This is a genomic window from Calidithermus timidus DSM 17022, from assembly GCF_000373205.1.
GTDB classification, from domain to species: Bacteria; Deinococcota; Deinococci; order Deinococcales; family Thermaceae; genus Calidithermus; species Calidithermus timidus.
Map to the genome: position 1 here is coordinate 222,032 of NZ_KB890696.1, position 56,012 is coordinate 278,043.

General features: G+C 65.6%; 51 protein-coding genes (1 of these 51 cut by a window edge). 26 read left to right on the forward strand and 25 right to left on the reverse strand.

Annotated features, from left to right (window positions below; translation table 11 throughout):
• Both nadA and nadB read left to right on the forward strand, forming a co-directional pair.
• Positions 1 to 23: the 3' portion of a quinolinate synthase NadA gene (gene nadA / locus B047_RS0107645; RefSeq protein WP_018466371.1), read on the forward strand. 1,021 nt of this gene lie to the left of the window's left edge; the window shows 23 of its 1,044 coding nt (coding positions 1,022-1,044); its start codon lies off the left edge, out of view; it ends in the stop codon at positions 21 to 23.
• A 67-nt stretch (positions 24 to 90) separates the two neighbouring features.
• The gene (gene nadB / locus B047_RS0107650) at positions 91 to 1,656 is read left to right on the forward strand and encodes an L-aspartate oxidase (protein WP_018466372.1); all 1,566 of its coding nucleotides are present in this window, start codon (positions 91 to 93) and stop codon (positions 1,654 to 1,656) included.
• Between the two features lie 17 nt (positions 1,657 to 1,673).
• Here the strand turns inward: nadB and B047_RS0107655 are convergent, their stop codons facing one another.
• Both B047_RS0107655 and B047_RS0107660 read right to left on the reverse strand, forming a co-directional pair.
• Positions 1,674 to 2,189, reverse strand: coding sequence for an NUDIX hydrolase (locus B047_RS0107655; RefSeq protein ID WP_245533718.1), 516 nt, complete (start codon positions 2,187 to 2,189; stop codon positions 1,674 to 1,676).
• Positions 2,190 to 2,195: 6 nt separating this feature from the next.
• Positions 2,196 to 3,863 carry a CTP synthase gene (locus tag B047_RS0107660; RefSeq protein ID WP_026234701.1) on the reverse strand — a complete coding sequence of 556 codons (1,668 nt, stop codon included), beginning with the start codon at positions 3,861 to 3,863 and terminating at the stop codon, positions 2,196 to 2,198.
• Between the two features lie 172 nt (positions 3,864 to 4,035).
• On the opposite strand from B047_RS0107660, the gene B047_RS0107665 reads away from it, so the two are divergent.
• Positions 4,036 to 4,989, forward strand: coding sequence for an MBL fold metallo-hydrolase (locus tag B047_RS0107665; RefSeq protein ID WP_018466375.1), 954 nt, complete (start codon positions 4,036 to 4,038; stop codon positions 4,987 to 4,989).
• A gap of 72 nt (positions 4,990 to 5,061) precedes the next feature.
• Positions 5,062 to 5,268 (forward strand): dodecin, encoded by a 207-nt coding sequence (locus B047_RS0107670; RefSeq protein WP_018466376.1) that lies wholly within the window; start codon positions 5,062 to 5,064, stop codon positions 5,266 to 5,268.
• Between the two features lie 11 nt (positions 5,269 to 5,279).
• On the opposite strand, the gene B047_RS0107675 is transcribed toward B047_RS0107670, so the two are convergent.
• From B047_RS0107675 to B047_RS0107700, 6 genes are all read right to left on the reverse strand, one after another.
• Positions 5,280 to 6,866: a gamma-glutamyltransferase family protein gene (locus B047_RS0107675; protein ID WP_018466377.1), complete on the reverse strand. Its 1,587-nt coding sequence runs from the start codon at positions 6,864 to 6,866 to the stop codon at positions 5,280 to 5,282.
• Positions 6,867 to 6,940: 74 nt separating this feature from the next.
• Entirely contained in the window at positions 6,941 to 7,702 is a 762-nt protein-coding gene (locus tag B047_RS0107680; RefSeq protein ID WP_018466378.1) for a TIGR00282 family metallophosphoesterase, read from the reverse strand.
• Between the two features lie 4 nt (positions 7,703 to 7,706).
• Positions 7,707 to 9,707 (reverse strand): thioredoxin domain-containing protein, encoded by a 2,001-nt coding sequence (locus B047_RS0107685; protein WP_018466379.1) that lies wholly within the window; start codon positions 9,705 to 9,707, stop codon positions 7,707 to 7,709.
• A gap of 127 nt (positions 9,708 to 9,834) precedes the next feature.
• Positions 9,835 to 10,071: a hypothetical protein gene (locus tag B047_RS0107690; protein WP_018466380.1), complete on the reverse strand. Its 237-nt coding sequence runs from the start codon at positions 10,069 to 10,071 to the stop codon at positions 9,835 to 9,837.
• A gap of 61 nt (positions 10,072 to 10,132) precedes the next feature.
• Entirely contained in the window at positions 10,133 to 10,567 is a 435-nt protein-coding gene (locus B047_RS18140) for a type I restriction-modification enzyme R subunit C-terminal domain-containing protein (protein WP_245533719.1), read from the reverse strand.
• Complete coding sequence (locus B047_RS0107700) at positions 10,462 to 10,890, reverse strand: PleD family two-component system response regulator (RefSeq protein WP_169336594.1); 429 nt, start codon at positions 10,888 to 10,890, stop codon at positions 10,462 to 10,464. Before B047_RS0107700 ends, B047_RS18140 begins: the two co-directional genes overlap by 106 nt.
• A gap of 181 nt (positions 10,891 to 11,071) precedes the next feature.
• Here B047_RS0107700 and pheA point away from each other — a divergent pair, with 181 nt between their 5' ends.
• Positions 11,072 to 11,902, forward strand: a complete 831-nt coding sequence (pheA, locus tag B047_RS0107705) for a prephenate dehydratase (RefSeq protein WP_018466382.1) — start codon at positions 11,072 to 11,074, stop codon at positions 11,900 to 11,902.
• A gap of 54 nt (positions 11,903 to 11,956) precedes the next feature.
• On the opposite strand, the gene B047_RS0107710 is transcribed toward pheA, so the two are convergent.
• On the reverse strand, positions 11,957 to 12,400 hold the full coding sequence (locus B047_RS0107710; protein ID WP_018466383.1) for a hypothetical protein: 444 nt from the start codon (positions 12,398 to 12,400) through the stop codon (positions 11,957 to 11,959).
• A 102-nt stretch (positions 12,401 to 12,502) separates the two neighbouring features.
• Here B047_RS0107710 and B047_RS0107715 point away from each other — a divergent pair, with 102 nt between their 5' ends.
• The 3 genes from B047_RS0107715 (at position 12,503) to B047_RS0107725 (ending at position 16,544) form a co-directional block, all read left to right on the forward strand.
• Complete coding sequence (locus tag B047_RS0107715; protein ID WP_018466384.1) at positions 12,503 to 12,997, forward strand: OmpH/Skp family outer membrane protein; 495 nt, start codon at positions 12,503 to 12,505, stop codon at positions 12,995 to 12,997.
• A gap of 148 nt (positions 12,998 to 13,145) precedes the next feature.
• Positions 13,146 to 13,631, forward strand: coding sequence for an OmpH family outer membrane protein (locus tag B047_RS0107720; RefSeq protein WP_018466385.1), 486 nt, complete (start codon positions 13,146 to 13,148; stop codon positions 13,629 to 13,631).
• A gap of 108 nt (positions 13,632 to 13,739) precedes the next feature.
• Positions 13,740 to 16,544 carry a DNA translocase FtsK gene (locus B047_RS0107725; RefSeq protein WP_018466386.1) on the forward strand — a complete coding sequence of 935 codons (2,805 nt, stop codon included), beginning with the start codon at positions 13,740 to 13,742 and terminating at the stop codon, positions 16,542 to 16,544.
• 36 nt (positions 16,545 to 16,580) lie between these two features.
• Here B047_RS0107725 and B047_RS0107730 read toward each other — a convergent pair whose 3' ends face one another.
• Positions 16,581 to 17,504: a peptidylprolyl isomerase gene (locus tag B047_RS0107730; protein ID WP_018466387.1), complete on the reverse strand. Its 924-nt coding sequence runs from the start codon at positions 17,502 to 17,504 to the stop codon at positions 16,581 to 16,583.
• 62 nt (positions 17,505 to 17,566) lie between these two features.
• On the opposite strand from B047_RS0107730, the gene hemG reads away from it, so the two are divergent.
• Entirely contained in the window at positions 17,567 to 18,901 is a 1,335-nt protein-coding gene (gene hemG, locus B047_RS0107735) for a protoporphyrinogen oxidase (protein WP_018466388.1), read from the forward strand.
• 134 nt (positions 18,902 to 19,035) lie between these two features.
• Here hemG and B047_RS0107740 read toward each other — a convergent pair whose 3' ends face one another.
• The 5 genes from B047_RS0107740 to aroH all read right to left on the reverse strand — a co-directional run bounded on the left by B047_RS0107740 (position 19,036) and on the right by aroH (position 26,512).
• Positions 19,036 to 22,500, reverse strand: a complete 3,465-nt coding sequence (locus B047_RS0107740; protein WP_018466389.1) for a GAF domain-containing protein — start codon at positions 22,498 to 22,500, stop codon at positions 19,036 to 19,038.
• Between the two features lie 176 nt (positions 22,501 to 22,676).
• Positions 22,677 to 23,780 (reverse strand): hypothetical protein, encoded by a 1,104-nt coding sequence (locus B047_RS0107745; RefSeq protein ID WP_026234703.1) that lies wholly within the window; start codon positions 23,778 to 23,780, stop codon positions 22,677 to 22,679.
• Positions 23,777 to 24,559, reverse strand: a complete 783-nt coding sequence (locus tag B047_RS0107750; protein ID WP_018466391.1) for a 3'-5' exonuclease — start codon at positions 24,557 to 24,559, stop codon at positions 23,777 to 23,779. Before B047_RS0107750 ends, B047_RS0107745 begins: the two co-directional genes overlap by 4 nt.
• Positions 24,560 to 24,625: 66 nt before the next feature.
• Positions 24,626 to 26,071: an Asp-tRNA(Asn)/Glu-tRNA(Gln) amidotransferase subunit GatA gene (gene gatA, locus B047_RS0107755; RefSeq protein ID WP_018466392.1), complete on the reverse strand. Its 1,446-nt coding sequence runs from the start codon at positions 26,069 to 26,071 to the stop codon at positions 24,626 to 24,628.
• A gap of 72 nt (positions 26,072 to 26,143) precedes the next feature.
• Entirely contained in the window at positions 26,144 to 26,512 is a 369-nt protein-coding gene (gene aroH, locus B047_RS0107760) for a chorismate mutase (protein WP_018466393.1), read from the reverse strand.
• Between the two features lie 150 nt (positions 26,513 to 26,662).
• On the opposite strand from aroH, the gene rpmE reads away from it, so the two are divergent.
• Positions 26,663 to 26,878, forward strand: a complete 216-nt coding sequence (gene rpmE / locus B047_RS0107765) for a 50S ribosomal protein L31 (RefSeq protein ID WP_018466394.1) — start codon at positions 26,663 to 26,665, stop codon at positions 26,876 to 26,878.
• Between the two features lie 97 nt (positions 26,879 to 26,975).
• Positions 26,976 to 27,590 (forward strand): thymidine kinase, encoded by a 615-nt coding sequence (locus tag B047_RS16505; RefSeq protein ID WP_018466395.1) that lies wholly within the window; start codon positions 26,976 to 26,978, stop codon positions 27,588 to 27,590.
• A gap of 31 nt (positions 27,591 to 27,621) precedes the next feature.
• On the opposite strand, the gene B047_RS0107775 is transcribed toward B047_RS16505, so the two are convergent.
• Positions 27,622 to 27,999: an Hsp20/alpha crystallin family protein gene (locus B047_RS0107775; protein WP_018466396.1), complete on the reverse strand. Its 378-nt coding sequence runs from the start codon at positions 27,997 to 27,999 to the stop codon at positions 27,622 to 27,624.
• A 32-nt stretch (positions 28,000 to 28,031) separates the two neighbouring features.
• Here B047_RS0107775 and miaA point away from each other — a divergent pair, with 32 nt between their 5' ends.
• Positions 28,032 to 28,934, forward strand: a complete 903-nt coding sequence (gene miaA, locus B047_RS0107780) for a tRNA (adenosine(37)-N6)-dimethylallyltransferase MiaA (protein ID WP_018466397.1) — start codon at positions 28,032 to 28,034, stop codon at positions 28,932 to 28,934.
• Positions 28,935 to 28,975: 41 nt separating this feature from the next.
• Here miaA and B047_RS0107785 read toward each other — a convergent pair whose 3' ends face one another.
• The 4 genes from B047_RS0107785 to B047_RS0107800 all read right to left on the reverse strand — a co-directional run bounded on the left by B047_RS0107785 (position 28,976) and on the right by B047_RS0107800 (position 32,430).
• Positions 28,976 to 29,866 carry a phosphohydrolase gene (locus B047_RS0107785; RefSeq protein WP_018466398.1) on the reverse strand — a complete coding sequence of 297 codons (891 nt, stop codon included), beginning with the start codon at positions 29,864 to 29,866 and terminating at the stop codon, positions 28,976 to 28,978.
• 232 nt (positions 29,867 to 30,098) lie between these two features.
• Positions 30,099 to 30,902 (reverse strand): enoyl-CoA hydratase/isomerase family protein, encoded by an 804-nt coding sequence (locus B047_RS0107790; protein WP_018466399.1) that lies wholly within the window; start codon positions 30,900 to 30,902, stop codon positions 30,099 to 30,101.
• 9 nt (positions 30,903 to 30,911) lie between these two features.
• The gene (locus tag B047_RS0107795) at positions 30,912 to 31,628 is read right to left on the reverse strand and encodes a phosphorylase family protein (RefSeq protein ID WP_018466400.1); all 717 of its coding nucleotides are present in this window, start codon (positions 31,626 to 31,628) and stop codon (positions 30,912 to 30,914) included.
• Between the two features lie 127 nt (positions 31,629 to 31,755).
• Complete coding sequence (locus tag B047_RS0107800; RefSeq protein ID WP_018466401.1) at positions 31,756 to 32,430, reverse strand: ABC transporter ATP-binding protein; 675 nt, start codon at positions 32,428 to 32,430, stop codon at positions 31,756 to 31,758.
• Between the two features lie 39 nt (positions 32,431 to 32,469).
• Here B047_RS0107800 and B047_RS0107805 point away from each other — a divergent pair, with 39 nt between their 5' ends.
• The 4 genes from B047_RS0107805 to B047_RS0107820 all read left to right on the forward strand — a co-directional run bounded on the left by B047_RS0107805 (position 32,470) and on the right by B047_RS0107820 (position 36,317).
• Positions 32,470 to 33,147 carry a Crp/Fnr family transcriptional regulator gene (locus B047_RS0107805; RefSeq protein WP_018466402.1) on the forward strand — a complete coding sequence of 226 codons (678 nt, stop codon included), beginning with the start codon at positions 32,470 to 32,472 and terminating at the stop codon, positions 33,145 to 33,147.
• Positions 33,148 to 33,229: 82 nt separating this feature from the next.
• Positions 33,230 to 33,913, forward strand: a complete 684-nt coding sequence (gene rpe, locus B047_RS0107810) for a ribulose-phosphate 3-epimerase (RefSeq protein ID WP_018466403.1) — start codon at positions 33,230 to 33,232, stop codon at positions 33,911 to 33,913.
• Positions 33,910 to 34,674 (forward strand): 2-phosphosulfolactate phosphatase, encoded by a 765-nt coding sequence (locus B047_RS0107815; protein WP_018466404.1) that lies wholly within the window; start codon positions 33,910 to 33,912, stop codon positions 34,672 to 34,674. The genes rpe and B047_RS0107815 overlap by 4 nt, the downstream gene beginning before the upstream one ends.
• A 533-nt stretch (positions 34,675 to 35,207) precedes the next feature.
• Positions 35,208 to 36,317 carry an acyltransferase family protein gene (locus B047_RS0107820; RefSeq protein WP_018466405.1) on the forward strand — a complete coding sequence of 370 codons (1,110 nt, stop codon included), beginning with the start codon at positions 35,208 to 35,210 and terminating at the stop codon, positions 36,315 to 36,317.
• A 69-nt stretch (positions 36,318 to 36,386) separates the two neighbouring features.
• On the opposite strand, the gene B047_RS0107825 is transcribed toward B047_RS0107820, so the two are convergent.
• From B047_RS0107825 to B047_RS0107840, 4 genes are all read right to left on the reverse strand, one after another.
• Complete coding sequence (locus B047_RS0107825; RefSeq protein WP_018466406.1) at positions 36,387 to 37,706, reverse strand: dipeptidase; 1,320 nt, start codon at positions 37,704 to 37,706, stop codon at positions 36,387 to 36,389.
• Between the two features lie 117 nt (positions 37,707 to 37,823).
• Complete coding sequence (gene hspR, locus B047_RS0107830) at positions 37,824 to 38,540, reverse strand: heat shock protein transcriptional repressor HspR, fused homodimer type (protein WP_018466407.1); 717 nt, start codon at positions 38,538 to 38,540, stop codon at positions 37,824 to 37,826.
• 92 nt (positions 38,541 to 38,632) lie between these two features.
• Positions 38,633 to 40,357, reverse strand: coding sequence for an NAD-dependent malic enzyme (locus tag B047_RS0107835; protein WP_018466408.1), 1,725 nt, complete (start codon positions 40,355 to 40,357; stop codon positions 38,633 to 38,635).
• Positions 40,358 to 40,491: 134 nt separating this feature from the next.
• Positions 40,492 to 41,481 (reverse strand): malate dehydrogenase, encoded by a 990-nt coding sequence (locus tag B047_RS0107840; protein WP_026234706.1) that lies wholly within the window; start codon positions 41,479 to 41,481, stop codon positions 40,492 to 40,494.
• A gap of 200 nt (positions 41,482 to 41,681) precedes the next feature.
• Between B047_RS0107840 and B047_RS0107845 the strand changes: the two genes are divergently transcribed.
• The 3 genes from B047_RS0107845 to B047_RS0107855 are packed head-to-tail and all read left to right on the forward strand — an operon-like array spanning position 41,682 to position 45,078.
• On the forward strand, positions 41,682 to 43,961 hold the full coding sequence (locus B047_RS0107845) for an FdhF/YdeP family oxidoreductase (protein WP_018466410.1): 2,280 nt from the start codon (positions 41,682 to 41,684) through the stop codon (positions 43,959 to 43,961).
• Entirely contained in the window at positions 43,891 to 44,745 is an 855-nt protein-coding gene (gene fdhD / locus B047_RS0107850; protein WP_018466411.1) for a formate dehydrogenase accessory sulfurtransferase FdhD, read from the forward strand. The genes B047_RS0107845 and fdhD overlap by 71 nt, the downstream gene beginning before the upstream one ends.
• Positions 44,746 to 44,751: 6 nt before the next feature.
• On the forward strand, positions 44,752 to 45,078 hold the full coding sequence (locus tag B047_RS0107855; protein ID WP_018466412.1) for a DUF503 domain-containing protein: 327 nt from the start codon (positions 44,752 to 44,754) through the stop codon (positions 45,076 to 45,078).
• Between the two features lie 60 nt (positions 45,079 to 45,138).
• Here B047_RS0107855 and B047_RS0107860 read toward each other — a convergent pair whose 3' ends face one another.
• The gene (locus B047_RS0107860; protein WP_026234707.1) at positions 45,139 to 47,496 is read right to left on the reverse strand and encodes a glycoside hydrolase family 31 protein; all 2,358 of its coding nucleotides are present in this window, start codon (positions 47,494 to 47,496) and stop codon (positions 45,139 to 45,141) included.
• A 171-nt stretch (positions 47,497 to 47,667) separates the two neighbouring features.
• Here B047_RS0107860 and B047_RS0107865 point away from each other — a divergent pair, with 171 nt between their 5' ends.
• From B047_RS0107865 to B047_RS0107895, 7 genes are all read left to right on the forward strand, one after another.
• Entirely contained in the window at positions 47,668 to 48,711 is a 1,044-nt protein-coding gene (locus B047_RS0107865; RefSeq protein WP_026234708.1) for a LacI family DNA-binding transcriptional regulator, read from the forward strand.
• Positions 48,712 to 48,730: 19 nt separating this feature from the next.
• On the forward strand, positions 48,731 to 50,017 hold the full coding sequence (locus B047_RS0107870) for an ABC transporter substrate-binding protein (RefSeq protein WP_018466414.1): 1,287 nt from the start codon (positions 48,731 to 48,733) through the stop codon (positions 50,015 to 50,017).
• Positions 50,018 to 50,118: 101 nt separating this feature from the next.
• The gene (locus tag B047_RS0107875; RefSeq protein WP_018466415.1) at positions 50,119 to 50,967 is read left to right on the forward strand and encodes a carbohydrate ABC transporter permease; all 849 of its coding nucleotides are present in this window, start codon (positions 50,119 to 50,121) and stop codon (positions 50,965 to 50,967) included.
• A complete protein-coding gene (locus B047_RS0107880; protein WP_018466416.1) occupies positions 50,964 to 51,764 on the forward strand; it encodes a carbohydrate ABC transporter permease in 801 nt (266 codons plus the stop codon). The genes B047_RS0107875 and B047_RS0107880 overlap by 4 nt, the downstream gene beginning before the upstream one ends.
• A gap of 69 nt (positions 51,765 to 51,833) precedes the next feature.
• Complete coding sequence (locus tag B047_RS0107885; RefSeq protein WP_026234709.1) at positions 51,834 to 52,904, forward strand: ABC transporter ATP-binding protein; 1,071 nt, start codon at positions 51,834 to 51,836, stop codon at positions 52,902 to 52,904.
• The gene (locus B047_RS0107890; protein WP_018466418.1) at positions 52,901 to 54,184 is read left to right on the forward strand and encodes an MGH1-like glycoside hydrolase domain-containing protein; all 1,284 of its coding nucleotides are present in this window, start codon (positions 52,901 to 52,903) and stop codon (positions 54,182 to 54,184) included. Before B047_RS0107885 ends, B047_RS0107890 begins: the two co-directional genes overlap by 4 nt.
• A 107-nt stretch (positions 54,185 to 54,291) precedes the next feature.
• Positions 54,292 to 55,974: a sugar phosphorylase gene (locus tag B047_RS0107895; RefSeq protein ID WP_026234710.1), complete on the forward strand. Its 1,683-nt coding sequence runs from the start codon at positions 54,292 to 54,294 to the stop codon at positions 55,972 to 55,974.
• The last annotated feature ends 38 nt before the right edge of the window (positions 55,975 to 56,012 follow it).

The following is a 56,012-nucleotide window of genomic DNA, read 5'->3' on the forward strand; positions in this document are numbered from 1 at the left end:
GCCCCAACGGGAAGAGGGATTGAGGCGAACAGGCGAGCCGGTGGCTCGCCCCTACAACCGGCGTTTGGCCTTCAACCTCCTGCATCGTTTATGGAACTCATCGAAACCGAGGTGCTGGTCATCGGCAGTGGCATCGGGGGCGGCATCACCGCTTTGAGCCTGGCCGACGCGGGGATACCCGTCACGGTGGTGACCCGCTCCGTCGACGCGCAGGAGAGCAACACCGCCTGGGCACAGGGAGGGATCATCTACAAGGGCCCCGGCGATTCACCCGAGCTGCTCATCGAGGACATCCTGCGCGCGGGGGCGGGTCACTCCCACCTCGAGGCCGCGCGCATTCTGGCGGAGGAAGGGCCAGCGAAGGTGGAGGAGTGGCTGCTCGAGCGGCTACAAGTGCCCTTCGACCGAGACCCCTCGGGGGAGCTTTCCCTGGCGCTGGAAGGCGGACACCAAGTGCCGCGCATCCTGCACGCCGCCGACGCCACGGGCCTGGCGATCCACCGCGCGCTCATGGCCGCACTCGAGGCCCATCCCCACATCACCCTGCTCAAGGGCCACACCGCCATCGACCTGCTCACCCCAGCCCACCACTCGCTCAACCGCCTGGACGTCTACGGACCGCTCTCCTGCGTGGGGGCCTACCTCTTCGACCGCACGGAGCGCGTCATCAAGCGCTGCATCGCCCGCCATACCGTGCTGGCCACGGGCGGGCTGGGCCAGGTCTTCCTCCGCAGCACCAACCCGCCGGGGGCCCGGGGCGACGGGGTGGCCATGGCCTACCGCGCAGGGGCACGGGTGATCAACATGGAGTTCGTGCAGTTTCACCCCACCACCTTCCACCTCACCGGAGCCCCGCCCTTCCTCATCTCCGAAGCGGTGCGCGGCGAGGGAGCGCGTCTGGTCGACGCCGACGGGCAACCTTTCATGCAGCACTACGACCCCCACTGGAAAGACCTCGCCCCGCGCGACGTGGTGGCCCGCAGCATCTACCACCACATGCTCCTTCACGACCTCCCCCACGTGTACCTAGACTTGCGCAGCTACATCCCCAAGGGAAAAATCCTCCGCCACTTCCCAAATATTCACGCCGAGTGCTTGCGCTACGGCATCGACATCACCCAGGACCTGGTGCCCGTGGTTCCAGGAGCGCATTATTCGTGCGGCGGGGTCTGGGTAGATGAATGGGGCCAGACCACCCTCCAGGGGCTTTACGCGGTGGGAGAAGTGGCCTGCACGGGCCTGCACGGGGCCAATCGGCTCGCTAGCACCTCGCTGCTGGAGGGCTTGGTCTGGGGGGATCGCATCGCCCACCACATCCGCGGTCACCTCGAGGAGCGCCCCTCCTTCGACCCCGAGCGAATTCCCCCCTGGCAGGACTCGGGCCACTCCGACCCCGACCCTGCCCTGGTGCAGCAGGATATGAGCGTGATCAAGCACATCATGTGGAACTACGTGGGCCTGGTGCGCACCACTCCCCGCCTCGAGCGCGCCCTGCGGGAGTTGCGCCACCTCGAGACCGAGATCGAGGACTTCTACCGCAACAATCGCCTGAGCGACGGGGTTATCGGCCTGCGCAACGCCGTGCGCACGGCCATCCTCATCGCGATGGCAGCCTGGGAGAACAAGCGCAGCATGGGCTGCCACTACCGCGAGTAAAGGGCTCGCGCGGGTACTTAGCGCGTAAAACTCCACGACACCGGCTGCCCATCCCTGTAAGGCATCACCCCATGAAAGGGGCGTGGGTCGGAGTCGAAGACCAAGGGCAGAAAGTGGCGGTCACCGGGCCACATGGGCAGTTCCATCCGGACGACGCGCTCGAGCGCGACCCACTCGAGCGCCCCCTCGTGGTTACGCTGCAAAGGCGTACCGGTCCACTCGGGAACGAGGAACACGAAGCCGAACCAGTCCTCGCCGCGCTGGCCGAAGCCAGGCCAGGAGATGGTTCCCCGCAGGATGAGCCTGGTGGCTTCGATGCCCGCCTCCTCCCGCAGTTCGCGCCGCATCCCGGCGGCCACGTCCTCGTGGGGCTCGAGCTTGCCCCCCAACCCGTTGTACTTGCCTAAGGCGGGGTCGTCGGGGCGGGCGTTGCGGTGGATCAGCAGCACCGAGCGGCCATCGGGCGAGAGCACATAGCCGAGGGTGGCCAGGATGGGGGTGTAGGGCATCTTGCGTACAACTACGGCCAGCACTCAGCCTCAAGCCAGCCGGGGCGCGGCGGGGTCAGGACGCTCGGCCAGGGTCTTGAACTGGCGATGGCGCTCGAGCGCTGCCGCGATGAAACCACCAAAGGGAGGCGAAACCCGCATGGGGCGGCTGGCGAGCTCGGGATGGGATTGCAGGCCGATGAAGAAGGGGTGATCGGGCAGTTCGATAGCCTCCACCAGACCTTCTCCGCGCCCGTGCATACCCGGCGTGACCGCCGAGACGGTGAGGCCGCCTTCGATGAGCTTGTGCACGTAGGCGGGGTTGACCTCGTAACGGTGGCGGTGGCGCTCGTAGGCCAGGTCCTTGCCGTAGAGGCGGTGCAGGATGGTCTCGGGGTGGATGCGCATGGGCCAGTTGCCCAGCCGCATGGTGCCGCCCAGCCCCTCGACCTCGAGCTGCTCGGGCATCAGGTCGATGACGGGATGGGGGGTATAGGGGTCGAACTCGGTGGAGTTGGCCCCTTCCAACCCCAGCACGTTGCGGGCGAACTCGATCACCGCGACCTGCAGGCCCAAGCAGATCCCGAAGTAGGGGATGCGGTTCTCGCGGGCGTAGCGGGCGCACAGGATCTTGCCCTCGATGCCGCGGATACCGAAGCCCGGCCCCACCAGCACCCCGTCCACCCCGTGCAGGGCCTCGGCGGCCTGCTCGAGGCTGGTGATCTCCTCAGCGTTGACCCACTTCACGTTCACGCGGGCGTCGTTGGCGATCCCCGCGTGGCGGAAACCCTCGAGGATGGAGAGGTAGGCGTCGGGCATCTTGACGTACTTGCCCACGAAGGCCACCGTCACCTCGTCCGAGGGTTGCTTGAGCTTGCGCACCGCGCTCTGCCAGAAGCTGAGGTTGGGTTGGATGGGCTCTAGGCCCAGCTTTTTCTCCACGATCCGGCCCAAGCCCTGCTCCTCGAGCACCAGCGGCACCTCGTAGAGGAACTGCACGGTGGGGCTGGTGAACACCTCGCTAGGGCGCACGTTGGTGAAGAGGGCCACTTTCTTGCGCACGTCCTCGGGCACCATCTTGTCCGAACGCAGCACCACCGCGTCAGCCTGGATGCCCAAACCCCGCAGCGCCGAGACCGAGTGCTGGGTGGGCTTGGTCTTGAACTCCTCGGAAGTGGGCAGGTAGGGCACCAAGGTGAGGTGAATGTACATCACGTCGCCGTCCTCCTCGTCGAACTGGAACTGGCGGATGGCCTCGAGGAAGGGCAGGCTCTCGATGTCGCCCACCGTGCCGCCCACCTCCACCACCGCGATGTCGGCTTCCTGCTCCTTGGCGACCCGGCGAATGCGCTCCTTGATCTCATCGGTGATGTGGGGGATTACCTGCACCGTCTGGGAGAGGTACTCGCCCCGGCGTTCCTTCTGGATCACCGAGAGGTAGACCTGGCCGGTGGTGAGGTTGTTGCCCCGGCTGAGGTCGATGTTGAGGAAGCGCTCGTAGTGGCCGATGTCGAGGTCGGTCTCAGCCCCGTCGCCCGTCACGAAGACCTCCCCGTGCTCATAAGGCCGCATGGTCCCCGCGTCCACGTTGACGTAAGGATCGATCTTGATGGCCGTGACCCGATAGCCCCTGGCCCGCAAAATCGCACCCAGCGAGGAGGTCAGGATGCCCTTGCCCAAACTGCTCACCACACCGCCCGTGACAAATATGTATTTCATCCTGCTCTCCTCCAAACAAAAGCCAAACCGCCTCACGCCTCTCGGTGGCGCTGAGGCCGGACAGTTTTCACGGGATTTCATCATACCATCTTTGGCCTACGGCTCGGATGAGTCAGGCAGCAAAAAGGCCCCAGATTTCTGTACCTGGTCAAAGCAAGGGTATAGTTGAGACATGAATATCGCCCCTGGCATCGCAGTTATCCCCGTGCCCATCCCCTACCCCTTCAAATACGTCAACTGCTACTTGCTGCTGGGCGACGGGGCGGTGCTGGTGGACTGTGCGCTCGATACCCCCGAGGCCAGGCCCGCCCTCGAGGCAGCCTTAGCACAGCATGGCCTGAAGTTCGCCGACCTGGACCGTCTGGTTCTGACCCACCACCATCCCGACCACTACGGTCTGGCCGGGCTCATCGAGGCCGAGGGGGTGCCGGTGTATTTGCTGGACGTGGAGCTCGAGCGCGGCCACCCCTTCTGGACCGAACCCGAAGCCATGAACCGGACGGGACTGGAGCTCTTCCGCCGGCACGGCGTCCCCGAGGAGGCCCTGAGCAACCTGGGGCGCGAGATGGCCAAGACCCGCAGCCGGGTGCACGCCCCGCGGAATCCCCGCGCCTTCCGCGAGGGGGAGGTGCTCGAGCTCGCCGGTCAGCGCTGGCGGGTGATCTGGACCCCCGGACACGCCGACGGACACGCCATGCTGCTGCGCGAGAGCGACGGCGTCTTGCTGGCCGGAGACCACGTGCTCGAGCGCATCTCCCCCAACATCGGCGTGTGGGCCTACTCCTACCCCAATCCGCTGGGGCTCTACCTCGAGTCGCTGGAAAAAGCCAAGGGGCTCGAGGTCTCGCTGGCCCTGCCCGGCCACTACCGCCCCCTGAAGGACTTCAAAGGGCGCATTGAGGAACTGGCCGCTCATCACCACGAGCGCCTGGATTACCTGCTGGGGTTGATGAACGGCCAGCCCAAAACCTGCTGGGAACTCTCCTTAAAGCTTTTCCCCGGAGAGCTCAACACGGCCCAGCGCCGCTTCGCCTGGTCGGAGACGCTGGCCCACCTGGAGTACTTGCTCCAAGCTGGCAGAATTCGCAAAGAAACCATGGGCGAAACCATCGTCTATGGTGTCTAGGCAAAGTCGCGGGGGTCTTGTCGGGGTCGGCACAAGCGAGGGCGCGATAAGCTGAAGGCGAAGGAGGCGGCCATGGACAAGGTTTACAAGAAGGTCGAGTTGGTGGGCTCGAGTGGCGAGAGCATCGAGAAGGCTATCGAAACCGCGCTGGGCCGCGCGAACAAGACCCTGCGCAACCTGGACTGGTTTGAAGTCAAGGAATTGCGTGGGCTGATCGAGGGTGGAAAGGTCAAGATGTATCAGGTGACGCTCGAGGTGGGGTTCAGGCTCGAGGAGTAGCGCGAATCTGCCTACCACGCCAGTGCCTGACCATCGGCCCTGGGCTCCGAGGCGGCGATCAAGGCCTGGCCGTGGCGCAGGATGATCTGCCCGCGCCCGAACAGCCCGGCCTCGGGCTGGATCACCACGTGGTGGCCCCGGTCGATGAGGCCCTGCACCACGTGCTGTGGCACGCTGGGCTCGAGCAGAACCTGCTTTCCTCTGACCCACTGCCAGCGAGGAGCGTCCAGCACAGCCTGCGGGTTGAGGCCCGCGTCCTCCAACGCCAGGGCTACCTGGAGGTGGCCCTGCGGCTGCATGTGACCGCCCATCACCCCGAAGGGCCCCAGTGGCTTGCCGTCGCGGGTCAGGAAGCCGGGAATGATGGTGTGGAAAGGGCGCTTGGCGGGGGCGTAGCGGTTGGGGTGATCGGGCTCGAGCACGAAGCCCGCTCCCCGGTTTTGCAGCGAGATTCCGGTGCCCGGCACCAGCACCCCGGCCCCAAAGCCCATGTAGTTGGACTGAATGAAGCTCACCATCAGCTCGCCGTCGGCGGCGCAGAGGTAGACCGTACCCCCCTTGGGAACCCCGGCTTCTACGGGCCGGGCGGTATCCGTGATGAGTCGCCGACGGCTCGAGAGATAGACATCGTCGAGCAACTGGGCGCTGCTGAGGCGCATGTGCCGGGGATCGGCCACCTCGGCCTTTACGTCGGCAAAGGCCAGCTTCATGGCCTCGATCTGGAGGTGCAGGTACTCGACGGGGTCATGGGAAGCACGGAGCATGTCGAGGCCGGCCAGTATCTTCAGCGCCATCAGGGCAGCGATACCCTGAGTATTGGGGGGAATTTCGTGGACCTCGAGGCTGCCGTAGCTGGCCGAGATGGGCTCGACCCACTCCGGCTCATAGGCCGCGAGGTCGGCTTGGGTCAGCCAGCCTCCCGTGTCGGCGGCGAATTCAGCCATCTTCCGGGCCAGGGTTCCTTTGTAGAAGCTCTCGGCCTGGCTCGAGGCGATCTCTCGAAGGGTCGCGGCATGCTCCGGACTACGCCAGACCTCCCCGGCTCGTGGACCACGTCCCCCTGGGAAGAACACCCGGTTGAAGGCCCGGTGCTCCGGCCCCAATAGCTTCAAGAAGGCTTCCGCCGAACGGCTCCAGCTCCTAGCCGTCACTGGCGACACGGCAAAGCCTTCTTCGGCGTAGCGGATCGCGGGCTCGAACAGCCGCTCGAAGGGCAGCTTGCCAAAGCGCTCCGAAACCGCCCGCCAGCCCGCGGGCGCCCCCGGCACGGTGACGCTCAGCCAACCCCTGGCCGGAACCTCCTCCATCCCTTCGAAGGCTGCGAGCGGGAGCTGGCTGGGGCTGGGCCCCGAAGCATTGAGGCCGTGCAGCCCGCCATCCCAGATCAGGGCAAAAGCGTCAGAACCGATGCCGTTGGAGGTGGGCTCGAGCACCGTCAGCGCGATGGCCATCGCCAAAGCCGCATCCGCCGCGTTGCCCCCGGCCAAGAGCATTTCCATGCCCGCCAGGGCTGCTTGAGGCTGGGAGGTAGCGACCGCGCCACGCTTGCCCACCACCACCGTACGGCGGGAGGGATAGGGATAGGAGTTGAGGTCCACGAGTAGCAGGGTACAGGAGGAGAGCGGTCGCGGGTCAAGGGGCTAGCCACCTTTGACCCTCAACCCCAGCCCTTCTAAACCGGCTCGTCGAAGCGGTAGGGTTCGATGCTCTTACAGCGGCCTCGCTCAAAGGTCAGGGCAGTGGCGTGGAAGCGGGCGGGGCCTTCTTGGGCGCGGAAGCGGGTGGGGCGCTGGGTGAGGAAGCGACCCAGGAAGCTCTGTACCTCGCCGCCAATGATGCCGTCGTAGGTTCCGGTCATGCCCACGTCGCTCTGGTAACCCGTACCCCCAGGCAGCACCTCGGCATCGGCGGTGGGAACGTGGGTGTGGGTGCCCAGCACCGCGCCGACGCGCCCGTCGAGGTAGCGGGCCAGGGCCAGTTTCTCGGAGGTGGCCTCGGCGTGAACCTCGAGCAACACGCAGTCGGCCTGCTGCTCGGCGAGCAAGGCATCCATCCCCCTGAAGGGGTCGTCGAGGGGGTCCATGAACAAGCGGCCCATCACCTGGCAGATCAGCAAGCTCTCCCCCGCTGCCTCCACCCGCCACCAACCCCTGCCAGGGGTTCCGGGAGGGAAGTTCAGCGCCCGCACGATGGGCTCGGTTTCGATGAGCTCGTAGACCTCGCGATGATCCCAGGCGTGGTTTCCAAGGGTGAGCACGTCCACGCCCGCCTCGCGCAACCGCCTGTAGGCGGCCTTGGTGATACCCAGGCCCCCTGCGGTGTTCTCGGCGTTGGCGACGACGACGTCGAAGCCATCCCGAATATCGGGTAGGTGCCTCGAGACGATCCGCAGACCCGGTTCGGCGAAGATATCCCCGATGAATAAAACGCGCATGGGCCTAGTCTAATCGGGCATTCGGGTACAGCGCGTGTAATTCGGCCTTCAGGCCCTGGAAATCCTCCGAAGGCAGGCGGCAAACCCCCCGCCGGCACACATAAGCCAGCCCCGCCTTGCGCCCCGCGAGCACGGGCAGGGTGTGGGAAGGGCCAATCGCCAGGGTGGTGAGGGGTAGATAGAGCTTCTGTGCCTCGGTAGCCCAGCGCGAGGGCGTGACCAGGGCCAGCTCGCTGCCCTGGGCCCCAACCAGGTGGGCCTGGAGCAGCGCCGAAAAGCCAAAAGGGCTGTGCTGGAGGCTACGGGCGTAGACCTCTACCGCCGAAAGCGCGGCTTCGTACCACTCCGGGCGCTCGTACAGGGCCGCCAGCCGGAAAAGCAGCTCGGCAGCCGAAGCCGAAGGGCTTGGGTAGGGTCCGTCGTACGCGTCCTTGGCCTTGATGGGCAGCTTCTCGCTTGGGGAGTCGCGGAAGCCCCCCTCCGGGTCGCGGAAGTGGGCCATGATGCCCTCGGCCCGCTGGTGGGCGGCCTCGAGCCATTCCATCTCCCCGGTAGCCTGATAGAGCTCCAGCAGCCCCAGCCCGTAGCTGGCCTGGTCGCTCAGGTAGGCTTCGGGGCGCAGTTTTCCCGCCCGCCAAGAATGCCGCAACAACCCCTCTGCGACCATGGTCCCCAGCACGAAGCGAGCGTTGGCGCGGGCGGCCTCGAGGTAGCGCTCCTCTCCCAGCAGCCGCCCGGCCTCGGCCAAAGCCCGCAGCATCAGGCCGTTCCAATCGGCCAGCACCTTGTCGTCGGTGAGGGGCCAAACTCGCCGCTTGCGGCGCTCGTAGAGCCTGGCCCGCACGCTCTCTACCCACTCGGAATAAGCCTGGGGGCTCAGGCCCAGCGACTCGCGCAGGGCCTCGTCGGGGAAGCGGCGCTCGAGCACGTTGACCCCTTCCCAGTTCCCCGCCTCCGATACCCCGAACAGCCGGATAGCCGCCTCGGCATCGCTGCCCAGCACCTCCCGCACCTCGGCTTCGCTCCAGACGTAGAACTTACCCTCCACGCCCTCCGAGTCGGCGTCCTGGGCCGACCAGAACTCGCCCTGCGGTCCGGTCATCTCGCGCAGCACGTAGCGCAAAATCTCCTCGGCCACCTGTCGGTAGCGCGGCTTTCCCGAGAGCTTGTAGCCCCCCAGGTACACCCGCGCCAGTTGTGCATTGTCGTAGAGCATCTTCTCGAAGTGGGGCACCCGCCAGATGCCGTCGACGGCGTAGCGGTGAAAGCCGCCGCCCACCTGGTCGTAGATACCGCCCTCCATCATGCGCTCGAGGGTCAGCTCGAGGTGCTTCCAGGCCACCCGATCCCCCAACCAGGCATGGCAGAGCAGGTAGAGCAGTGCGGGGGCGTGGGGAAACTTGGGAGCGCCACCAAAGCCACCGTAGCTCTGGTCGAAGGCCCTGGAGAGCCCGGCCAGGGCCGAGGGGTGCAGGTCGTCGGGAAGGGGGGCGCTCTGGGGCCGCAGCGCGTTGCTGAGCGCCTTGGTCAGGTCCTCGGCGTTCTCGAGCACGTCCTGCCTGCGGTGCAGCCAGGCGTTGTGGACGCCCTCGAGCAACCGGCGAAAGCTGGGCAACTGGGGATGATCGCGGGGCGGGAAATAAGTCCCGCCGTAAAAAGGCCGTAGGTCGGGCATGAGGAACATGTTCATGGGCCAGCCGCCCGAGCCGGTCATGGCCTGGAGCGCGTTCATGTAGACCTGGTCGACGTCGGGCAGTTCCTCGCGGTCTACCTTGATGGGCACGAAGTGGGCGTTGAGAAAGGCGGCCACCTCGGGATCCTCGAAGCTCTCGCGCTCCATCACGTGACACCAATGACAAGTGGCATAGCCCACCGAAAGAAATATCGGCTTATCCTCTGCCCGCGCCTTGGCAAAGGCTTCCTCTCCCCAGGGATACCAATCCACCGGGTTATGGGCGTGCTGCAACAGGTAGGGGCTGGTCTCGTGGATCAGGCGGTTAGGCATGAGCCGAGCCTAGCCCTCGAGGTCGCCCGCAACTGTAAGAGCGGTTTCCAGGAACATCGGGCGGGTAGCGGATCCGGGGTGAACAGGGGCGGGCTGGTGGCCCGCCCCTGCAAAAGGCATCTTGCGTTTAGGCCGATTTAGGCTTCTGCACGAAGCGCAGGATGAAGTAGAACGCCCCAGCTACGATCAGGGCAGGTACCAGGATGGTCAGCAGGCGGAAGATCAGGCTGGCCAGGCCCTTGAGGATCGCTCCCAAGAAGGTGAAGAGCCAGCCCCCCACCCACATCACCACCAGGGCGACCACCGCGATGAGCAGGCCCAGCACCACCCATTCAAGGATGTCCTGGAAAGAACGCTCGTTCATGTGCTCAGGATAGCACACTGCCCTCAGCCTCTTGTGTGCCATCCCGAAGTGGAAAGCGCTCTCAATCGGCATAAAGCTGGGCCTCGAGTCGGATCAGCCAGCCCTCGTCACCCTGAGCCGCAGCCAGGGGAGCCACCGCTACCTTCTCCTGCTGCAGCACTTTCTCCACGCCTGTGATACCGTATTCGACGTAAGCCGCGAGCAGCGAGTGAATGATTTTGGCGTCGGGGCGCGACTCAGCCCACTTCCAAGCCTGATAGGCCCGCTGCTGGCGGGTCTTGACCACCCAGCCAAAAGCCAGCCAGCCCAGCATGTCGTAGAGGTCGAGGTCGCTGCGGCGGACCAGACGTCGCAGGCCCTGCTCAGTCCAGCCTTCGCGCTCGAGGGCGATCACCAGGCTCTCGCGCTCCTGGGGGTTGAGCCAGGCTTGCCTGAGCCGCTCTGGACTGCCAATAAGCTCGGCCAGGTAAGGCCGCGCTTCGGCGGGGCTGAGCACCAGGAAACCACTGGCCAGCACCAGCCCCCCTGGTAGAGCGCCCGGTTGATCAGCAGGCGCAGGTTGCGGTGGGTAAGGGGCTTACGGGCAAGCGTTTCCGAGCGCAGCCAGGGCGGACGCTCGGCGGGCAACGCCTCGAGTACCAATATCGCCGGAACGCCCTCGAGCTTGGGGTTCTCCCGCATCGCCCGGCGCAGCGCGATGCTGTCGTATTCTCCCAGCCTGTCGAGGATCACCAAGTCGGGCAGGTCCTCCAGGAGCTGGGCCTCCCAGGAGTCGGGCCGGTCGTAAGCGCTCAATTTATACCCATCGGCAGTAGTCACCACTTCCAGGAATCGCTCGAGCCCGGAATCATCCGTCACAACGCCAATATGAGCCATAGGGTTGTCATGAGTATACCGATAGTCAGCGGGAGAATCGATGGCTGATAGCCATGAGCGTCTAGAGGCCAGAGCGTCTTGCGTCTGGCATGCGGCGCAAGTCTTGACATTGTAAAGTATCGCCGTGGTTCGCATCGCTTACCAGGGAACCGAGGGAGCTTACAGCGAGGAAGCCGTGCTCAAAGCCTTCCCCGAGGCACAGCCCATTGGGCTTCCCACTTTTCACGAAGTATTCGATGCCGTATCCGAGCACGAAGTCGAGCTGGGGGTGGTGCCGGTGGAAAATACCACCGCCGGAATCATCAACCAGACCTACGACCTGCTGCTCGAGACCGACCTGCACGTAATCGGGGAGATCGTGCTCAAAGTCGAGCACTGCCTGATGGCTCCCAAGGGGAGCCGGCTCGAGGACATCCGCTTCGTCAAGAGCCATCCCCAAGGGCTAGCCCAGTGCGACGGCTTCATCGCTCGCTACCACTTGAAGGCCACCCCGGTCTACGACACCGCGGGGGCGGCAAGGGAGCTGGCGGAAAACCCCGAACCCGGCCACGCCGCCATTGCCAGCCGCCGGGCTGCCGAACTCTACGGGCTAGAGGTGCTGGCGGAAAACATCCAGGACTTCAAGGGCAACTACACCCGCTTCTTCGTACTCTCGCGCGACATCCCACCCCGACGCGAGGGGCCGCACAAAAGCTCGGTGGTCTTCGCTACCCGCCACGTACCCGGTGCCCTGCTGCACGCGCTACAAGCCCTAGCCGACGCCGGGGTCAACATGACCAAGCTCGAGTCCCGCCCCCGTCGGGATCCCGAGCGTCCCTTCAGTCCCGTATTCTACGTAGACTTCGAGGGCCACATCGAAGACCCTGGACCGGCCAAAGCCCTCGTCGGGCTGCTGCAGCGCGCGCAGTTCGTCAAGGTGCTAGGTTCATATCCGGTAGCGCAAAACGGCGTGTAGCAAAGAAAAAGTGGGGGCTTCGTGCCCCCACTTTATGAAGTTCTACTCAGCATCTCATCGGAAGGAGGCCCCCAGGATAGCCCGGCTGCCTACAAAGCCATCGAAGTAGTAGATCCCCTGCCAGCCCACGAAGAGCCCGGTTGAGCGATCCACGGCGAACTCAATGCCGAAGTCCAAGGTCAAGCCCGCGTCCGCGGCACCCCCGCCAAACCCCACTCCGACGCCGCCCCCGATGTAAGGCGAAACCCCGCGCAAGTCGCGGTCGAACTGGCCCAGGTCGGGCTTGAACAGCAGCTCACCGCCTACGAGGACTGCCGGCCCCCGGAAAACGAGGTCGCCGTAAAGCAAGGCCACCAGGTTACGCTGGAGTTCGGCCTCGAGGCCGAAGCCGAGCGCGGGGTTGGGAACCGAGATGCGGAACTGGAAGGCGCGCTGAGCCTGAGCGCTCGCGCCGATCGAAAGGACCAAGAGGAGAATCAAAAGGCTGAGTCGTTTCATGGGTCGTTACCTCCTCCGCGTCACCATAGCCCATACATGGCCATATGTCCAAGCCTGGCTTCTCTCACAGAGCGCTAACGCTGCATGCTTAGATTGGGGCGCATGAAGAGGATGCTGTGGATCGCCCCTGTGCTGGCAGCCATCGGCCTGATGGGGGCTCCCCTGGTCGCCCAGACCAAGCCCCAGGCCGTTAAGATCGGCTTTATCAACTCCGATATGGCCATCGAAGCCCACCCCGATTACGCCAAGGTCAAAGCGGTGCGCGACCAGGCCGATAAGGAGCTCAAACCCCTACAAAACCAGCTCACCCAACTCCAGCAGAAGATCCAGTCCGGCCAGGCCACGGCCAAGGATCAGCAGGACTTCCAGACGCTGCGCCAGGCCTACCAGGATGCCCTCAAGAAGTGGTCCACCCGCACCGAAGAGGCTGGCAAACCCCTCACCGAGCAAATCAACAAGATCATCAAGAAGGTCGCCGAAGAAAACGGCTTCCAGGTGATCATGGATTACAAAGTCGCCAGCGCCAGCAATCTGGTGGTCTACGCCGCCGACGGCCTGGACGTGACCCAGAAGGTCATCGAGGAACTCAAGAAGTAGGCGCAGTCGCTATTCCAAGGGGCTCTCCGGAGCCCCTGCTTTTCTCATGGGACGTCCTCTCATCGCGTTACCCACCATTGCGCCGCACTGGGTATGCGTGGGAACCGCTCTCACAAGTTGCTAAAGCAAGGTCCGTACAGTGAAGGCCATGTGGACACGCGTTCTCGCCGCCCTTTGCCTGGTGCTGCTGACAGCGCCATTGTCGGCCCAGACCAAGCCCCAACCCTGGCGGGTAGGGTTCATCAGCCCGGACATCGCCATCCAGGCTCATCCCAACTACGCTAAGCTCAAGGCCGTGCAGGACCAGGCCGAGAAGGAGCTCAAGCCTCTGCGCGACCAGATCAGCCAGCTCAGCCAAAAAGCCCGCGGCGGGCCGCTGTCGGCCAAAGACCAGCAGAGCCTGCAAACCCTACAGAAGGCGTTACAGGACGGCGGCAAGAAGTGGAGTGAGCGCATCAGCGCGGTGGCCAAACCCTTGCTCGACGATATCGACAAGGAGGTCAGGAAGGTTGCCCAGGCCAACGGCTTCCAAGTGGTCATGGATTACAAGGTGGCCCAGGCCAGCGGCATCGTGGTCTATGCCGCTCCCGGCACCGACGTAACTACGCTGGTAGTCAAGGAGCTCAAGAAGTAAGCCAGCACCATCCAAGCGTAATACCCCTCGAGCGAGGACACGAAAGCCAGCTTTTGCTCGGTCTTAATTCGAGATTGGGGGGGTTTTGGTTGTGCTAGACTGGCTTCAATGGCAAAGGCAAAGTCCAAGCGCTCTAGCCCGGCCCCAAATCCCTCTCCCAAGAACCCCAAGGAGCCTCATCTCGATTCCGAGGCGCTAGCCATGGTGGCGCTGGCGGCGGGAATCGCACTGGGGTTGGTGCTCTACGTCAACCCCCACTTCACCGGGGAGTACGGCCAGTGGCTGCGGCAGATCAGCTACGGCAAGCTAGGGCTGCTAACCTGGATACTCCCCCCCGCCCTGGCCATCCTCTCGGGCCTGCTGTTGCTGGGTCGGTCGCTGCGCGCTTTTCTGCGCGCGGTGGGTTTTACCCTGTTGGGAACCGCCGTGATGCTGCCGGTGCTCTCGGTCATCCGCCCGGAATGGGGCGGTGAACTGGGCGCACTGGCCGCGAGGGGACTGACCGACACGCTGGGCAACGCCGGGCTGCTGCTGTGCGCGGTGATGCTGGCTTTCGTGCTGGACATGGCGCTGCGGAAGCGCCCCGGGTGGCTGTTCGGGGTGGTGGGCCGGCGGGTCGGGCTGGCGGCCTCGAGGCTCTCCCGCTCCATCCGCCTGGCCCGTCGGGCCTCGAGGTTGCTGGGTGAGACCCGCATCCTGGCCGAGCGCTACCCCGAACACAAGGCCCTGGCCGCGTTAGAAGCGGACTTGGCCGAGTATCGTCGCAATCCGCTGGCGGGCGACGCGACGGGCGAAGGGCTCGAGGCACTCTCCGGAGTGTTCCAAAAATTCCTGCAAGAGCGCAGCACCGAGCTGGCAAGCACGGTCAGGGCCGAGGTACGCCCCTTGGCAGCCAGGCTCGAGCGGCTTTCGGCAGCGCTAGCCACCCCAGTGCAGGGCCTCGGGCTGGCCCAGGCCCTCGAGGAGCGCCGAGCCGCGCTAAGCCTGGAAGTAGGCACCCTCCACGCCAAGGCCCGCGGCCTCGAACGCCAGGCCGAGCAGGCCAGCGCTCTGCTGGAACGCGGGGTAGGCGCCCACCACCTGTTGCAGGCCTGGGACGAGCACCAGACCCGGCTGGAGGCCTGGGAAGCCCTGCAGGGGCTGGTGAGCGATCTCGAGCAGCGCGCCGACGGCTGGCTGCGTTGGGCGGAGTGGCTGGAAGCCAACCCACCCGAAGCCCACTCCGCCGGTCTGCGAGCACTGCTGGAGGGCGGCCTGAGCGCCACCCCGCCGGTGATCTTCCCGGCAGTGACCCGCTCCCCCGCGGTCGAGAATCTGCCAGACTTCGAGCTGGAATTCGACTTCGACGAGGCCCCTGAGGCCCAACCGGTGGTCACGGCCCAACCCAAGGCACCGCCGAGCAAGCCCCCCACCAAGGCGCAGAGCAAAGCTCCGATCCGAGCAGTAAACAACGAGACGACCGCGCTGGCGCTGCCCACCTCGGCACTGCTCGACCCCGCCGAGGCCCCCAGGCACGACCCCCGCGTGCTCGAGGCCAACACCCGCCGCCTGGCCGAGACCATCGACGCCGCGCTCAAAAGCTTCAACGTGGAGGCGAAGGTGGTGGGCTGGGCCCGCGGCCCCACGGTGACGCGCTTCGAGCTCGAGCCCGCTCCTGGCGAGAAGATCAGCCGGGTGGCCAACCTGGCCAATGACCTCGCCCGCGCCCTGGCCGCCGGTTCGGTGCGTATCGAGGCTCCCATCCCCGGCAAGAGCGTCATCGGCCTCGAGGTGCCCAATGCCGAACGCGACGTGGTTCGCTACAGCGAAGGCATCAACAGCTCGAGCTTCGTACGGTCGAAGGACCGCCTCCCGCTGGTGCTGGGCAAGAGCATCGACGGCGAGATCTGGGTACGCGACCTGGCCAAGATGCCCCACCTCCTCATCGCTGGCTCCACCGGCTCAGGTAAGAGCGTGGCCGTCAACACCCTCATCAGCAGCCTGCTGTTCAAGTTCCTGCCCACCGAGCTGCGCTTCCTGATGATCGACCCCAAGATGGTCGAGCTCACCCCCTACGAGGGCATCCCCCACCTCATCCGGCCCGTGGTGACCAACCCCGCCGACGCCGCTGGGGTGCTGCTGGGTGCGGTGGCCCACATGGAGCGTCGCTACAAGATGATGAGCCAGGTAGGAGCGAGAAACCTCGAGCAGTTCAACGAGAAGATGAAGGCGGTGGGCGAACCCACCCTCCCCTACCTCGTCATCGTCATCGACGAGCTCGCCGACCTGATGATCACCGCCCCCAAGGAGGTCGAGCAGGCCATTTTGCGCCTGGCTCAGATGGCCCGCGCCACCGGAATGCACCTGATCCTAGCCACCCAGCGCCCTTCGGTGGACATCCTGACCTCCTTGATCAAGGTCAACATCCCCGCCCGCATGGCCTTTGCAGTCTCCTCGGGCTTCGACAGCCGCACCATCCTCGATACGGTGGGCGCCGAGCGCCTGGTGGGCCAGGGCGACATGCTCTACCACCAGCCGGGGTTGCCCAAGCCCGTGCGCCTGCAAGGCCCCTACCTCTCCGAGGGCGAGGTGCACCGCCTGGCCGAGTTCCTGCGCCAACAGAGCTTCGAGGACGCCTTCGGTGAGACTTATGGCTCCGATTTCGACGGCCCGCCCAACCTGGCCGCAGACGGCGGGGGCAGCGGCGAGGTGGACTTCTCCGACCCCCTGCTGCGCAAGGCCGCCGAGGTGGTCATCGAAGAGGGCTATGCCTCGGTGAGCCGCCTCCAGCGCCGCCTGTCGGTAGGCCACGCCCGCGCTGGCAAGCTGGTGGACAGCCTCGAGGCCATGGGCATCGTAGGCCCTCACCAGGGCTCCAAGCCTCGAGAGGTGCTGATCACCCGCGATCAGCTACCGGAGTACTTCGGCAATTGAAGCGGGGATGAGGATCAACCGCCGACCCCTCCGTGCTCAAAGGTTCTCCGGGAACAACTGCACACCCTCCAAACGCGCATAGTTATCGATGAGTTTATCCAGAGTGGCCCCAATCAGATCCGAGCTCAGGCTCTCCTGTACCGCTTCGAAGGGTGCGTAGGCGAAGGGCTCAATGTTGTTGAGCCGGATGATATGGTAGCCAAACTCGCTCTTGACCGGCACGCGGGTGATCTCACCGACCTTGAGCCTGAGCATGGCCCGCTCGAAAGCTTCGATCAAGCTGCCCACCGGGTAGCAGCCCAGTTCGCCCCCTTCGCTGCGGGAGCCCGGGTCGAGGGACAATTCGGAGGCCAGGGCCTCAAAGGTCTCGCCTTTGGCCAGGCGGGCCAGCACAGCCTGGGCCTGGGCCGGGGTCTCGACCAGGATGTGAGAGGTGCAATAGCGCGCAGGCTGGCTATACTCCGCGCGCTTGAGGTAGTACAGCAGCTTGAGCGCGGGTGTGCTGAACTGGATTTTGCTTACCAGATCGTCGATGAAGGCGTTGAAGGTGATGGCTTCGTAGATCAGCAGCCTATACCCTGCCAGGTCGCGCAGGCCGGCCTCTTTGAGCCCGGCCAAAAACGCCTCCTCGCTCTCGAAGCGCTCACGCACCGCGCTGATCTGTTGCTCGACTGCCGCGTCGGTGGCCGCGTAGCCCTGGCGCTCGGCCACGTTGAGCACCGCCTGGTCCTTGGCGAGGCGCTCGAGTAGCTGGGGTTTGAAGGGCTTGAGGGCGTCGGCGGCTTCGGGAGTGTAGGGGATCCCCTGCCGCATCAGGGCTTGATGGGTGAAGTACTCCCATTGCAAATCGAAGTAGCTTCGGGTCAGGCTAACCTTGCCCACCTTGGCCACCACAGGGTCGCCGCCCTGGGCCAGGGCCAGGGGGGCAAGCAAGACCAGCATCAGCAAAATTGGACGCATTGGGTTATGTTAGCACGGACACGCTGAACCGGCTGTAGCGACCGCGCGGTAAAATCAGCCGCGTGAGTTCGCCAGCGAGCAATTTTCAACTGATCGTGGTAGGGGCCGGGCTGAGGGGCTTGGTCTGCGCCTACCAGGCGCAGAAGGAAGGTTTGCGGGTAGCCGTGCTCGAGGCCCGCAAGCGCCCCGGTGGAGCCCTGCACACCCTGCGGCAGCCAGGGCTGCTGCTCGAGTGCGGCCCGGAGAGTATCCCCGCTAGCCCGGCCCTGAAGCGGCTGCTGGAGGAGCTCTGCCTCGAGTCCATCCCCGTGCAAGAGCAAAAAGCCTGCAAGCACAATGGGCAGTGGGTGACCTATCCTCAAGGACTCAGCCCCTCCGATCCGGCAACCTACGCTATGCTCGGTCCCCTGCTGGGCTTCAGCGCGCGCCTGCGCCTGCAAGCCGAGGGCCTGGTAGGCAAGGGAGCGCTCGAGGACGAATCGGTGGCCAGTTTTTTCACCCGCCGGCTGGGCAGCGCTGCCTGGGGGTTGTTGGCCCCCCTGGTGCAGGAGGAGTGGGGCGGCGACCCGGCCCAGCTCTCCCTGCGCTCGGCCTATCCTCGGCTGTGGCAGGCCGAAAACCAGCATGGAAGCCTGGCGCGTAGCCGCGAGCAGGCGCTTCGAACCCCCCGCCTCACCTTTGCCCAGGGCATGGGCAGCCTGATCGATGCGCTGGGCAAGGCCCTCGAGGGCAGGGTTCCCTTTGGACCCGGCCAGGAGGTAGTGGGCCTGCAACGCAAGGGGCAGCACTGGCAGGTCTACACCCGGCAGGGCCTGCTCGAGGGGGAGAGCGTGGTGCTAGCCTGCCCGGCCCCAGCTGCTGCCCGCATCCTACGCCACATTCACCCCCAGGCCACCACCCTGCTCAACCAGATCCCCCACCTGCCCTACAGCAGCGTCCATCTGGTCTTCGCCCAGGAGCAGCTTCCCGAGGATCCCCACCCTGTGCGCCTGTGGGAGGGAACAGGCGGCTTTTACCGCCTCAGCCGCACCCGCTCCCGCTTCCCGGCGCGCGTGGAGGAGGGGTTCGAAGTCCTGCGACTGGAGGTGGTAGGCGAAGCAGCCCGGCTGAGTGAAAGCGAGCTAGCCCGGCTGGCGCTAGACCAGATGCGCCGGCAGCTCGGGATCGGCGAGTCGAGCCGGGTGCTGGGCAGTTGGGTCTTCCGCCAAGTCGGCAGCCTACCCCAGCCTAGCCTGGGGCATCACCGCCGTGAGGCCTTACTCGAGAGCACCCTGCCTCACCTGCCGGGGGTGTTCTTCGCCGGGGGAAGCCTAGAGCAAGCCGTCACCGACGCCGAGCGGGCCGCCCGCAAGGTCTCGGGCTATCTGGCCTTGTCCGTAAATACACCCTCCCAATAGCAGAAGACCAGACCGTCCACGAGCTCGTAGCGCTCTGGGGAGGTAGCCTGGCGCACGGGAAAAAGGCCAACCCGGGTTCCCCTTGGGGGCGCTGCAAATGAAGTGCGAGCAGGCCATCCCGACGCTCCCGACGGCTAGCCACCGCGCCCCTGCCGCAGTTGCCGAACGAAAACCTGCGCCAGCTGGGGGTCGAATTGGCGTCCCGCCTGACGCTCGAGCTCGGCGAGGGCTTCCTCGTGACTCCAGGGCGGCTTGTAGGGGCGCTCGGAGGTGAGGGCGTCGTAGACATCGGCCAGGGCGAAGATGCGTGCCAGCAGGGGGATGGCCTCACCCGCGAGCCCGTCGGGGTAGCCCTTACCGTCCCAGCGCTCGTGGTGGTGGCGGATAACCTCTAGCGTAGCCGGGGGGAGGAAGCCCAGCCGCCGGGCCATCTCCTCACCCAGGGTGACGTGGGCCTTCATCTGCTCCCACTCCTCGGGCGTGAGCTTGCCGGGCTTCTTGAGGATGGCATCGGGGACGGCCAGCTTGCCCAGGTCGTGCAGGTAAGCCCCCAGGCGCAGTTCGGTGAGCGCGGGCTCGCCCAGGCCCAGCGCCTCGGCCAGCCGCAGGGCCAGCCGGGTAACCCGCTCAGTGTGCCCGGCGGTCTCGAGGTCGCGGTACTCCAGCGCTACCCCCAACCCTTTGAGGGCTTCCTCTCGCGCCTGACGGAGCTGCTGTAGGGTCTGGGCTTTCTCCAGGGCACGCTCCAGGCGGCGGGCGGCAAAGGTGAGCAGCGGCAGAGGGTCTTCGCGGTAGGCCTCTCGGAAGTCCAACAGGCTCAGCACCCCCACGGTCCGGCCAAACAGCTTCACCGGCATGTAAGCGGCGCTCTTCAGCCCCAAAGCCACCCGCTCAGGCAGGGCCTGGGGGTGGTCCGGGTAGAAGGGGGTGTAGAGGGCCTCCCCGGTGAGCAGGGCCTGACCCATGAGCCCCCGGCCTGGGGGATAGCTCTCTTGGCGGGCCCGCTCGAGCCAAGCTCCAGGAGGTTCTCCGGCCACCACCTTCAGCCGTAGGCCCTCGGGAGCGGCCTCACTGAAAAAAGCTGCCTGGAAGCCGCTGATGCGCCACAGGGCTTCCAGGGCCTCCTCCAAGATGACTTCGGGGTCATCCAGCACCTCCAGTCGGGCCGACAACTCGGCCAAGGCCCGGAAGCGCTCGGCCTCGCCTTGGGCCTTGCGCAGGGCCTCGAGGCGAGCGATGGCCGCCCCAGTGGCCTCGGCCAGGGCCAGCAGGAAGTGGCGGTCCTCAGGGAATAGCTCGCCGCCGTGCTCGGCGGTGTCGGCGGAGAGCACCCCCAGCACCCGCCCCTCGGCGGCGCGCAGGGGCACCCCCAGATAGGCCGCCCGATCCCGCCTCCCGGAGAAGAACAAGGCCTCGGGCACCTGCGAGGCGTCCTCCAAATACAGCGACTCGCCCCCTTCCAGCACCCGCCAGGCCAGACCCACCCCCCGCTCCACCCGCCGTCCCCGGGCGGCCTCGGCTATGTAGCCCGCCGCGGCCACCACCTCCAGACAGTCCCCCTCCTCGCGGTAGAGCGAGAGCAACGCGGTGGTGGCGCGGGTCTCCCGCAAGGCGGCCTCCACCGCGATCTCGAACACCTCCTGGACGGCGTGGGCCGGGCGCAGCAGGCTGTGGGCCCGGGCGGTGGCCTCGAGCCGGACCTGGTTCTCTCGCTGTGTCAGTTCCAGCGCGGCCCGCTGGGCGTAGGCCAGCAGGATTTCGCGCCGCAGTTCCTTCTCGCCCTCGGGCAGCGGGGCATCGTGCATGGCCACTAGGATGCCCAATATCCGTCCCCCCTCCCCCCGCAAGGGGGTACCCAGGTAGGCCTCGGCCCCCATCTCGGCAGCCAACCGATCATGGGGGAAAAGCCGGGTAACCTCCTGACCATACTCGCAAAACTGCCCAGCGAAGACGTCGGCACAGGGGGTGCCCTCGAGGTCATACTCGAAGGGCTCGGCACCGTAAACCGCCACCGCCAGGGCTTTATCGGGGGAGAGCAGCCGGTCGAGGAAGGCCCAGCGCACCCCCAGGCTTTCCCCCAGAGCCCGCACCAGGGCCTCGAGGTCGCCGGGGGGTACCTGGATTAGGCGTTCTAGAGCAGCGCGCACCCGGCGCTCAGCCAAGTCGTGGCGGGCGCGCTCCATAGCAGTGGCCCCAGCCTGAGCCAGCGCTTCTACTAGCCGGGCTTCCTGGGAACTGTAAGTGGGAGCGATCCGGCCAGCGATCAGCACCCCCAGCGCTCCCCCATGCGGGTTTGGGAGGCGGGCGACGACTTCGCTGCCGCTGGGAGGCGAGTCAACCCCAGGGGGCGTGTAGATCCGAGGGTCCTTCTGCACATCCCTCAGCACCTGGGTCCCCTCCCGCAAAGCCGCCCAGGAAACTCCCCGACCCTGGGGTAGCCCTTGGCCTACGCTCCCAGCCAGCGCCCCACTCGCGGCAGCTACCCGCAAGACACCGTCCTCGAGCAAAAGCACCGCTACCCAATCTGCCCACACGAGCTCTGGGGCCAGTTCCACCAGCCGCCGGGCGGCCTCCTCGGGACTGTGCACCTCGCCTAAAGCCTCTAGCGCCCGCAACAGCAGCTCCTGCTCCTTGACCCGCCGTTGCAGGGCTTCTTGGTCCAACTCACGCAGGAGGGCTAAGGAGAGCTGGGCGGCGAAAGCTTGGGCCATGGGGAGGATGGCGGGGGGATTGCTCAAGCCGTAAAGCCCTAGGAAACCCAGCGTAGATCCGTCCGGCTTGAGGGGCAGCACCAGGGCGTTGCCCAGCGGAGCCAACGCCAGCAACCAGGGCGGCACCCCCTCGCCGGGAATCTCCATCAGCACCACTGGCTCGCCTGTACGCAAGGCCTGAGCGTGGGGGCCCTCCTCCAGCGAGGCACTCTGGCCGCGCAGGGGTTCGACCTCCTGCCCCGATGCCGCCACCAGGCGGCGCTCTGGGCCTTCCACCAGAGAAACCGTGGCCGCTTTAGCCCGCAGCAACGAACGGGCTTCCTCCGCGCCGATCTGGGCTACTTCCTCCAGGTTTTTGCCCTCCAGCATGGCCCGGTCTAGGCGGTGCAGGGCTTCTAAAAGCTGTTGGCGGCGCGCTAGCTCGGCCTCGGCGTGAGCGCGCTGGAGGATCAGGCCAAAGAGGGGCAACACCTCCTCGAGGGCAACAATCTCCTCGTAAGGCACCACCTCTGCGAACAGCAGGCCCAGCGTGCCCAGCAGAACCCCATCACCGCGCAAAGGAGCCAGGACTAGCCCCCGGTAGCCCAGCCCGGCCCAATGGCGACTGGCCGGGCCGGTGGCCTCCTCGGGCAGGCGGTAGATCAGCACCCGGCCGCTGCTCAGGGTCTCGACCTCCTGCGGGGTGAGGCGGGCTTCCTCGGGGGGAACCACCCCCACCGCCGCGCGGAGCCTCAGCCCATTCTCCCGCAGCCGCAGCCAGGCCCCCTGGGCTCCCAGTGCATTGGTCAGAGCGCTCAGACCCCTCTGGGCCAGGGACTCGAGGTCGCCCGCTGAGGCCAGAGAGCGGCTCAGGCTGCCCAAAATTCGCTCGACCGCGCGCGAATGCATTCCCCATTCCAAACTATAAACTCTCCACACCCCTCGGGGTAGGGAATTCGAACAGGGCCTTATCGCCTTTCCCACATTTACGCTGCACGCGAGGCGGTTGTAGGCGGTATTCGTGGGAACCGCTCTAGAACAGTCCGCTCCGCGGTCTCGGCGACTGCGGGTGCTCTGCTCGCCCTCTATCTCAGCACCGCTTCCGCGCGGCTCACCATCAAGCGGGCGTACTGGATGAGTTCGCCCAGCGCGTCGGCCACGGTGCTTCGCAGCAGGTATTCCCCTGGCGAGAGTCGCTTCAGCAGCAAGAAGGGCGGCCCGGCCAGCACGTCGAGGATCTGGCGCACGGTGTCGGCCTCCAGCGGGAGGTCGCCACCCACCAGGTCGGCCAGCAGGAACACGCTCTGCTGAGGCATCTCAGCCAACGACAGCAAGACCGAGGAGAAGGCCGCGCGCTCGCCCAGGATGCCCTCGAGTTCGTCCTCCAGGGGGCGTAGCGACTCGAGATCGAGCCGCCCAACCTTTAGAAAGCGCTCGAGCTCCACCGCACCCACCGGGAAGACCTGGCGTAGCTTGGCCAGCTTCTGCAGGGCTTCGGGCGAGATATAGCACAGGCCACCCCCACCCAGGCCCGAAGGCCGCCACTGGGCCAGCTCGCCCAGGGCTTCTTCGCGCATGGACTCCCCAGCCACCAACCCGGCGTACTGCACGCTCCCCTGGCGGCGCAGCTCGAGCAACTCGGACGGCTCGCACTCGCCCAGGCGGCACAGGGCCAGGGTGTAGGCCTTGCGGCCCAGCGAGGCGCGGAAAAGCCAGGGGGGGCCACTGCGTTCGCGGCTCAGGCCCAACCGCTCGAGGTCTGCCGAGAAGCCCGGAGCCTCGACCGCCGGAGCGTGGGGGTACATCACCGCCTGAGGGTAGGGGGTCACCTTGACCCGGCGCTGGCCGGGCGTGGGAGCCTCAGGCTGCGGCTCGGGTTTGGGCTCGACTTCGACCACGACCCTGGGCGCGGGGCGTGGGGGACGGGAGTGCAGGGCCTCGAGGCCGATCATCTCACCGTCGAAACTGAGGTGGATCACCTCGTTGACGGCCAGCCGGCGCTTGGCGTAGTAGCCTTGCAATCCCGTCACCCAACCCCTCGACCACTCCACCTTGCACTCGTAAACCTCACCATCCTCGTCCACGAAGCGCGCTGTGTCCTTATTCTTGAGGAACTGGCGCAGGCTTTGGGTCAGGGTCATGGTCCCGGAACTGAGGCAGTGTGAAGTCAAAACGTAGCGTCCGGTCATAGTTCTCCAAGGGGCCGGGGACTACCGGCAGTCAGCATGTAGTACATCTCGTAGGCTACCTGGGTGGTGATGTTGACATCGCCCAAGGCGCGGTGGCGACCGCGCACCTCGCCGAGGTCGAAGGCGAAGGCCAAAGCATCGAGCCCCCGCTTGGGTAGTCCAGGCAGGGCTTTGCGCGCCCACTGAACCGTGTCCACAACTACGTTATCCAGTCTATACCCCAGACGGGTTAGGCGAGGCTTGAGAAAGCCGAGGTCGAAAGGGGCGTTCTGGATGATTAAGGTGGCTCCGGCCAGCAAAGGCCAAGCCTCCTCGAGCACCTGGTAGACGTCGGGAGCCTCTCGCACGTCCTGGTCGCGGATTCTGGTGAGACGGGTGATGAAGGGTGGGATAGGGGTACCGGGGTTGACCAGGCGCTGGAATTCGGTGCGTTGGCCCTTTTCCAGCCGCACGAAGGCCAGCTCGATCACCTCGTTGGCCTCGGGCGAGAGCCCGGTGGTCTCGAGGTCGAGCACCACCACCGGCTCGGAGTGGGGCGGGAAGGGATAATCCCACTCCCAGAGGCTCACCTCCTGTCCATGGTTGCGGAATCGGCCATCCAGCAAGCCATCGAGGAATTTGCCGGACCAGGATAGCTGGGGCAATTGGGGCGAAGCCAGCACTTCCTGAGCCAATTGAGCTTTAGGGAGGGGGCCTCCAGCTTCCCGCAAACGTCGGGCGATGCGGGTGCTGAGGCGGTAATGGGTGGGGCTCATGGCTCGAGCGAGGGCGTAGGGCATAGGAATAAACTCAGTCCAATCAGCAAGCCGTTCTGGCTTGCCGCAGTATACGGCAAAGCGCGAATTTTAGGCACCTGCAGCAGCGATGGGGGCAGCTTTGGTGAAGGCCGAGCCGGTGAGCTGTTCGAAACGTTGGGCCAGGCTAAAGAGGCGTTCATCCTGCAGGGGCTGGCCGATGAGCTGCATCCCTACCGGCAAACCCTCCTCAAAACCCGCCGGGAGTGACAAGCCCGGAAGCCCAACTAGGTTGAGCGCCACCGTGTCGATGTCGGAGAGGTACATCGACAGCGGGTCGCCGGTCTTGGAGCCGAGCTTGAAGGCCGGGAAGGGGCTGGTGGGGGTCAGGAGTACGTCGGCCCCGGCGAAAGCCTGGTCGAAATCGGCTTTGAGCCGGGCCCGGGCCTTGAGGGCTTTGCCGTAGTAGGCGTCGTAGTAGCCCGAGGAAAGCGCGAAGGTACCCATCAGGATGCGCCGCTTGGCCTCGGAGCCAAAGCCCGCCGCACGGGTTTTCATCATAGTGTCGCTCACGTCCCTGCCCGGCACCCGCAATCCGTAGAGGGTGCCGTCGTAGCGAGCGAGGTTGGAGGAGACCTCGGCGGTCATGGCGATGTAGTAGGTGGCCAGGGCATATTCCAGCGAGGGAATGCTGACCTCGACGAAGCGTACCCCCGCCCCCTCGAGCGTCCGGCGGAAGTTCTCCAAAGCCGCCAGCACCCCGGGGCTGTTCCCGGCCTGAACACTCTCCCGAACGATCCCCACGGTGAGGGCCGGGCGCTCGCCCAGGGCCCGGGTGAAGCCGGGCTCGGCCTTTAGGCTGGTGCTGTCGCGCGGGTCGTAGCCGCAGATCACGTCGCTCAGCAGGGCCAGATCCTCCACCGTGCGGGCAAATGGCCCCACCTGGTCGAGGCTGCTGGCGCAGGCCACCAACCCGTAGCGTGAAACCCGGCCATAGGTGGGCTTGAACCCGTATACCCCGCAGAAGGCCGCGGGCTGGCGCACGCTGCCCCCGGTGTCCGAACCCAGGGCCACGGGAGCCATATCCGCCGCCACCGCCGCCGCCGAGCCGCCCGAGGAACCGCCGGGAACGCGTTCTAAGCCCCAGGGGTTGCGGGTCGGGCCGAAGGCCGAGAACTCGGTGGAAGAGCCCATGGCGAACTCGTCCATGTTGGCCTTGGCCAGCACCACGGCTCCGGCCTCCCGGAGCTTTTCGACCACGGTGGCATCGTAAGGCGGGACGAAGTGCTCGAGGATCCTCGAGCCGCAGGTGGTCTCGAGGCCGCGGGTGCAGAGGTTGTCCTTCAGCACCACCGGAACCCCGGCCAGCGGCAGGTCTTCCCCCTTGGCCAAGCGCCGCTCGACTGCCCTGGCTTCCTGCTCGGCCTCGGGGTTGAGGCGCAGCAGGGCGTGGATCTGGGGCTCGAGGGCCTCGATACGCTTTAAGTAGTGCTTCAACACCTCGGTCGGGGCAGCTTCACCGGATCGGACCTTGGCGATGATCTCTCGCGCCAGCATAGCCCTGACATCATACGTCGCGAAGGGGTTAGGGGCCCCCGCGGGAAGCGTTGATCCGAGCGCCAGGGGTTGCTACTGCGCGCTCTCGAGGTCGGGCCTCAAGCGCACAGCCTCCCTCAAGTACACGTGCCGGACCTGTTTCTGGGGCAGGGTGGTGTTCCAGAGCATCATCACCCGGATCACCCTGGGAAGCGAGCCCGGAACCGGCACCTCGCGGGAGTTGATCAGGGGCACCATCTGCATACCGAGCTGGCGGGCGGCTTCAGCAGGAAAGGCGGCGTTGAGGTCGTCGGTCAGGGTGAAGATCATGGCTCCGATGGTGTCGAAATCGCTGATCTGATTGATCTCGAGCATCTTCTCCAGCAGTTCGCGGGTAGCACTCAGGATGGCTTCGCGGCTGTTTTCCTCTACAGTGATGGCTCCACGGACCCCTCTGACCATATGCGGGTGATTCTACCCCAAGGCCCCTCGCGCAAAGCCACAAAACCGCGTGTCCAATGCACCGTGGGCTCGAGCTTGAAAGCGCTGCTTCCGGCTGGTAGACTTTTGAAGTTGCCCGCACGACCAAGATCGTGCGAAAGGAGCCTCCAGATGAAGAAGGACATCCACCCCAAGCTGGTGCCGTGCAAGATCATCTGCAACGGTGAAGTCGTGCTCAACACCTACTCCACCAAGCCCGAAATCCACGTCGAAGTGTGGAGCGGCAATCACCCCTTCTGGACCGGCCAGCAGCGCTTCGTGGACACCGAAGGCCGCGTGGAGAAGTTCCAGAAGCGCTTTGGCGACTCCTACAAGCGCAAGAAGTAAAGGCTTTAGCCCTCAGCCCCTCTCTCCCATGGGGAAAGAGGGGTTTTGCTTTTGGGGGTTGTTGCGGCTGGGGCAGCCGGGTAAACTCTGCCCCGACATGCCCCATTTGCCCGTGCTCCCTGGATGGATTGAAGTGGTGGTCGGCCCGATGTTCTCGGGCAAGTCGGAAGAGCTCATTCGCCGGGTCAAGCGCGCCCTGATCGCCGGGCAGCGGGTCATGGTATTCAAGCCCAAAATCGACGACCGTTACCACGCCTCCGACGTAACCAGCCACGACGGCAAACGGGCCGAAGCCGTGGCGGTGAAGGATTCCGCCGAGCTACGGACCCACCTCAGCGAGGAATTGCCCGAGGTGCTGGCCGTGGACGAGGTACAGTTCTTCGATCCGGGGCTCGTGGAGCTTGCGCTCGAGCTCGCCGATCAAGGCGTGCGCGTGATCTTGGCCGGTTTGGATCAGGACTTCCGCGGCGAGCCCTTTGGCATCATTCCCCAACTGCTGGCCAAAGCCGAGTACATCGAAAAGCTGGCCGCCGTCTGCCCGCTGTGCGGTTCACCGGCCACCCGCACCCAGCGGCTCATCGGCGGGCGTCCGGCCCGCTACGACGACCCGGTGATCCTGGTAGGAGCCAGCGAGAGCTACGAGCCGCGCTGCCGCAAGTGCCACGTGGTCGAGGGGCGTCCCAGCCACAAGCAGCGGACCCCTGGCTCCTAAGCCCAGGGGAAAAATCGAGCGGAGGGCACTTTTAGTCCATGGCCTTCTTGACGATGACCTCGAGCACCCCACCCTTGAGCGAAGCCTGGGCAGTACCCAGCTGAATGCGCTGGCCGAAGTCGAAGCTGCGCTGGAAGTGGCCGCTGGGGCGCTCTTGCAGGTTGTAGGTACCCACGATGGGGTGGCGCACGCCGCCGAGGGTGAGGGTGGTGCCCTCCTCCTTGAGCTCGAGGTCCTCCGGGCGAACCCCAGGCAGGTCCACGAGCAGCCTGAAGTGGTCTTCTTCTTCGATGATGTCGGCGTTGGGCACCCAGGCCCCGGCCAGGCTCCGCGTCAGGGCCTCGAGGCGGCGGCGCACATCCTGAAGTTGCTCCAGGGCACTAAAGCGGTCGAGTGATTCAAGCGACATGGAATGAGCGTAGCATGGTCGGTGTGTCCAGTATGAGAGCCATCCCGGTGTTGACCGGACCTACCGCCTCGGGCAAGAGCGCTCTGGCCCTGAAGCTGGCCCAGGAGTATCCCATAGAGATCGTTTCCGCCGATGCCTCGCTGGTTTACCGGGGCCTCGACATCGGCACCGACAAACCCAGCCTTCAAGAGCGGAGCACAGTCCCCCACCACCTCATCGACATCGTCGACCCCGATGAGCCTTTCAGCGTGGCACAGTACCTCGAGCGCGCCGAGGAGGCCATTGCGGAGGTGTTGCAGCGCGGAAACATCCCGCTGGTGGTGGGGGGAACCGGGTACTACATCCGCACCCTCTCGGAGGGGTTGTACGAGATTCCCCCCCGCGACGCCGAGGCGCAGCGGCAGCTCGAGCGCGAACTCGAGCAGCGAGGGCTCGAGGCCCTGATCGCCGAACTGCAAAGCGCCAGCCCCGAAGACGCTCGGCGGGCCGGGCGCAACCCCCGCCGGGTCATGCGGGCTTTGGAAGTCCTGCGCCGCACCGGCATCCCGCCTAGCCACTTCCCCAGGCGAAAACCCCGCTTCAGCTACCGCAAGGCCGTGCTGTGGCCCGCCTTTGAAGCCCTCAAGCCCCGGCTGCTAGCCCGCACGGCACGGCACTTCGAGCAGGGGTTGGTGGAGGAGGTGCGGCGGCTGCTCGAGCGCTACCCCACGCAACCCGCTGCCCTCAGCGCCATCGGCTACAAGGAATTGCTGGGCTACCTGCGCGGGGAGTGGGGGCTCGAGGAGGCCCGGCGGCGTATCGAGCACAACACCATCGCCTACGCCAGACGCCAGTACACCTGGTTTCGCAAGGAGCCAGGCGACGTGAGCTTCCTCGAGGCCCTGGGCGAGGAAGCCTGGCCGCTCCTACGCAAGTGGTTTAGCACCTCGCAGTAGCCAATCTGGTATTCGGCCCTCGGTCACCGACTCTCAGTGGATCAATCCAGCGTAAAGCGCGGCTCCGTCGGATGCAGCCGCACCCGCCGGATGATGCGCTGGTCGCCGGGCAGCTCGTCGCGGGTAGTGGCCGTGACCGTGACCATGCTGCGAATGGGGCTGTTGAGCACCTTGCGCGTGAGGGTCTCCTCGACCTGGAACAGCCCCGCCGAGTTGTTCATGATCACCCGGATCTCGACCGGGACCTGCTCGCCCTTCAGGATCTGCACCTCGTCCACCGCCAGGGCGCTGATGGAGTGGATGTCTACCGAGCCCAGGGCGAAGGCCTTGCGACCTCGGCCCTTGGTGATGTCGGTGCCATCGGCCACCGCCGTGACGCCAGCCTCGAGCGTGAGGGGCTCGGCGATAAGGTCGTGGGTATAGATGCTGTGCAGGATGAAGCTGCGCATCTCGGTGCGCTGCTCGGGGTCGCGGTAGAGCTTTTCGAGGATGCGGTCGATGAGGGGAATTGCCAGCATCACGCCAAAAGCTTCGTGCTGATGACGGTGCACCTGGTTGCCGATGTCGTGCAGCATGGTCGAGACCAGCACCACTAAGTAGGTATCGTCGAGGTCGCCCACCCCACTCTCCATCACGTCGGGCTTGGCCCCGGCCTCCACCAGCAGCTTCAGGATGGCCACGCTGGCCGAACCGGTGAGCAGGGCATGCACCCGGCCATGGTCGTTGTAGCCCAGCTTGCGCATGGTGATGTAGTTGGACATGTCCCAGTGTCCCCTGGCCTCAGGGTCCATCGAGAGCAAGTCGTAAGCCTGTAGGGCCTTAGGGTAGCCCAGCAGGTCGCGCCTGATGGCCGTGTCGGCCTCGAGGTAGAGCTTGGCCTTGGGGCTGGTGAGCTGAACAACGTGTTCCTGGACTTTGCCGGTGTCGTCCACGCGGCAATTGTAGGACATAATACCGGATTCAAAAAGATAATCACCCAAACCAAAGACCTTCAGAGGCTATCTTTTTGAATCCTAGAGCACTCCCTTCGGTCGGGTCAGTTCGTTCCCATTCGGGAACGAACTGACCGAATCTGGTATAAGCCCTTCCCGCGCGGGTCGGAGGTCACGAAAGGGGCAAGGCGGCGGCTTGCCCCTACTCTCTGTCTTGCATTGAGTGCGTTGCCTACTCCCCTTTGAACTCGGGCGCGCGCTTCTCCAGAAAAGCGCGGGTGCCTTCCTTCATATCCTTGGTGGTGACGGCAAAGCCGAAGAGGTCGGCCTCGATCTCCAGCGCCTCCTCGAGCTCGAGGCCCTCGCCCCGCGTCACGGCCTCCTTGGCCAGGGCCAGGGCCACCGGGCCATTCTTGAGGATGGCGCGGGCGAGCTCGAGCGCCGCTTCCAGCGCATCCTCCCCCACCCGGTTGACCAGACCCAGTTGCAGGGCCTCCTCAGCGCTCACGTGCCGCCCGGTGAAGATCAGGTCCAGCGCCCTTCCCCGCCCCAGCAAGCGTAACAGACGCTGGGTTCCACCGAAGCCGGGGATGATGCCCAGGCTCACCTCGGGCAGGCCGAGCCTGGCCTTGGTGCTCGCCACGCGCAGGTCGCAGGCCAGCGCCAGCTCGAGACCCCCGCCCAGCGCGAAGCCGTTGATGGCCGCGATGGTGGGCAGCGGCAGGGCAGCGATCTCGCCCATGACGGTCTGGCCCAGCAAGGCGAATTCCCGTCCGGCAAAGGCATCTTGAATATCGGCAATCTGAGCGATGTCGGCCCCGGCCACGAAAGCCCGGCCCTCTCCGGTGAACACCGCCACCCGCACCTCGGGGTCCTGAGCGATCACATCGGTCACGCTGGCCAGTTCGACCAGAAGGTCCTGGTTGAGCGCGTTGAGGGCCTGGGGACGGCGGATGGTCACGATAGCGACCCGATCGCGCACCTCGTAGGAGAGAAACTCGAACTCGGGGATCTGGCTTTCCATAGGCTCGTTCATCGTGCTACCTCAAATCTTGTCCTTGAGCTTGAGCAGGGCCTCGAGGGCCACGCGGGTCATGTTCTCCACCCCAGCTCGCAGGATGCGCTCGTCTACGAAGGAGCTATCGCCAATCTGGTTTGAGACGGTGAGGACGGCCCCTGCCCTCACCCCCCGCATCTTGGCCACCAGAAACAGCGGTGCGGCTTCCATCTCGATGGAGAGCACCCCAAACCTCGCCCACTCCCGCGCCGTCTCGGGGCTGGTGGCGTAGAAAGCGTCCTCGGTAGAGATCAGGCCCACCGTGTGCTTCAAACCAGCCTCTCGCGCCGCGCCGACCAGCGCCTCGAGCACGTCCCAGTCGGCGACGGGAGCATAAGGCCGCCCTCCGAGGTACTGGCGGGTGGTCCCGTCGAGGGGCACTGCCCCCTGGGCGATGACCAGGCTTCCGGCCTCGAGGCTGCCGTCAATCCCCCCGGTAGTCCCCACCCGAACGATAGCCCTCGCCCCCAGCTTGATGATCTCCTCGACCACGATGGCCGTGGAGGGCCCCCCCATCGCGCTGGTCTGGACTGAGACCTCAACCCCCTTGTAGCTTCCGGTGAAGCCCAACAGCGCTCGGTAGGTGTTGTAGGTGCGGATGTTCTCGAGAAAGGTCTCGGCGATCCACTCGGCCCGGCCGGGATCACCCGGCAGGAGCACGAGCGGGGCGATGTCGCCCGGGTTGGCACGGATATGCAAAGCCATACCGGTTCAGCATACCGGGTTCGGGGGGTGGGGTGTCGGGGGTCGATAGCCGAACGCCGGTCGTGGACGCCTTGGCCCTAGACCCTCAACAAACCACTAGCCCCTCCATACACCCTTCAGCCCTCGGCTACCCCCCCAGCCGCAACTCCGGCAAGTCCGCGACCAGGTGCTCGTCGTGGGTGGCGATGAGCAGGGCGGTGCCCAGGTCGCGGCACAGGTTTTTCATCAGCTCCACCATGCGCTCGGCGTTGCGGGCGTCGAGGGAGCCGGTGGGTTCGTCGGCCAGGAGGAGCTTGGGGCGCTTGTACAGCGCCCTGGCCAAGGCCACCCGCTGCCGCTCCCCGCCGGAGAGGGCCCTGGGCAAGAGGTGCGCCCTGGCCTCCAGGCCTACCCTCCGCAGCAGCTCTAGGCCCCACTCACGGTCCACCTCGCCCGCGAGGTAGCCGGTGACGAGGACGTTCTCGAGGGCAGAGAGTTCGGCCAGCAAGTAGTGGTGTTGGAAGACCAGCCCCAAATAGGAAAGCCGCAAGCGAGCCAGCTCCTCCTCACCCAAATGCGCGATGGAGCGGCCTTCCCAGCGCACGTCTCCCCCCTGGAGCCGCAAGAGCCCGGCCACCAGGTGCAGCAAGGTGGTCTTGCCACTGCCCGAGGGGCCCAGCAAAGCCAGAGCCTCGCCTGCGCTCAGGGAAAAACTCAAGCGGTCAAAGAGTTCGACTTCAGGGTAGGCAAAGCTCAGGTCCTCGACGTCAAGCACCACAAATCGCTCCTGAGGGGGGTTAGGGTTCATCCTTTGCTCATTCATGCTTGGCAAACGATGACCTCAGCCTATAGATTAAAGCCAATGCTCACCGACACCCAAGCGCTAGCCCAGACGCCGCTGTTTCGAGGGGTCCCCGAAACGGCCCTACAGGTGGCCCGCGAAGCCTTCGTGGCCCGCAGCTACCCTGCAGGCAAGCTGATCTTCGAGGCCGGCGACCTGGGAGCGGCTTTGTACGTGGTGCAAAGCGGCAAGGTACGCATCTATCGCACCTACTTCGACGGGCGCGAGCGCATGTTCGCCTATCTGGGCCCCGGCGAGGTGTTTGGCGAGATGAGCCTGCTCGACGACCAGCCCCGCTCGGCCAGCGCCGAGGTGGTGGAGGACGCGGTGCTTTTGGTGCTCTACCAGGACGGCTACTGGAGCTTGGTACGGCGCTACCCCGAGATCCTGCACAACCTGGCGGTGATCCTGGCCAAGCGCCTGCGCGAGGCCGACCTCGAGCTCGAGGTGCTCTCCTTCGAGGAGGCCAGGGGCCGGGTGGCCTACGCCCTGATCAAGCTCAGCCGCCAGCTCTACAACGGCGGCAACAAACTGCGCCTGACCCACATGGAACTCGCCCAGCTCTCCGGGACCAGCCGCGAGACCGTGACCCGCGTGCTGCACGCCCTGCGTGACGAGGAACTGGTCAAGCTCGGTAGCGGTTCGGTGGAACTGCTCGATCCCACCGGGCTGGAAGAGGTGATGCTGGGTTTGCGTTAAATTGCCCACCCCAAAACGCAGGAGCAGCGTAGACTGAACCGACCTCTGCCGGTCTATGTGCGTTTTGCAGTGTGTCTGTGCTATGTCTGAGCCAACCACGAACCCTCGCCCTCGAGTTCGTATCGCCCCCAGCATCCTCGCCGCCGACTTCGCCCGGCTGGGCGAGCAGGTGCGCGAAGCCGAGGCAGGGGGAGCCGACTGGATCCACGTAGACGTGATGGATGGCCGCTTCGTGCCCAACATCAGCATGGGGCTGGTGGTGGTCGAAGCGCTCAGGCGCGTGGCCACGGTCCCCCTCGACGTGCACCTGATGATCGTCGAACCCGAGCGCTATCTGGAGGACTTCGCCAGGGCCGGAGCCGACCACCTCACCATCCACGCCGAGGCCACTCCCCACACCCACCGGGCCATCGAGCGCATCCGCGAGTTGGGCCTGAAGCCGGGTCTGGCCGTCAATCCCGGCACTCCACTGGGCTTCTTCAAGCCCTTGCTGGCAGACCTCGAGATCGCTCTGCTGATGACGGTGAATCCCGGTTTCGGCGGTCAGGGCTTCATCCCTGGCAGCCTGCCCCGGCTGCATCTGCTGCGCCAGATGGTGGAAGAGATGAACCCTGGCTGCTTGATCGAAGTCGACGGCGGGATCAACCCCGAAACCGCCCGGTTGTGCGCCGAGGCCGGAGCCCAGGTGCTGGTGGCGGGCTCGAGCGTCTTTAATGGCAGGGCCAGCGTGGCCGATAACCTCCGGGCCCTGAGGGGGCAGTCATGAGCCAGCCCACGCCCAAGCGCCTGCGGGTGGACCTGCTCCCCCAGCCCGAACTCGCCTACCCCGACGTGGTACTGGTGGTGGACGTAATCCGGGCCACCACCACCGCCGCAGCCTTCCTCGAGGCCGGAGCCAGCGCGATCTACGTCGCTGCCAGCCTCGAGCAAGCCCGCGCCTTCAAGGACCACGACGTCGTCATCGCCGGAGAGGAAGGTGGCCTGATGCCGGCGGGCTTCGACTACGGCAACAGCCCGCGTGATGCCCTCGAGGCCAAGGTCACCGGCAAGACCGTGGTGATGGCCACCACCAACGGCACCCGCGCCGCTCACCTGGCCGCAGCCACGGCCAAGCACGTGCTGCTGGCCTCGCTCTACAACGCCCACGCCGCCGCCCGCCTGGCTCACGAGCTAGCGACGGAGGAGGTGGCCATCCTGTGCGCCGGGGCAGGCGGTAGGGTCGCCCTCGACGACACTTACACCGCCGGGGTGCTGGCGGAGTTCATTCAGCTCATGGGCCTCTACGACCTGCAAGACGGCACCCTCATCGCCCTGGCCACCCGCCGCACCTACCCCGACCCCCTCGAGCCCCTCTCCCTGTCCATCGCCGCGCGCAGCCTCCAGCGCGTGGGGTTGGAGGCCGACGTGCCCTTCTGTGCCCAGATCGCCGCTTCACCGGCGGTGCCGAGGCTCGAGGGCCGCGTCGGCGAAGCCCTGATCTTTCGCCGCTACCAACCCCAACGGGCCATAGCCTCCGGCGAGAATTAGAGCGGTTCCCCCAAATACCCCCTATGGCGAGTTTTGCCGTGCCGGGTACCTTATACCGGATTCAAAAAGATACTCTTCAAAACCAAAACCCAGAGGCTATCTTTTTGAATCCCAGAGCACTCCCTTCGGTCGGGTCAGTTCGTTCCCGAATGGGAACGAACTGACCGAATCTGGTATTACGCCTCGCTGCGTGAGGCCTAAGGATGGAACGCGATCAGTGCCCGACCGCTGCGTGGGCCAAGGTACCCCTGGTGCCGCGTTACATCATCGTGTAGCAGTTTGCCACCGAGTTACGCCTGCCCTTCAGCTACCTCCTCGCCAAAGACCGGCTTCACCCCAGCGACTTCACCCACACCTGCATTGCTACCTACTACCTTGAGCTTGTTGCAGGCCATGCCCTGAAAACCCCGCCTGCCCTCGAGCCGAGCCCGACACCCAGTAACACCCCCGTAACGCCCCGAAGCCTAAACTTAGCCTCAGTCGCATCGCCCGACACGTACCCCGGCCATCGAAACCGTGGACCTGGAGAGCCCATGCAGAAAACCCTCGTCGGCAATTCTCCCGCGCCAGCCCACTCCAAAAGCACCGAGGGCTATCTCTTCGTCGACAACGCGCGCTTTTTATCCATCGTGTGCATCGTCTTGCTGCACGCCAACTGGTTCGAGATTGACCGCTCGCCCTCACTATTTGAGAGCACCATCGTGGCCTTGCGGGGCTTCGGAATCCTGACCTTCTTCGTCATCACCTCCTTCCTCATGGCCGCCAAGATGCAAAAGCCTCGGTTCGAGGTGCTGTCGTACTACTGGGAGCGGGTCAACCGTATCGGCAAACCCTACCTCGTCTGGCTGGGCGTCCTGGTGAGCATCACCTTCGCGCGCCTGATCGCCCTGGGCAAGTTTCGCCTCATCGATATCCCCCTCGAGATCTGGCACACGACCTTTTTCACCGCCTTCTGGTACATCCCCGTGCTGCTGTTTTCCCTCGCTATCATGCTGCTCCTGCGCCACCACTGGTGGAAGCCTTGGTTCCCCGTGGCGGCCTTTGGAGCCAGCTTGGTCTACGCAATCAACCAGTACTTCCAGTGGTTCATCCCCGTCCACTCTTTCGCCTTCTTCGGCTTTTTGTTCTACATGTGGGTGGGCCTGTGGCTCTACCGCAACCTCGAGCGCATCCAGCCCTGGGTGCGGGCGCTGCCCTGGTGGAAGCTCCTGGCGATGGCTGCCCTCGGCCTAGCCCTGGCCACCGCCGAATCCCGGCTGCTCATCCACCTCGGCTCGCTCAACCCCTACGATGGCCTGCGCATCAGCAACCAGCTCTATGCCCTGATCTGTCTGGTGGTTATCCTCAAGCTCCCCTGGCGACTGGCTCCCAGCTTCGTGGACGTGCGCAAGGACAGCTACGGCATCCACCTGATCCAGGTGCTCGTCAACATGCTGGGCAAGTCGGCCATCACCTTGCTGCTGTTCGTGCTGGGCATCGACCAGAGCTTTACCTTCTTCGACCGCGTACCCGAGTACGTGCCCAACCCACTGGTGCGGGTGGCAATCTGGTTTAGCTGGTTCGTGCTGGTCTACGGCACCAGCCTCAAGATCACCCAGCAGATCCGGCGCACGCGCCTGGCCTGGACCGTGGGTGGGGGGTAGGGGCCGAGGATCGAACGCCGGGCGTGGGTCGTACTCCTGGTTAGCGGGTGGCCGACCGCTTTCCGCTCTTTACCCCTGAGCCAGCAGCCGTAGCAGGTTTTCACTGGCCTTGATGCCCCGCTCGAAGCACTCGAGGTCGAATTTCTCGTTGGGCGAGTGGAGGTTGTCGTCGTTGAGGCCCATCCCCATGAGCACGATGGGCATGCCCAACAATTCCTGGAAGCTGGCCACGATGGGGATGCTGCCGCCGGCGCGGGTGAAGACGGGCTTGCGGCCCCAGGCCTGCTCGAGGGCCCGCATGGCCGCCTGCATGGGCGGGGACTCGAGGTCGGTGACCACCGGCTTGCCCGTGCCGTGGTAGAGGATTTTCATGCGATAGCCTTGGGGCAGGATTTGATGCAGGTACGCGGTGACGGCCTTCTGAATGGCCTGGGGATCCTGGTCGGGCACCAGCCGCATGGAGAACTTGAAGCCCGCTTTGGCCGGGATCACCGTCTTCGAGCCCTCACCCTGGTAGCCACCCCAGATGCCGTTGACGTCGAGGGTAGGCCGTACCCAGGTGCGCTCGAGCACCCCCCACCCCGGCTCACCCGGCAGGGCTTCAGCGCCGATGGAGCGGGCAAACTCCCCCGCGTCGAAGGGCAAGGAGGCAAAGTTGGCCCCCTCCGCCTCGCTCAGGGGGCGCACTGCGTCGTAGAAGCCGGGAACCAGGATGCGCCCGTCCTCCCCCTTGAGCTTTGCGATCATCCAGGCAGCGGCGTGGATGGGGTTGGGTGCGGCCCCACCGTAGGTGCCCGAGTGCAGGTCGCGATTGGCGCCCTCGAGCTGCACCTCCATGTAGACCAGCCCACGCAGACCGTACTCGAGGCTAGGGACGCCCGGCGCGTACATCGAGCCATCGGAGATGATGAGCGCGTCGGCCCTCAGGCGCTCACGGTTGGCCCTGACGAAGGGCTCGAGGTGAGCCGAGCTGACCTCCTCCTCCCCCTCGATGAGGAATTTGACGTTGACCCCCAACCCCGAACCCAGGTTTTCCACCGCGGCGATGTGGGCGTAGAGTTGGCCCTTGTCGTCGGAGGCTCCGCGGGCGTAGATCCGGCCCTCGCGAATGGTGGGCTCAAAGGGCGGGGTATGCCACAGCTCCAGCGGGTCCGGAGGCTGCACGTCGTAGTGGCCGTAGATCAAGACCGTGGGCGCGGAAGGGCTAACCCGCTTCTCGGCATAGACGATGGGGTGGCCGGGGGTGGGAATCACCTCAACCTCGAAGCCTAGGCCGCCGAGCTTGGCCTCGAGCCAGCGGGCAGCCCGCTCCACGTCGGCTTTGTAGGCGGGGTCGGCGGAAATTGAGGGGATACGGAGGAAGTCTTTGAGGTTTTCCAGGTGCTTCACGTGGAGATTGTACGTCATGTACGTTGTACGCCCAAGCCGGGACACCAAACGCCAGCCGTAGGCAAGGGGGCTCCACGAATCCCCAGCCCTCGATGCCTCCTGGCCATCGGCTAGGGCTCAACCGGCGCTGGACTTCTTTGCCTCGGACTCCCCCGAACCCAGCTCGCGCAGTAGCGCCAAGCGCAGGCGAGCTATTTCCGACTCGAGGTGCACCTGCTGGCTATCGAGTTCGTCGCGCAACCGGATGATCTCCTCGACGCCGGCCAGGTTGACGCCGAGTTCCTGCGTCAGGCGGCGGATTTCTCGCAGCTTCTCCACGTCACGCTCGGAGTACAGCCGGGTCTTGCCGCCCGAGCGGCGGGGCTTGACCAGCCCCTTGCGCTCATACAGGCGTAGCGTCTGGGGGTGCATGTCCACCAGCTCAGCCGCCACGGAGATCACGTATACGGGACGTTCTTTGTCGGAGAGCTGGCGCTTGGGCTTGCCCTCGGAGGGAGCGGGGAGGGCCGGAGGCAGGCGCAGGTCCTGAAGCTTCTCACCCAGCTCCTTCTGCAAGCGCTCGACTTTGGCGTGAAAGCGCTGCTCGAGGGCCCACAGCTCGTCGCGCAGCCGCATGATCTCCTCGACGCCGGCCAGGTTGACGCCGAGTTCCTGCGTCAGACGGCGGATTTCTCGCAGCTTCTCCACGTCGCGCTCGGAATACAGCCGGGTCTTGCCGCCCGAGCGCTTGGGTTCGATCAGCCCCTTGCGCTCATACAGGCGTAGCGTCTGAGGGTGCATGTCCACCAGCTCAGCCGCCACGGAGATGATGTAAACCGGTCTGTCCTTATCCATAAGCCAAACGCCAAAGGCTGCCGCGCAGCCTTTATATGCCGATTATACGATTATCTTTCGCGCGACCAGAAAATGAGTTTATATCCGCGCCCTCACTTAGCCGGCTTGAAAGGAAGATACTGGGGCTTCCAGAAGCGCTCCTCGACGAAATCCCTCAGGCTGGTGAAGTCCAGGCCCTTGAGCTTGTCCGAACGGGCCACCCCTTCCTGGATGGCCCGGCGGATGACCCGCGCGGCCACGAACTTACTTACCTCCCGCAGCTCGCCCACCGGGGGGTAAATACGGTCGGGGTGATGGGTCGAGGTGTAGTCGTAGAGGGCATAGGCAGCCTCGAGCACCATGCCGTCGGTGACCTCCTTAGCCTGCGAGAGCACCGCGCCAAAGCCCAGCCCCGGGAAGATGAAGGCATTGTTGCCCTGGCCCACCGGGTAGCTCCGGCCCTCGTACTCGACGGAAGCAAAGGGGCTGCCAGCGGCCACCATCGCCATACCGTATGTCCAGCGCACCAGGTCCTCGGGCAAGGCTTCAGAGGAGCTGGTGGGGTTGGAGAGGGGGAAAATGACCGGACGGGGCGTGTTGGCCAGCATGGCCTTGACGATGGGCTCGGTGAAGGAGTCGGGCTGACCTGAAAGGCCCAGCAGCACCGTGGCCTTGGCGTTCTGGATGACCTCGAGCAGGTTGGGCGCGCTGCCCGCGTAGCTCCAGCCCTCCAGCGCCTCCGCCTTCTGGGCAAAAGGCTGTTTGTAAGGCTCCATCCGCCGCCCCTGAACCAACAAGCCCTGGGAGTCGAGCACGAACAGGCGGGCGAGGGCTTCTTCTTCGCTGAGCCCCTCGCGCATGAGCCCGGCTTTGAGCGCCCAGGCCACCCCCACCCCGCCGGCCCCCGCGCCGTAGATGATGATGCGCTGGTCGCCGAGCGTCTCACCCTTGACCCGGCAAGCCGAAAGCACCCCGGCTAGGGCCACCGCACCCGTGCCCTGGATGTCGTCGTTGAAGGAGGGCAGCACCTTGCGGTAGCGCTCGAGCACGGCGAAAGCGGTGTCCTTGCTGAAGTCTTCCCACTGGATGAGGGCCTTGGGGTAGCGCTTGCGCACGGCCTCGACGAACCTATCGAGGAACTGGAAGTAGGCCTCCCCGGTGAGGCGGCGGTGCTTGGCACCGAGGTAGAGGGGGTCGGAGATCAGGTCCTGGCGGTCGGTTCCCACGTCCAGGCCCACCGGCAGGGTTTTGTCCGGACCCACGCCGCCGGCGGCGGTGTAGAGCGAGAGCTTACCGATGGAGATGGCCAAGCCCCCGAAACCCTGATCCCCGATACCCAAAATGGCCGAGGAATCGGTGGCGACGATGAGCCGCACCTCCTCCAAGGGCACGTTGGAGAGGGTTTGCTCGACGCGGTCGATGTCGAAGGTCGAGGCGGTAAAGCCCCTGGGGAAGCGGTAGATGGCCGAGAATTGCTTGACGGCCTCCCCTACGGTGGGGGTGTAGAGGATGGGTAGCATCTCCGACATGTGGTCGGCGAGGAGGGCATAAAACAGCACCTCGTTGCGATCTTGCAGCGTTCTGAGGAAGATGTGCTTATCGAGGTCGGAGGCTTGCAGCCGGTAGCGCCGATAATGCCGCTCCTTCTGCTCCTCCAGCGTCGAGACGTGCGGCGGCAACAGGCCCTCGAGCCCCAGCAATCGCCGCTCCTCGCGGGTGAAAGCCGACTCCTTGTTCAGCAGCGGCAGCCCCAACAGGGAAAAACCGTTGATGTAGGGCTCGAGGTAGCGCTCTCCGTTCTCATCGCGTTTGACGTCGTAGTACCGGCTGACACTCATGCCAGCTATCGTAACGTTGTTTCATCAGGCGCGCTATATTTTCGTCAGGCGAAAGATAACCCTGAGCGCCAACCCAATGAATGAGGGCGAGCACGAGGCCCGCCCCTACCCTACAGACGTAGGGCCCTTAGACCTCACTTGATCAGCCCAAGCTGCAGCACCGCGTCGCGCTCCTCGGCGAGCTCCTTGGCGCTAGCATCCATCTTCTGGCGGCTGAACTCGTTGATATCGAGGCCCTGCACGATCTCGAAGTCGCCGTTCTTGCACACGCAGGGGTAGCTGTAGACCAACCCCTCGGGGATCCCGTAGGAGCCATCGGAGGGGATGGCCATGCTCACCCAGTCGCCCTCAGGGGTGCCCAAAGCCCAGTCGCGCATGTGGTCGATGGCCGCACTCGCCGCGCTGGCGGCTGAGGAAGCCCCGCGAGCCTCGATGATCTCGGCTCCGCGCTTGGCGACCTTGGGGATGTAGGTGCCCACATACCATTCATGGTCACCCACCAGCTCGTAGGCGCTCTTGCCATCCACTTCGCAGTGGAAGAGGTCGGGGTACTGGGTGAGGGAGTGGTTGCCCCAGATGGTCATCTTCTTGATCGCCGTCACCGGCACCTTGAGGCGGGCGGCGAGCTGGGAGATGGCGCGGTTGTGGTCGAGGCGGGTCATGGCGTGGATCTGGCGGGGCTCGAGCTTGGGCGCGTTCTTGTAGGTGATGAGGGCGTTGGTGTTGGCCGGGTTGCCCACCACCAGCACCTTGACCCCCCTGCGGGCATTGTCGGATAGGGCCCGGCCCTGCGCGGTGAAGATCGCCCCGTTGGCCTGGAGCAAGTCGGCACGTTCCATGCCCTGTTTGCGCGGCATCGCGCCTACCAGCAAAGCATAGTCGGCGTCCGCGAAGGCCACGTTGGGGTCGTCGGTGGCCACTATCCCGGCTAAGGTGGGGAAAGCACAGTCCTCGAGCTCCATGATCACGCCCTGTAAGGCTTTCATTGCCGGGGTAATCTCCAACAGTTGCAAGATGACGGGTTGATCTTTGCCCAGCATCTCGCCGCTGGCGATGCGGAAGAGCAGGCTGTAACCGATCTGACCGGCAGCACCGGTGACTGCGACACGTACGGGCGACTTCATGAACACTCCTTTCGCTTCATCACACGCCCTCAAGGGCGGGTGTTTGCCGCTCGAGATCATACCCTTGTGAGATGCCAAAGGTCGAACGCCAAGGGCGACGGAGGGGACCTGCGGCTCGCAGAGTTTGGGGTCTCGTGATTGGAAGCTGCCTCTGCCTCACGAAGGTGGCAGGACGGTACAATACGGCAATCGGAGGTTCTGTGGGGCTTAAACCCGTCAAGAAAGGGTGGAATCCGGAGCTGTGGGCCTCGAGGCGCCCCTTCGGGATCGGGCTGCAGAAGCCCAACAACTTCATGGAGGTCTTCCGGGCCATCGGGGAAAACGCCGACAAGTTGGGTTACGCCTGGCGCATCCTGCAGGAGGGGGTCTGCGACGGCTGCGCGCTGGGGACTTATGGGATGCGCGACTGGACCATCGAGGGCATCCACCTGTGTAACGTGCGCCTGCGGCTGCTGCGGCTCAACACCATGGGGCCGCTGGACGTGAGGGTGCTCGAGGACGTCGAGCAGCTGCGCTCGAGATCCTCCGCCGAGTTGCGTGGGCTGGGCCGCCTTCCCTACCCGATGTACCGCCGCAAAGGGGATAAGGGCTTCAAGCGCATCTCCTGGGCCGAGGCGCTCGACCGCATCGCGCTCCAAATCTGCCACAGCGCCCCCGAGCGGCTGGGCTTCTACCTGACCAGCCGGGGTATACCCAACGAAACTTACTACGTAGCCCAGAAGGTGGTGCGGGCGCTGGGCTCCAACAACATCGACAACGCCGCGCGCATCTGCCACTCGCCCAGCACCGTCGCCCTCAAGGAAGCGCTGGGGGTAGCGGCGACGACGTGCAGCTACCGCGACCTCATCGGCACCGACCTGGTGGTGTTCTTTGGTTCCAACGTGGCCGTGAACCAGCCGGTGATGATGAAGTACCTCTACTACGCCAAGAAGGCGGGGACCAAGGTGGCGGTGGTCAACCCTTATCGCGAACCGGCCATGGAGCACTACTGGGTGCCCTCCGACCTCGAGAGCGCCCTCTTCGGCACCCGCATCGCCGACCGCTTCTTCCTGGTGCAGCCCGGGGGCGACATCGCCTTCATCACCGGGGCCATGAAGCACCTGCTCGAGCAGGGGGGCTTCAACGAGCGCTTCATCGAAGCGCACACCAGCGGCTTCGAGGCCGTGGTACAGTCGCTGCGCGCGGCCCGCTGGGAAGAGTTGGAGGCCAGCAGCGGGGTTTCACACCAAGAGATGCTGGCCTTCGCCCGCATGCTGATGGAGGCCGAGCGGGCCGTGCTGGTGTGGAGCATGGGCATCACCCAGCACAGCAGTGGCGAGGAGGCGGTGCAGGCCATCATCAACCTGGGCCTCGCACGGGGCTATCTGGGGCGCGAGGGTTGTGGCCTGATGCCCATCCGGGGGCACTCCGGCGTGCAGGGCGGGGCCGAGATGGGGGCTTATGCCAGCGCCTTTCCGGGGGGCGTGCCCATCAACCCGGAGAACGCCCGCAAGCTCGCCGAGCAGTGGGGCTTCGAGGTGCCAGACCAGCCGGGCCTCACCGCGACGGAGATGCTCGAGGCCGCCCTGCGGGGCGAACTCGAGGTGCTGTGGAGCATTGGGGGCAACTTCCTCGAGGTGCTGCCCGACCCCCAGCGCGTGCGGCAGGCGCTGGAGCAGGTGGGGCTGCGGGTGCACCAGGACATCGTGCTCTCGAGCCAGATGCTGGCCGAACCGGGGGGTGAGGTGGTCTTGCTGCCGGCCACCACCCGCTACGAGGTACCCGGGGGCGTCACCGAGACCTCCACCGAGCGCCGGGTGATCTACAGCCCCGAGATTCCGGGCCCGCGCATCGGCCAGGCCCGGCCCGAGTGGGAGGTGCTGCTCGAGCTGGCCCACAAGGTCAGGGCCGACCTGGCCAGCCGGCTACAATTCGCCGACACCGCGGCCATCCGCCGGGAAATCGCCCAGGTGGTCCCCTTCTACGCCGGGATTGAAGGGCTGGCGGCGAAGGGTGACGCTTTCCAGTACGGCGGCCCCCACCTCTGCAAGGACGGGGTCTGCCCCACGCCCGACGGCAAGGCCCGCTTCCGGGTGGTAAAGCTGCCCGAGCAGCAACTTCCTCCCGGCGCCTTCCGGCTGGTGACGCGGCGGGGAAAGCAGTTCAACAGCATGGTGCTCGAGGACACCGATCCCATCAACGCCGCGCCGCGCGACGCGGTGCTCATCAGTGCCGAGGACGCCCGGCGGCTGGGGCTTGCGCAGGGCCAGCGGGTGTGGCTGAGCAACCCGCTGGGCCGCATGGAAGCCCGGGTCTTCATCGCGCCGCTCCGTAGCGGTACCTTGCAGGTGCACTGGCCCGAGGGCAACGTGCTGCTCGACCCCAACCTGCGCTCGGCTAAGGCCCGCATCCCCGCCTACAAGGAGGCTTATGCCTTCATCGAACTCCAGCCCAACCCGGCCCTCGGCCAAGGTCAGGACCACCCTGCTGCGGGTGGCTGAAGGCCGGGTCCAGCCCCGCAGCGACGAGCTGGTCAGCGAGGAGCCGCTGGAGATTCGCCTGCTGTTGGGAGGGCAGCGGCGGACGGTTGCCGTGACCCTGCGCACCCCGGGCCAGGACTTCGAGCTGGCGGCGGGCTTCCTGTTCGCCGAAGGGGTCATCGGTGGACGGGAGGAGATTCGCCGGGTCGCCTACTGCACCGATCCCGGCGAGACCCAGCAGTACAACATCGTCAACGTGGAGCTGCGGGGCGAGAGCCTCCCCGAGCTGGGGCACCTCGAGCGCCACTTCTACAGCACCAGCGCCTGCGGAGTGTGCGGCAAGGCGGGGCTGGAGCAGCTAAAGCTGCGTGGCCAGCGTCCCCTGGTCGACGCGGGCCGCATCCGGGCCGAAGTCCTCCCCCGGCTGCCCGAGAAGCTGCGCCGGGCACAGGGGCTTTTCGAACGCACCGGGGGACTTCACGCGGCAGCGCTGTTCGACCTGGAGGGCAATCTGCTGGCTTTACGCGAGGACGTGGGGCGGCACAACGCGCTGGACAAGCTCATCGGCTGGGCGCTGCTGGAAGGGAAGCTGCCGCTGCGAGAGAAGGTGGTACTGGTGAGCGGGCGGGTCAGCTACGAGCTGTGCCAGAAGGCCCTGGCTGCCAGGGTGCCCATCCTGGCGGCTATCTCGGCGCCCTCGAGCCTGGCCGTAGAGCTCGCGCGGCAGTTCAACCTGACGCTGGTGGGCTTCTTGCGCGAATCTTTCAACATCTACAGCGCCCCAGAGCGAATCCTGCTACCCTGAGATGCGATGAGGGCCTATCTTGGAGTCTACACGGCGCGGCTCGAGATGCCCTGGGTCAAGAGCCTCAAGGAGAAGCGCGCGCTGGTCAAGCCGGCCATCGAGCGCCTGCGCAGCCGCTATCCCGTCTCGGCGGCGCGGCTGGCCGGGCAGGACGACCACGGCTGGGAGGTGGTGGGCTTCAGCCTGCTGGGCTACGACGGGGTGTGGGTGGAAACCGTGCTGCGCGAGGCCGCGCAGTTCATGGCCGAACAGCGGGAGTTCGTCGTGGCCCACGAGGACTGGCACATCGAGGAACTGGAGCTGGAGGGCCTGCTACCGTTATATGCAAGGTAGCCTTCCTTGCCTTTCACGGAAGCGTCCATAGCCACTTGACCCGGCATTCAGCTATCGCCCTTACCAGTGGACTTCTGCCGACCCCGAGGTGAGGTCTAGGGTCAGGGTCTGGGTTTCGGGGTCGTAGTGGTGAACGCTGGAGCCGCTTTGGGGCTGGCGCACCCCACGCACCACCGCCTCGACGCGCTGGCGAGGCTGGCCAGCACGGTCGGTGAAGCTCAGGCGCAAGGTGTAACCGTCGTAGCTGCCCTCGAGCTCGCTGGTGTAGCCCGGCCCGTAGCCCTCGCCCTGGTCCTCGTAGACCCGGCCACGCATCTCGGGGGCGAGGGAAAGCTGCCAGACGAGGGTCTCCCAGTAGGCATCGGTGGTGTGGGGCTCGGCCTTGGTGGTGGGAATCGCACTGCCCGCCCGCTGAAACAGCGGGATGCGCTCGTGCGGGGTCGCGGTGGGCAGGTGGATGGGGCCTTCATAGCTTTCACCGCTCCAGAAGTCCTGCCATTCGCCCTGCGGAAGATAGACCAAGCGGTGGCGCTGGCCGGGCCGCACGGCAGGGGCTACCAGCAGGTCGCTGCCCCACATGAACTGGTCGTGCAGGGTGCTCACTTCGGGGTCGTGGGGGTGCTCGAGCACCATCGCCCGCATGGGTGGAAGGCCGGTGACGGTGGCCTCCTGGGCCAGGGTGTAGAGGTAGGGCAGCATGCGGTAACGGAAGCGGATGGCCTCGCGGATGACGCTCTCCCAGCGGGGACCGAACACCCAGGGCTCCTGGCGGCGGCTGGTCTTGCCGGAGTGGTTGCGCATGAAGGGGTAGAAGGCCCCCAGCCAGGTCCAGCGCGCCAGCAGTTCACCGTCGGCGTGGGCCGAGAAGCCGCCGATGTCGGCCCCCACGAAGGGCACCCCACTCATGCCCAGGTTCAGCAACATGGGGATGGAGCCCTCGAGGTGCTCCCAGTAGGAGTGGTTGTCGCCGGTCCAGACGAAGGCGTATTTCTGGATGCCTGCGAAGCCCGAGCGGGTGAGCACGAAGGGGCGCCTGGAGGGCTCGAGCCGCCGCAAGCCCTCGTAGGTGGCCTGGCACATGCCGTAGCCGTAGAGGTTGTGCACCTCGGCGTGGTAGCGGTTGTCCTGGCGGGCCGAGCTGGGCAGGGTGCGGTTGTCCTTGGGGGGGGTCTGGCCGAAGACGCTGAAGGCGGCGGGCTCGTTCATGTCGTTCCAGATACCCGCGATGCCTCGCTCGAGGTAGAAGCGGTGCAACCCGCCCCACCACTCGCGCACCTCGGCGCGGGTGAAGTCGGGCCAGACCGCGGGGTTGGGCCAGACCTCGCCCCATAGCTCCTCGTCGCGGTGCGAGCGCACGAAGAACTGCCGGGCGTGCCCCTCCTCGTAGACCGGGTAACCCGCCTCCTTCTTGACGCCGGGGTCCACGATGGTCACGGTCTTGACGCCCATCTCCTGCAGGCTCGAGCTGAGCTGTTTGGGGTCGGGGAAGCGGCCCGGGGAGAAGGTGAAGACCTTAAAGCCGTCCATGTAGTCGATATCGAGCCACACCGCGTCGAGGGGGATCTCCCGGCGGCGGTACTCGCGGGCGATCTCCAGCGCCAGTTCCTGGTGGGTATAGCTGTAGCGACACTGGTGGTAGCCCAGCGCCCACAGCGGCGGCAGGCTGGCCCGGCCCACCAGCGCGGTGTAGCGCTGGATGACCTCCTTGGGGGAGGGACCGGCGATGAGGTAGAGGTCGAAGGTAGGACCGTCGGTGCGGATGATGCTCTGGTGGTCCTCGGCTGAGGCCAGGTCGAAGACGGTGCGCCAGGTCTCGTCGAGGTACACTCCCCAGGCCCTCTCCCCCTCGAGGCCCACCAGGAAGGGGTGGGCCTGGTAGAGCGGGTCGGCGTCTGGGTAGTGGGTGGGGTTATCGGTGGTCCAGTTGGTCCAGGTACGGCCCTTCTTGTCCAGAAAGCCCGTGCGCTCGCCCAGCCCGTAGTAACGCCGCTCGAGTTTCTCCTTGATGAGCAAGGACATGCCCGCCCCTAGCGGCAGCCCGTCATTGACCTCGTGGAAAGCGGTCCACTCGCTGGTCTGCCACACGCCGGACTTGCCCAGCTGCTCGAAGCGGTGGGCCTCGAGCTCCAGCGCCTCCAGGCCCTCCCAAGCGAAGCCGAAGGGGTCAAGCCAGAGCTTGAGGTCGGGCACTCCCTCGGCCCGGCAGGTCAGGTCGTCGTAGAGCTCGAAGGGCAAGGGCTCGAGCCCCTCCATCACCCAGCTCTCCTTCTGAGCGTCCTCCAGGCGGTGCCAAACGAAAACCCGCCAGACCCTGGCCTCCCCTTTGTGCAAAAGTTGGACCCGGCCCCTGAAATAGCTGCCCTCGAGGTGGAGGGCATGTTCGCGGTAGCGATAGGAAGCGAAGCGAACCTCGTGCATTGCCCTAACATACCCGAGCCAGGCCAGGGCGCGCAGCAGGGGGGGGGAGAACGGAGTCCTGATCGAAGCGGGTGGTGGCCCTTGCCAAACCCGGTCACAGGTGGTAGCATGTGGAAAACGTTTACATCACGTGCAGCAGCAGATTTCATAAGCTGTGGCTTGGAGGGTGTTTTGCCACACGACCCTACCCCAACCAACGCCGACATCCGCAGGGTGGCCCTGGAAGCCGGGGTATCCATCGCCACCGTTTCACGGGTACTCAACAACCCCAGCCGGGTCAGCGCGGCTACCCGGGAGCGGGTGCTCGAGGCCGCCGCCCGGCTGGGCTACCGCCCCAACCCCCTGGGCCAACGCCTGCGCAAAGGCCGCGCCGAGACCGTCGGGGTGGTGATCCCCGCGCCACAAGGGCGCTTCGCCGATTCGTTTTTCCTGGAGTTGCTGGCCGGCCTGGGCGAAGGGCTATCCGAGGCGGGCCTGGATTTGCTGGTGACCACCAGCCCCCCTGGCCCCCAGGAGCTGAACTGCTACGAGCGCCTGGTCGAGGGCAAGCGGGTAGATGGCTTGGTGCTCGCCCGCACCCGCCGCCTGGACGAGCGCATCGTATACCTGCTCAAGCGAAAGATCCCCTTCGTGGCCCACGGGCGCAGCGACCTGATCGACGAACCATTCCCCTACCTGGACATCGACGGCGAGCAGGGCCTTCACAAAGCCGCCCAGCACCTCTTAAACCTGGGCCACCGCGACATCGCTTTCATCGGGGCTCCTCCCGAGCTCAACTTCGCCCAGCACCGCCTGCAGGGATATCAGCGGGCGCTGGCGGAAGCGGGCCTTCCCCTGCGGGCGGAGTGGGTGCTCGAGGGCGACCTGAGCGAGGAGAGCGGCTACCAGCTCACTCAAGCCCTGCTGGGCTTGCCCCGGCCCCCAACCGCCCTGCTGTGCGCCAACGACCTCATGGCCCTCGGAGCCCTGCGGGCCTTGCGCGAGCGGGGTCTCAAGGCCGGGCGAGAGGTTTCGGTCATTGGTTACGACGACATTCTTCTGGCCCACTACACCGACCCTCCTCTCTCCACCCTGCACCAACCCTTCCACGCGATGGGCCGACGCCTGGTGGAAATGCTCCTGGCGCGCTTGGGGGGGACCGCCGCCGAGGAGTTACAGGAGATCTGGGTACCCGAGTTGATTTTGCGGGGGTCGGATGGACCACCGCAAAGCTAGAAGGACCGAGGAGGTTGGCATGAAAAAGCAGTGGATCGGCTTCAGTCTGATCGGTGCAGCGCTGGTGGCACTGGCAGCGGTGTTCGCTCAGCAGCAATCGGTGCTGTTCGTCTCCACCCAGTTCACCCCCATCGAGGAGGCCCAGCGCATGCGCCAGGTCATCCTCAAGGACTTCTCCGGGCGCGTGGAGTTCATCCCCGAGGACAACGCCCCTTTCACCAGCCGGATTCTCTCCGAGGCCAAAGCCGGTAAGGTCAACGTCAGCCTGGTAGGGGGATTGCACGGCGACTTCCCGCCACTGATCGCCGCCGGGGCCATGGACAGCGTGGATGACGTGATGGCTCAGCTCAAAGACCGCAGGTTCTCCCCCACCTTCGTCAGCCTGGGCAAAATGGGCACGGGCAGTCAGTACTACATCCCCTGGATGCAGGCGACCTACATCATGGTGGCCAACAAGCAGGCCCTACAGTACCTGCCTACTGGGGCCAATCTCAACACCCTTACCTACTCGCAGCTCAAGGAATGGGGCGCCAACATCCAAAGGGCCACCGGCAAGCGCCTGCTGGGCTTCCCCGCCGGCCCCAGGGGGCTGATGCACCGCTTCACGCAGGGCTACCTCTACCCCTCCTACACCAAGAGCGCGGTAAGCAAGTTCCGTAGCGACGAAGCCCAGCGCATGTGGAGCGAGTTCAAGGGTCTGTGGCAGTTCGTCAACCCGCAGTCCACCACCTATGACTTCATGCAAGAGCCGCTCCTGTCCGGGGAGGTCTGGGTGGCCTGGGATCACATTGCCCGGCTGCGCGACGGGCTGAACCAAAAGCCGAATGACTTCGTGGCTTTCCCCGCCCCCATCGGACCCTATGGCCGCGGCTTCATGCCGGTGCTCGCCGGTTTGGGCATCCCCAAGAACGCCCCCAACCGGGACGGCGCGGTGGCCCTCATCGAGTACCTGACCCGCCCCGAGGTGCAGATCACCACCCTGGTAGAGAACGGCTTCTTCCCGGTCATCCAGGCCAAGCTCCCCGACAACCTACCCCAAGGCACCCGCATGGCCGCAGATGCCATCGCCCGGCAGGCCCAGAGCAATGTCGCCTTGCCCAGCCTGCTGCCGGTAGGCCTAGGGGCCAGGGGCGGGGAGTACAACAAGGTCTTCCAGGATACCTTCGCCCGCATCGTCCTGCGGGGTGAGGACATTCGGCGAGTGCTCGACAGCGAGGCCATCAACCTGCGGCGCGTCATGAACGACGCTAAAGCCCCCTGCTGGTCACCCGATCCTGTCAGCGAAGGCCCGTGCCCGGTGAACTAGCCAGAGGTCGATGGCTGACGGCCGGCCTGGAGTTCGCGGTTTGTCGAGGGCCTTTGGCATACGAGCCGCGTTCGGCCTTCGGCACACGAAGGGACTAACTTATGCGCAGCGAACGGTACATCCCTTACCTGCTGGTCCTACCCAGCGTGATCTTCCTGCTATTTTTGTTCGCCTGGCCGCTGGTGGAAGCCCTGTTGCTGTCGATCCGGGGAAGTGAGGGGTGGACGCTCGAGCACTTTCAGCGCATGGCCGCCGACCTCTACTTCAAGGATGCCCTCAAATACACCGTGCTTCTGGCCGTGGTGGTGGTGCCCCTACAGGTAATCTTGGCCTTGTGCATGGCGATGCTGTTGGGAGGAATCTCCAGGGGGCGCGACCTGTTTTTGTACGTCTGGACGATTCCCCTGGGGATCTCCGATCTGGCCGCCGGCATTGCGTGGCTGGCTATTTTTACCGAGCGGGGCTACCTCAACAGCTTCCTGCAAGCCCTGGGCCTCATCCACGAGCCGAGGTTATGGCTGAGCTACGAGACCCCGGCGATGCTGTTTTTGGCAGTGGTGGCGGCTGAGGTCTGGCGGGCGACGGCCATCGTTTTTGTGATCCTGGTGGCTGGCTTGCAGCTCATCCCCAAGGAGTACAGCGAGGCCGCCGAGGTCTTCGGCGCGACTCCCTGGCGTCGTTTTTGGAGGGTCACACTGCCCTTGCTCATGCCCAGCCTGCAGGTGGCGCTGATCCTGCGAACGATACTGGCGCTGGAAGTCTTCGCGGTGGTGGTGGCGCTGGGTGGGCGCAACCTGCCGGTTCTGGCCGGGGAAGCCTACTTCTGGTACAACGCTTACCAGAACCCCGGCGTGGCGGCGGCGTACTCGGTGCTGATCCTGGGTATCTCGGTGCTAGCGACGTTGCTTTACCTCAGGCTCATGCGCCCTCGGCAGGAGGTGGTCGCATGATCAACCGCACGATCTATCTGGCGCTGGCCGTGCTGATAGCGCTATGGGTCATCGTGCCAATCTTCTTGATCGCCACGCTGGCCTTCAGCGATCGCGCTTCGGTGTTCGCCTGGCCCAAGGGCATCCTGCCACAACGCTTCTCCCTAGAAACCATCTCCTTCTTCTTCGGGGTCACGGGGGTAGGTAAAGCCATCGGCAACAGCCTCATAGTCGCCGGCCTGACCCTGCTGTTCGCGGTGCTCCTGGGCGCTCCCGCCGGCTATGCCCTGGCCCGCTACCGCTTTGCTGGAGCCGACGCCTACCGCATCCTGATCCTCCTGACCCGGGCTTTTCCGCTGGCGATCTTGGCGATCCCACTGGCGGTGCGCTTCATCAATCTAGGGCTCTACGATACCCCTTTGGGCGTAGCCCTGGTGCATACCGCGCTGGCCCTGCCCTTCGCGGTACTGGTGACCAGCAGCCTCTTTTTAGGCATCCCCAAGGAGCTCGAGGAGGCCGCCTGGACCCTGGGCTGCAATCGCGTTCAGGCCTTCCTCAAAGTGGTGCTACCCCTGGCTCTGCCTGGGCTGGCAGCCACGGCCATCTTTGCCTTCGTGATCTCCTGGAACGAGGTCTTCGCCGCCACTTTGCTCACCCTGCGCGAACGCACCCTCCCCGCCTTCCTCCTCACCGCCCTCAACGACTCCCCCCTGCCCTTCCGCTTTGCCGGGGGCTTCTTCCTCATCGTGCCCGCGCTGGTGTTCATCTTCGCCATCCGGCGCTACCTGTTCACGCTGTGGGGGATCGCGAACCGCTGAGCTCGATGTCATACGTCCTACGTCTTGTATGTCGCACACAACGTAGGGCTTACGACCCTTGGGAGGTTTATGGCCGGAATTCGAGTGGAAAACATCGTAAAGCTCTTCGGTAAGGTCAAAGCCCTGGGTGGGGTCTCACTCGAGGTGCGCGACCAGGAATTCGTGGTACTGCTGGGGCCTTCGGGCTGCGGTAAGACCACGCTGTTGCGCATTATCGCCGGGCTCGAGCACCCTGATAGTGGGCGGGTGTTCATCGGAGATCGCGAGGTGACGGCGCTTGCACCACGCTCGCGCAAGATCGCGATGGTCTTCCAAAACTACGCGGTCTTTCCCCACCTCACCGTCTTCGAGAACATCGCCTTCGGGCTCAGGATGCAAAAGGCCCCGCCGGAGCGCATCAGGGCCCAGGTGGAGCGGGCCGCCACACTCATGCACATCGAGGGCCTGCTGGGGCGCTACCCCGCGCAGCTCTCGGGCGGACAGCGCCAGCGGGTGGCGGTGGCCCGCGCCCTGGCCGTCGAGCCCGAGGTGCTGCTGATGGACGAGCCCCTCTCCAACCTCGACGCGCTGCTGCGCCTGGAGATGCGGGCCGAGCTCAAGCGCCTGCTGGCCGAAAGCCGCACCACCACCCTCTACGTGACCCACGACCAAGTGGAAGCCATGAGCCTGGCCGACCGCATCGCGGTGATGAACGCCGGGCGCGTGGTGCAGTACGACGAACCAATGAAGATCTATCAGGAGCCTGCCGATACCTTCGTGGGCGGCTTCATCGGCAGCCCGCCGATGAATTTCCTGCGGCTGCCGGTGGAGGGCAACCAGGCTCAGATCCAATCGCTGACCCTGGAGTTACCCTCCCCCCCACCGGGCAAGGACGTCTTGCTGGGGGTGCGGCCCGAAGATCTCGAGGCCCACCTCGAGCCCCACCCCCAGAGCTTTCCCGCTCGTGTCCTGGTGGTCGAGCCGCTGGGACCGCACCTGCTGCTGACGCTGACCTACGAGCAGCAGCCGCTCAAGGTCACGGTGCCTCCTGACTTCGCCGCCAAACCCGGACAAACCCTCTGGCTCAGGCCTCAGTCGGGCCGCTTGCGCTGGCTCGACCCGGCGAGCGGCCAATCGCTCACGCACGCGAGGCAGGCATGAAGACACGAGAATCGCTGGATCAGGAGGCCATCGGCATCCTCAGGGCCAACGACCGCGGCGGCTTCACCGTTCCCACCGCCGGGCTCTACCCCTTTCAGTGGCTTTGGGACGCGGGTTTCACCGCGTTGGGCTGGATGAGGGTCGACGAAGCGCGGGCCTGGCAGGAGCTCGAGCTGCTCTTCCAGGGCCAGTGGGCAAGCGGGATGCTACCCCACATCGTCTTCCACAAGGCGGCGTCGAGCTATTTTCCGGGCCCCGAGCGCTGGGGAACCCACCACACCCCGCCCACCTCGGGCATCACCCAGCCGCCGGTGGTGGCGACCTTCGTGCGCTGGATGCTCGAGCGGGCCCAGGACCAGGCCCTGGCCGAGGAAAAAGCCAGAACCCTCTACCCTAGAATCCTGGCCTACCACCGCTGGTTCAAGCGCGAGCGCGACCCCCGGGACACCGGCCTCATGACCACCTTCCACCCCTGGGAGACAGGGGCCGACAACAGTCCGGCCTGGGACCAGGCCCTAGCCCGCGTCCCGGTAGACCCCGACCTCCCGCCCTACACCCGCCGCGACACCAGCCACGTAGACCCCAGCCAACGCCCGCACAAGGCCGAGTACGACCGCTTCTTGTCGCTGCTGGAAATCTACAAGCGCGCCGGTTACGATCAGCTACGCCTGCACCGCGAGTGCCCCTTCCGCGTGGTCAGCCTGCTCATCGACTGCGCGCTGCACCGCGCCAACCGCGACCTGCTGTGGCTCTCGCAGCGTTTCGGCTTTGGCGACGAGGCCGAGATCGAGGGCTGGCTCCGGACCAGCGGACCCGCCATCGAAAGCCTATGGGACGAGGAGAGCGGGCTCTACCACAACTACGACCTCGTGCAGAACGCGCCCATCCGCGTCGGCACCAACGCCTCCTTCCTACCGCTATACGCGGGGACCGCCAGCCCCGAGCGGGCCGAGCGGCTGGCCCATACCCTCGAGGCCTGGGGCCGCCAGGTGCGCTACCTGGTGCCCAGCACCGACCCCACCCACCCCAAGTTCGAGCCCCAGCGCTACTGGCGCGGCCCGGTGTGGGCGGTGGTCAACCGTCTCATCGCCACTGGCTTCCGCGAGTACGGCCACCTCGCCCTCGCCGAGCGCTTGCGCCAGGACACCCGCGATCTGGCCGAAGTCTCGGGTTTCAGCGAGTACTACCACCCCGTGAGCGGCGCCGGGCTGGGTGGGAGGAATTTCTCCTGGACGGCGGCGATGTGGCTGGACTGGGCGGCGGAGGGTGCTGATGGCTAAACGCCAAACGCAAGACGCCAGACCCCTTGGCCCTCGACGCCGGCGGCTGACGGCTGACCGCTGACGGCTGATCACTAATGCCTCCCCGTAATATCTTTGTACCAACAATGTCGATTCCTTCCGAGATTGCCCACCGGATGTTGGAGCACCTCGAGTTCCTCTATCCCCCTCAGGCCAGGAGCGTGCTCGAGCAGCTTCTGCAGCTGCTCGAGGCTTTCCCCAAGACCGGGGCCGTCTCGAGCCCTGGGCGCTGGAGCGAGAAGGACGCCATCCTCATCACCTACGGCGACCAGATCCGGGCGAAGGATGAGCCCCCGCTGCGAACCCTGCACGGCTTCCTACGCGACCACCTGCAGGGGGTGTTCTCCGGGGTGCACATCCTACCCTTCTACCCCGCCACCTCCGACGACGGCTTTAGCGTGACGGACTTCAAGGCCGTCGCGCCGGGGTGGGGGGACTGGTCGGACATCGAGGCCATCGGGAAGGACTTCCGATTGATGGTGGATTTGGTGTGCAACCACGTCTCGGCCTCGAGCCCCTGGTTCCAGGGCTTCTTGCAAGGTAACCCCAAGTACCGCGACTACTTCATCACCGCCCCGCCCGACACCGACCTCAGCGCGGTGTTCCGGCCCCGGGCCCTGCCCCTGCTCACCCCCTTCCAGACCCCTAGCGGCGAGAAGCTAGTCTGGACGACCTTCTCCCCCGACCAGATCGACCTCAACTACGCCAACCCCGAGGTGCTGCTCGAGGTCGTCTCGGCCCTACTGCACTACGTGCGCCACGGGGCACAGCTCATCCGGCTCGACGCGGTGGGCTTCATCTGGAAGGAGATCGGCAGCTCCTGCATGCACCTCGAGGGCACCCACCGCATCGTCAAGCTGCTGCGCCTGGTGCTCGACGCCGTAGCCCCCTGGGTGCTGCTCGTCACCGAGACCAACGTGCCGCACCGCGACAACGTCGCCTACTTCGGCAACGGGCAGGACGAGGCGCAGATGGTTTACCAGTTCCCGCTGCCGCCACTGGTACTGCACACCTTCCGCACCGGCGACGCCACTAAGCTCGCGCAGTGGGCCGCCACCCTCGAGCCCCCCTCCCCCCACACCACCTTCTTCAACTTCCTCGCCTCGCACGACGGGCTGGGCGTGGTGCCCGCGGGCGGCATCCTCGAGCCCGTCGAGATCGCGGCCCTCATGCAGATGGCCCTCGACCACGGCGGCCGGGTCAACTACAAGGACACTCCTGAGGGCCCGGTGCCCTACGAGCTGTGCCTGACGCTTTTCGACGCCCTCAACCACCCCTACCTCGAGCAGCCCGAGCCCGAAAGCCTGCAGATCGCCCGCTTCATGGCGGCCAACGCCATCCTGCTCAGCCTCCAGGGGGTGCCCGGTGTCTACGTCCACAGCCTCTTCGGCTCGCCCTCCGACCACAAGGCGCTGGCGGAGAGCGGCATCAACCGGCGGCTCAACCGGCACAAGTTCACGAAGGAGGAGCTCGGCGAGCTGCTCAGCGACCCCGGCTCGAGGGCCTCGAAGGTGCTGGCGGCCTACACCCACCTCCTGCGCGTGCGCGCCTCCCACCCCGCCTTCCACCCCAACGCCCCCCAGCAGGTCCTGCCCTCCAAGGAGGTGCTGCGTATCGTGCGCGGCAGCGGCGAGCAGAGCGTGGGCTGCTATATCAACGTCACGTCCCGCTCGCAGGTGGTCAGCCGGGTGGGCCGCGACCTCGTCAGCGGGAAGTGGTTCACGGGCATCCTCCGGCCCTACCAGGCGGCCTGGGTGGTGGACGAGTAGGCCGTACGCCGAACGCAAGACGCAAGACGCTAAACGCG

Excerpts from the sequence above, each read along its gene's own strand:
- B047_RS0107790 (WP_018466399.1), bottom strand. The coding sequence starts at position 30,902 with ATGAACGAGCCTATGGAAAGCCAGATCCCCGAGTTCGAGTTTCTCTCC.
- aroH (WP_018466393.1), bottom strand. The coding sequence starts at position 26,512 with ATGGTCAGAGGGGTCCGTGGAGCCATCACTGTAGAGGAAAACAGCCGC.
- B047_RS0107835 (WP_018466408.1), bottom strand. The coding sequence starts at position 40,357 with ATGAGTGTCAGCCGGTACTACGACGTCAAACGCGATGAGAACGGAGAG.
- B047_RS0107890 (WP_018466418.1), top strand. The coding sequence starts at position 52,901 with ATGAAGACACGAGAATCGCTGGATCAGGAGGCCATCGGCATCCTCAGG.
- B047_RS0107775 (WP_018466396.1), bottom strand. The coding sequence starts at position 27,999 with ATGTCGCTTGAATCACTCGACCGCTTTAGTGCCCTGGAGCAACTTCAG.
- rpe (WP_018466403.1), top strand. The coding sequence starts at position 33,230 with ATGTCTGAGCCAACCACGAACCCTCGCCCTCGAGTTCGTATCGCCCCC.
- B047_RS0107855 (WP_018466412.1), top strand. The coding sequence starts at position 44,752 with ATGAGGGCCTATCTTGGAGTCTACACGGCGCGGCTCGAGATGCCCTGG.
- miaA (WP_018466397.1), top strand. The coding sequence starts at position 28,032 with ATGAGAGCCATCCCGGTGTTGACCGGACCTACCGCCTCGGGCAAGAGC.
- B047_RS0107720 (WP_018466385.1), top strand. The coding sequence starts at position 13,146 with ATGTGGACACGCGTTCTCGCCGCCCTTTGCCTGGTGCTGCTGACAGCG.
- hspR (WP_018466407.1), bottom strand. The coding sequence starts at position 38,540 with ATGGATAAGGACAGACCGGTTTACATCATCTCCGTGGCGGCTGAGCTG.
- fdhD (WP_018466411.1), top strand. The coding sequence starts at position 43,891 with ATGCCTTCATCGAACTCCAGCCCAACCCGGCCCTCGGCCAAGGTCAGG.
- B047_RS0107685 (WP_018466379.1), bottom strand. The coding sequence starts at position 9,707 with ATGCCTAACCGCCTGATCCACGAGACCAGCCCCTACCTGTTGCAGCAC.
- B047_RS0107670 (WP_018466376.1), top strand. The coding sequence starts at position 5,062 with ATGGACAAGGTTTACAAGAAGGTCGAGTTGGTGGGCTCGAGTGGCGAG.
- B047_RS0107795 (WP_018466400.1), bottom strand. The coding sequence starts at position 31,628 with ATGGCTTTGCATATCCGTGCCAACCCGGGCGACATCGCCCCGCTCGTG.
- nadB (WP_018466372.1), top strand. The coding sequence starts at position 91 with ATGGAACTCATCGAAACCGAGGTGCTGGTCATCGGCAGTGGCATCGGG.
- B047_RS0107875 (WP_018466415.1), top strand. The coding sequence starts at position 50,119 with ATGCGCAGCGAACGGTACATCCCTTACCTGCTGGTCCTACCCAGCGTG.
- rpmE (WP_018466394.1), top strand. The coding sequence starts at position 26,663 with ATGAAGAAGGACATCCACCCCAAGCTGGTGCCGTGCAAGATCATCTGC.
- B047_RS0107660 (WP_026234701.1), bottom strand. The coding sequence starts at position 3,863 with ATGAAATACATATTTGTCACGGGCGGTGTGGTGAGCAGTTTGGGCAAG.
- B047_RS16505 (WP_018466395.1), top strand. The coding sequence starts at position 26,976 with ATGCCCCATTTGCCCGTGCTCCCTGGATGGATTGAAGTGGTGGTCGGC.
- B047_RS0107840 (WP_026234706.1), bottom strand. The coding sequence starts at position 41,481 with ATGAAGTCGCCCGTACGTGTCGCAGTCACCGGTGCTGCCGGTCAGATC.
- gatA (WP_018466392.1), bottom strand. The coding sequence starts at position 26,071 with ATGCTGGCGCGAGAGATCATCGCCAAGGTCCGATCCGGTGAAGCTGCC.
- B047_RS0107820 (WP_018466405.1), top strand. The coding sequence starts at position 35,208 with ATGCAGAAAACCCTCGTCGGCAATTCTCCCGCGCCAGCCCACTCCAAA.
- B047_RS0107800 (WP_018466401.1), bottom strand. The coding sequence starts at position 32,430 with ATGAATGAGCAAAGGATGAACCCTAACCCCCCTCAGGAGCGATTTGTG.
- B047_RS0107725 (WP_018466386.1), top strand. The coding sequence starts at position 13,740 with ATGGCAAAGGCAAAGTCCAAGCGCTCTAGCCCGGCCCCAAATCCCTCT.
- B047_RS0107880 (WP_018466416.1), top strand. The coding sequence starts at position 50,964 with ATGATCAACCGCACGATCTATCTGGCGCTGGCCGTGCTGATAGCGCTA.
- B047_RS0107815 (WP_018466404.1), top strand. The coding sequence starts at position 33,910 with ATGAGCCAGCCCACGCCCAAGCGCCTGCGGGTGGACCTGCTCCCCCAG.
- B047_RS0107710 (WP_018466383.1), bottom strand. The coding sequence starts at position 12,400 with ATGAAACGACTCAGCCTTTTGATTCTCCTCTTGGTCCTTTCGATCGGC.
- B047_RS0107715 (WP_018466384.1), top strand. The coding sequence starts at position 12,503 with ATGAAGAGGATGCTGTGGATCGCCCCTGTGCTGGCAGCCATCGGCCTG.
- B047_RS0107745 (WP_026234703.1), bottom strand. The coding sequence starts at position 23,780 with ATGACCGGACGCTACGTTTTGACTTCACACTGCCTCAGTTCCGGGACC.
- B047_RS0107665 (WP_018466375.1), top strand. The coding sequence starts at position 4,036 with ATGAATATCGCCCCTGGCATCGCAGTTATCCCCGTGCCCATCCCCTAC.
- B047_RS0107740 (WP_018466389.1), bottom strand. The coding sequence starts at position 22,500 with ATGCATTCGCGCGCGGTCGAGCGAATTTTGGGCAGCCTGAGCCGCTCT.
- B047_RS0107690 (WP_018466380.1), bottom strand. The coding sequence starts at position 10,071 with ATGAACGAGCGTTCTTTCCAGGACATCCTTGAATGGGTGGTGCTGGGC.
- B047_RS0107730 (WP_018466387.1), bottom strand. The coding sequence starts at position 17,504 with ATGCGTCCAATTTTGCTGATGCTGGTCTTGCTTGCCCCCCTGGCCCTG.
- B047_RS0107870 (WP_018466414.1), top strand. The coding sequence starts at position 48,731 with ATGAAAAAGCAGTGGATCGGCTTCAGTCTGATCGGTGCAGCGCTGGTG.
- B047_RS0107680 (WP_018466378.1), bottom strand. The coding sequence starts at position 7,702 with ATGCGCGTTTTATTCATCGGGGATATCTTCGCCGAACCGGGTCTGCGG.
- B047_RS0107885 (WP_026234709.1), top strand. The coding sequence starts at position 51,834 with ATGGCCGGAATTCGAGTGGAAAACATCGTAAAGCTCTTCGGTAAGGTC.
- B047_RS0107860 (WP_026234707.1), bottom strand. The coding sequence starts at position 47,496 with ATGCACGAGGTTCGCTTCGCTTCCTATCGCTACCGCGAACATGCCCTC.
- B047_RS0107895 (WP_026234710.1), top strand. The coding sequence starts at position 54,292 with ATGTCGATTCCTTCCGAGATTGCCCACCGGATGTTGGAGCACCTCGAG.
- B047_RS0107805 (WP_018466402.1), top strand. The coding sequence starts at position 32,470 with ATGCTCACCGACACCCAAGCGCTAGCCCAGACGCCGCTGTTTCGAGGG.
- B047_RS0107750 (WP_018466391.1), bottom strand. The coding sequence starts at position 24,559 with ATGCCCTACGCCCTCGCTCGAGCCATGAGCCCCACCCATTACCGCCTC.